31 protein-coding genes and 23 pseudogenes (1 of these 54 cut by a window edge) are annotated in these 57,671 nt (G+C 42.2%); 33 read left to right on the top strand and 21 right to left on the bottom strand.

Features of this window, described 5'->3' with window-relative positions:
* Nucleotides 1–254: 254 nt before the first annotated feature.
* Both G7Y90_RS14690 and G7Y90_RS14695 read left to right on the top strand, forming a co-directional pair.
* On the top strand, nt 255–728 hold the full coding sequence (locus G7Y90_RS14690) for a hypothetical protein (protein WP_250162757.1): 474 nt from the start codon (nt 255–257) through the stop codon (nt 726–728).
* A gap of 256 nt (nt 729–984) precedes the next feature.
* Nucleotides 985–1,673: pseudogene (locus tag G7Y90_RS14695) on the top strand (esterase/lipase family protein).
* A gap of 8 nt (nt 1,674–1,681) precedes the next feature.
* On the opposite strand, the gene G7Y90_RS14700 reads toward G7Y90_RS14695, so the two are convergent.
* The 5 genes and pseudogenes from G7Y90_RS14700 to G7Y90_RS14720 form a co-directional block, all read right to left on the bottom strand.
* Nucleotides 1,682–1,888 (bottom strand): hypothetical protein, encoded by a 207-nt coding sequence (locus G7Y90_RS14700; protein WP_250162758.1) that lies wholly within the window; start codon nt 1,886–1,888, stop codon nt 1,682–1,684.
* The gene (locus tag G7Y90_RS14705; protein ID WP_250162759.1) at nt 1,888–3,036 is read right to left on the bottom strand and encodes a ribonuclease D; all 1,149 of its coding nucleotides are present in this window, start codon (nt 3,034–3,036) and stop codon (nt 1,888–1,890) included. Before G7Y90_RS14705 ends, G7Y90_RS14700 begins: the two co-directional genes overlap by 1 nt.
* 155 nt (nt 3,037–3,191) lie before the next feature.
* Nucleotides 3,192–3,785 carry a recombination mediator RecR gene (gene recR, locus G7Y90_RS14710; protein WP_201554232.1) on the bottom strand — a complete coding sequence of 198 codons (594 nt, stop codon included), beginning with the start codon at nt 3,783–3,785 and terminating at the stop codon, nt 3,192–3,194.
* A 119-nt stretch (nt 3,786–3,904) separates the two neighbouring features.
* Nucleotides 3,905–4,234, bottom strand: coding sequence for a YbaB/EbfC family nucleoid-associated protein (locus G7Y90_RS14715; RefSeq protein WP_045445429.1), 330 nt, complete (start codon nt 4,232–4,234; stop codon nt 3,905–3,907).
* 251 nt (nt 4,235–4,485) lie between these two features.
* A pseudogene (locus tag G7Y90_RS14720) lies at nt 4,486–5,769 on the bottom strand (O-succinylhomoserine sulfhydrylase).
* A gap of 594 nt (nt 5,770–6,363) precedes the next feature.
* Here G7Y90_RS14720 and G7Y90_RS14725 point away from each other — a divergent pair.
* The 3 genes and pseudogenes from G7Y90_RS14725 to dusA all read left to right on the top strand — a co-directional run bounded on the left by G7Y90_RS14725 (nt 6,364) and on the right by dusA (nt 10,694).
* Nucleotides 6,364–8,002, top strand: a pseudogene (locus G7Y90_RS14725) (phospholipase D family protein).
* A 477-nt stretch (nt 8,003–8,479) separates the two neighbouring features.
* Complete coding sequence (locus tag G7Y90_RS14730) at nt 8,480–9,592, top strand: MFS transporter (protein ID WP_250162760.1); 1,113 nt, start codon at nt 8,480–8,482, stop codon at nt 9,590–9,592.
* Nucleotides 9,593–9,723: 131 nt separating this feature from the next.
* A pseudogene (gene dusA, locus G7Y90_RS14735) lies at nt 9,724–10,694 on the top strand (tRNA dihydrouridine(20/20a) synthase DusA).
* A gap of 60 nt (nt 10,695–10,754) precedes the next feature.
* Here the strand turns inward: dusA and G7Y90_RS14740 are convergent.
* From G7Y90_RS14740 to G7Y90_RS14765, 6 genes and pseudogenes are all read right to left on the bottom strand, one after another.
* Nucleotides 10,755–11,541, bottom strand: a pseudogene (locus G7Y90_RS14740) (CPBP family intramembrane glutamic endopeptidase).
* A 265-nt stretch (nt 11,542–11,806) separates the two neighbouring features.
* Entirely contained in the window at nt 11,807–12,604 is a 798-nt protein-coding gene (locus tag G7Y90_RS14745) for an alpha/beta hydrolase (protein ID WP_250162761.1), read from the bottom strand.
* 226 nt (nt 12,605–12,830) lie between these two features.
* Nucleotides 12,831–13,886, bottom strand: a complete 1,056-nt coding sequence (gene sppA, locus G7Y90_RS14750; protein WP_045451362.1) for a signal peptide peptidase SppA — start codon at nt 13,884–13,886, stop codon at nt 12,831–12,833.
* Nucleotides 13,887–14,092: 206 nt separating this feature from the next.
* The gene (locus G7Y90_RS14755) at nt 14,093–14,806 is read right to left on the bottom strand and encodes a hypothetical protein (RefSeq protein ID WP_250162762.1); all 714 of its coding nucleotides are present in this window, start codon (nt 14,804–14,806) and stop codon (nt 14,093–14,095) included.
* A complete protein-coding gene (locus tag G7Y90_RS14760) occupies nt 14,782–16,329 on the bottom strand; it encodes a ComEC/Rec2 family competence protein (RefSeq protein WP_250162763.1) in 1,548 nt (515 codons plus the stop codon). Before G7Y90_RS14760 ends, G7Y90_RS14755 begins: the two co-directional genes overlap by 25 nt.
* A gap of 181 nt (nt 16,330–16,510) precedes the next feature.
* Nucleotides 16,511–17,071: a hypothetical protein gene (locus G7Y90_RS14765; protein WP_250162764.1), complete on the bottom strand. Its 561-nt coding sequence runs from the start codon at nt 17,069–17,071 to the stop codon at nt 16,511–16,513.
* A gap of 323 nt (nt 17,072–17,394) precedes the next feature.
* Between G7Y90_RS14765 and G7Y90_RS14770 the strand changes: the two genes are divergently transcribed.
* On the top strand, nt 17,395–17,970 hold the full coding sequence (locus G7Y90_RS14770) for a DUF2062 domain-containing protein (protein WP_250162765.1): 576 nt from the start codon (nt 17,395–17,397) through the stop codon (nt 17,968–17,970).
* 183 nt (nt 17,971–18,153) lie between these two features.
* On the opposite strand, the gene G7Y90_RS14775 is transcribed toward G7Y90_RS14770, so the two are convergent.
* From G7Y90_RS14775 to G7Y90_RS14785, 3 genes and pseudogenes are all read right to left on the bottom strand, one after another.
* Complete coding sequence (locus G7Y90_RS14775; protein WP_250162766.1) at nt 18,154–18,465, bottom strand: hypothetical protein; 312 nt, start codon at nt 18,463–18,465, stop codon at nt 18,154–18,156.
* Between the two features lie 332 nt (nt 18,466–18,797).
* The gene (lolD, locus tag G7Y90_RS14780) at nt 18,798–19,478 is read right to left on the bottom strand and encodes a lipoprotein-releasing ABC transporter ATP-binding protein LolD (RefSeq protein ID WP_045451357.1); all 681 of its coding nucleotides are present in this window, start codon (nt 19,476–19,478) and stop codon (nt 18,798–18,800) included.
* A 155-nt stretch (nt 19,479–19,633) separates the two neighbouring features.
* Nucleotides 19,634–20,865 (bottom strand): annotated as a pseudogene (locus tag G7Y90_RS14785) (lipoprotein-releasing ABC transporter permease subunit).
* A 457-nt stretch (nt 20,866–21,322) separates the two neighbouring features.
* On the opposite strand from G7Y90_RS14785, the pseudogene G7Y90_RS14790 reads away from it, so the two are divergent.
* Nucleotides 21,323–22,296: pseudogene (locus G7Y90_RS14790) on the top strand (hypothetical protein).
* Between the two features lie 129 nt (nt 22,297–22,425).
* Here the strand turns inward: G7Y90_RS14790 and G7Y90_RS14795 are convergent.
* Nucleotides 22,426–22,815 (bottom strand): hypothetical protein, encoded by a 390-nt coding sequence (locus tag G7Y90_RS14795; protein WP_055123882.1) that lies wholly within the window; start codon nt 22,813–22,815, stop codon nt 22,426–22,428.
* Between the two features lie 859 nt (nt 22,816–23,674).
* Here G7Y90_RS14795 and ccoN point away from each other — a divergent pair.
* The 6 genes and pseudogenes from ccoN (at nt 23,675) to G7Y90_RS14830 (ending at nt 29,911) form a co-directional block, all read left to right on the top strand.
* Nucleotides 23,675–25,151 (top strand): annotated as a pseudogene (gene ccoN, locus G7Y90_RS14800) (cytochrome-c oxidase, cbb3-type subunit I).
* A 9-nt stretch (nt 25,152–25,160) separates the two neighbouring features.
* A pseudogene (ccoO, locus tag G7Y90_RS14805) lies at nt 25,161–25,794 on the top strand (cytochrome-c oxidase, cbb3-type subunit II).
* Nucleotides 25,794–25,976, top strand: coding sequence for a CcoQ/FixQ family Cbb3-type cytochrome c oxidase assembly chaperone (locus G7Y90_RS14810; RefSeq protein ID WP_010199605.1), 183 nt, complete (start codon nt 25,794–25,796; stop codon nt 25,974–25,976). The pseudogene ccoO and the gene G7Y90_RS14810 overlap by 1 nt, the downstream one beginning before the upstream one ends.
* Nucleotides 25,973–27,107, top strand: a pseudogene (gene ccoP, locus G7Y90_RS19285) (cytochrome-c oxidase, cbb3-type subunit III). The gene G7Y90_RS14810 and the pseudogene ccoP overlap by 4 nt, the downstream one beginning before the upstream one ends.
* 478 nt (nt 27,108–27,585) lie before the next feature.
* Nucleotides 27,586–28,993 (top strand): annotated as a pseudogene (ccoG, locus tag G7Y90_RS14825) (cytochrome c oxidase accessory protein CcoG).
* Between the two features lie 336 nt (nt 28,994–29,329).
* Complete coding sequence (locus G7Y90_RS14830) at nt 29,330–29,911, top strand: FixH family protein (protein WP_087813718.1); 582 nt, start codon at nt 29,330–29,332, stop codon at nt 29,909–29,911.
* Nucleotides 29,912–30,049: 138 nt separating this feature from the next.
* Here the strand turns inward: G7Y90_RS14830 and ttcA are convergent.
* A pseudogene (ttcA, locus tag G7Y90_RS14835) lies at nt 30,050–31,196 on the bottom strand (tRNA 2-thiocytidine(32) synthetase TtcA).
* 363 nt (nt 31,197–31,559) lie between these two features.
* On the opposite strand from ttcA, the pseudogene queC reads away from it, so the two are divergent.
* Nucleotides 31,560–32,329 (top strand): annotated as a pseudogene (queC, locus tag G7Y90_RS14840) (7-cyano-7-deazaguanine synthase QueC).
* A 235-nt stretch (nt 32,330–32,564) separates the two neighbouring features.
* Nucleotides 32,565–32,864 carry a hypothetical protein gene (locus G7Y90_RS14845; RefSeq protein ID WP_250162769.1) on the top strand — a complete coding sequence of 100 codons (300 nt, stop codon included), beginning with the start codon at nt 32,565–32,567 and terminating at the stop codon, nt 32,862–32,864.
* A gap of 407 nt (nt 32,865–33,271) precedes the next feature.
* Here G7Y90_RS14845 and G7Y90_RS14850 read toward each other — a convergent pair whose 3' ends face one another.
* Together G7Y90_RS14850 and G7Y90_RS14855 are read right to left on the bottom strand one after the other, a co-directional pair.
* Nucleotides 33,272–33,667: a hypothetical protein gene (locus tag G7Y90_RS14850; RefSeq protein WP_193007552.1), complete on the bottom strand. Its 396-nt coding sequence runs from the start codon at nt 33,665–33,667 to the stop codon at nt 33,272–33,274.
* Nucleotides 33,668–33,843: 176 nt separating this feature from the next.
* A pseudogene (locus tag G7Y90_RS14855) lies at nt 33,844–34,372 on the bottom strand (transposase); the annotation flags it as partial.
* Between the two features lie 244 nt (nt 34,373–34,616).
* Here G7Y90_RS14855 and G7Y90_RS14860 point away from each other — a divergent pair.
* The 9 genes and pseudogenes from G7Y90_RS14860 to G7Y90_RS14900 all read left to right on the top strand — a co-directional run.
* Nucleotides 34,617–35,110 (top strand): annotated as a pseudogene (locus tag G7Y90_RS14860) (peroxiredoxin); the annotation flags it as partial.
* 193 nt (nt 35,111–35,303) lie between these two features.
* Complete coding sequence (locus G7Y90_RS14865; RefSeq protein WP_250162771.1) at nt 35,304–36,869, top strand: dihydrolipoyl dehydrogenase; 1,566 nt, start codon at nt 35,304–35,306, stop codon at nt 36,867–36,869.
* A 45-nt stretch (nt 36,870–36,914) separates the two neighbouring features.
* Nucleotides 36,915–38,101 (top strand): annotated as a pseudogene (locus G7Y90_RS14870) (mechanosensitive ion channel family protein).
* Nucleotides 38,102–38,329: 228 nt separating this feature from the next.
* A pseudogene (gene rlmKL / locus G7Y90_RS14875) lies at nt 38,330–40,628 on the top strand (bifunctional 23S rRNA (guanine(2069)-N(7))-methyltransferase RlmK/23S rRNA (guanine(2445)-N(2))-methyltransferase RlmL).
* Between the two features lie 272 nt (nt 40,629–40,900).
* Nucleotides 40,901–41,476 (top strand): TerD family protein, encoded by a 576-nt coding sequence (locus G7Y90_RS14880; RefSeq protein WP_055123872.1) that lies wholly within the window; start codon nt 40,901–40,903, stop codon nt 41,474–41,476.
* Between the two features lie 271 nt (nt 41,477–41,747).
* Nucleotides 41,748–42,811: pseudogene (locus G7Y90_RS14885) on the top strand (DUF475 domain-containing protein).
* A 469-nt stretch (nt 42,812–43,280) separates the two neighbouring features.
* A complete protein-coding gene (locus tag G7Y90_RS14890; RefSeq protein WP_250162772.1) occupies nt 43,281–43,856 on the top strand; it encodes a TerD family protein in 576 nt (191 codons plus the stop codon).
* Nucleotides 43,857–44,027: 171 nt separating this feature from the next.
* Nucleotides 44,028–44,780, top strand: coding sequence for a TIGR00266 family protein (locus G7Y90_RS14895; protein ID WP_055123871.1), 753 nt, complete (start codon nt 44,028–44,030; stop codon nt 44,778–44,780).
* 67 nt (nt 44,781–44,847) lie between these two features.
* Nucleotides 44,848–45,454, top strand: a pseudogene (locus G7Y90_RS14900) (TerD family protein).
* A gap of 895 nt (nt 45,455–46,349) precedes the next feature.
* Here G7Y90_RS14900 and G7Y90_RS19290 read toward each other — a convergent pair.
* A pseudogene (locus G7Y90_RS19290) lies at nt 46,350–47,634 on the bottom strand (TerD family protein).
* A 420-nt stretch (nt 47,635–48,054) separates the two neighbouring features.
* Between G7Y90_RS19290 and G7Y90_RS14915 the strand changes: the two are divergent.
* The 8 genes and pseudogenes from G7Y90_RS14915 to G7Y90_RS14955 all read left to right on the top strand — a co-directional run bounded on the left by G7Y90_RS14915 (nt 48,055) and on the right by G7Y90_RS14955 (nt 55,831).
* Entirely contained in the window at nt 48,055–49,137 is a 1,083-nt protein-coding gene (locus G7Y90_RS14915) for an ATP-grasp domain-containing protein (protein WP_250162775.1), read from the top strand.
* A gap of 85 nt (nt 49,138–49,222) precedes the next feature.
* Nucleotides 49,223–50,467 (top strand): trypsin-like peptidase domain-containing protein, encoded by a 1,245-nt coding sequence (locus G7Y90_RS14920; protein ID WP_193007561.1) that lies wholly within the window; start codon nt 49,223–49,225, stop codon nt 50,465–50,467.
* Nucleotides 50,468–50,510: 43 nt separating this feature from the next.
* Nucleotides 50,511–51,826 (top strand): annotated as a pseudogene (locus G7Y90_RS18105) (phosphoribosyltransferase domain-containing protein).
* A complete protein-coding gene (locus G7Y90_RS14935) occupies nt 51,813–52,094 on the top strand; it encodes a hypothetical protein (RefSeq protein WP_250162777.1) in 282 nt (93 codons plus the stop codon). Before G7Y90_RS18105 ends, G7Y90_RS14935 begins: the two are co-directional and overlap by 14 nt.
* Nucleotides 52,095–52,477: 383 nt before the next feature.
* Nucleotides 52,478–52,708 carry an HAD family hydrolase gene (locus G7Y90_RS18645; RefSeq protein WP_349773364.1) on the top strand — a complete coding sequence of 77 codons (231 nt, stop codon included), beginning with the start codon at nt 52,478–52,480 and terminating at the stop codon, nt 52,706–52,708.
* Between the two features lie 5 nt (nt 52,709–52,713).
* Complete coding sequence (locus G7Y90_RS14940; RefSeq protein ID WP_349773365.1) at nt 52,714–53,304, top strand: HAD hydrolase family protein; 591 nt, start codon at nt 52,714–52,716, stop codon at nt 53,302–53,304.
* Nucleotides 53,305–53,367: 63 nt separating this feature from the next.
* Nucleotides 53,368–54,560 (top strand): annotated as a pseudogene (locus G7Y90_RS14945) (cysteine protease StiP domain-containing protein).
* Between the two features lie 209 nt (nt 54,561–54,769).
* On the top strand, nt 54,770–55,831 hold the full coding sequence (locus G7Y90_RS14955) for an HpcH/HpaI aldolase/citrate lyase family protein (RefSeq protein ID WP_250162780.1): 1,062 nt from the start codon (nt 54,770–54,772) through the stop codon (nt 55,829–55,831).
* A 509-nt stretch (nt 55,832–56,340) separates the two neighbouring features.
* On the opposite strand, the gene G7Y90_RS14960 is transcribed toward G7Y90_RS14955, so the two are convergent.
* Both G7Y90_RS14960 and G7Y90_RS14965 read right to left on the bottom strand, forming a co-directional pair.
* The gene (locus tag G7Y90_RS14960; RefSeq protein WP_250162781.1) at nt 56,341–56,814 is read right to left on the bottom strand and encodes an alpha/beta fold hydrolase; all 474 of its coding nucleotides are present in this window, start codon (nt 56,812–56,814) and stop codon (nt 56,341–56,343) included.
* Nucleotides 56,815–56,818: 4 nt separating this feature from the next.
* The gene (locus G7Y90_RS14965) at nt 56,819–57,151 is read right to left on the bottom strand and encodes an alpha/beta fold hydrolase (protein WP_250162782.1); all 333 of its coding nucleotides are present in this window, start codon (nt 57,149–57,151) and stop codon (nt 56,819–56,821) included.
* Between the two features lie 470 nt (nt 57,152–57,621).
* Here G7Y90_RS14965 and G7Y90_RS14970 point away from each other — a divergent pair.
* Nucleotides 57,622–57,671: pseudogene (locus G7Y90_RS14970) on the top strand (enoyl-CoA hydratase/isomerase family protein); it runs 744 nt beyond the window's last position.

Below are 57,671 nucleotides of genomic sequence, written 5' to 3' on the forward strand. Positions count from 1 at the left end.
TTTATCTGACTTGTTATGCTCTTAGCATGGTTAACTCTAAATAAAACAAAATATGATCAGAATAGCCTGCTACTAATACATATTTTCCTTGCTTGCTGTGCGACTTCGTCACTGTAGATGCTACGTAAAACTTATCTCAGCAGCACTTAATTCTTTTTAAATTTAATCGACTATAGTTAGTTAAAATCATAATTGTGTCATAAGCAAACGCTTTATAATGATCTTCTCATTTAATCTTATGTGGAATAGCTAAAATGACTCGTGCAAATAAAAATACGACAGTGTCTAATCACGAGCCCATTCAGCTTGAAGGTGTCATACTCATAGCAGGCATCATGTTTTTTGCTGCTCTAGCCACAGTTATCAGTATCTATTTTAATGACTATAAGTTAAACATCAGCTGTGAAAAAAAACGACCTGATGAAATAGCAATCTGCCAAATTGTTAAAGTAAACCTACTTGATCAGAAGACTGTATTATTTGATGACCAACCTATTACTACTGCTAATATATTAGGAGTATTCGTTTTTAACAGAAGTCCTAGCGCAGTTAGTAACAACTTCCAAAAAAAGCTGTGCAAAGCTCAATTATATGGTAGTTATGGAGAAGTAATTTGGAAAACTCAGCATTCTAATGAATGGTGGAAACAAAACTGCTTTGGATATGATGATAGTGGCGCTTTTATAGATTACTTAGAAAATCAAGAAATTGCAGAAAACAGAAGCTGAATCACAACTACCAACTTGTTATCTATAAACATTGGGATAAGTACTTACTAAGCTTTCTAGGTTGGGCAGTGGTTTGCTCAATTATCCTTATTATATATTGCCATATAAGGTTGGGAATAGAACTCCGTAAAATGCGTCAAACTTGAGCTAGATTTAATATACATAGATTATATGAGTTATAAAGACTGGTTCTTCACGTTTTTAGCCTTCTTTTTCATATGTTACCAAAACTATTTTTACTTTGTTGGAAAATGCCATGCCACAAAAAAACTGCGTCATTCTCATCCATGGTCTGCACCAAACCGCTTGGATCATGCGACCACTGGCCAAACGCTTGCAAGCAACAGGATTTGATACTCATCAATTCGGTTATCGTAGTATGCGTGACGGTATCAAAACCAATAGTGCCCGCCTAAATAGCTGGCTAGAAAACCATCATCACCCTGACCAACCGATAGATTTGGTCGGTCATAGTTTGGGCGGTTTGATTATTCGTGATTTTGTCACTACATATCCGCAATGGCAGATAGGACGCTGCGTGACACTTGGGACACCGCATGTAGGCAGTGTATGTGCTGATTACATTTGGCGCTTGACCCCAGCTGTGGTGGGGCGCTCCTACATCGATGCGCTAGATGGAACGGTCGCACCTTTACGGAGCATATTACCCTTGGGGTGATTGCGGGTAATCGTCCTTATGGCCTAGGGCAGTTGTTTTTGCAATATCATAATCGCAAATTGCGTAAGACAAATAATATACCATCAGTAGAACATCTACTACACGATGGCACAGTATATATAGAAGAAACCAAAATAGAGGCTGCCACGGATCATATAGTTTTACCAGTCTCGCATACTGGGATGCTGGTCGATAAAACAGTAGCCGCGCAAACCAAATACTTTTTACAACATGGACAGTTCGAACATAACAAACTTACGTTTTGAGAAAAGCATCATCTTTTATCTATGATAGAATCTTGTGGCTTATCGAACATTGATCCCCATACCTGCTGCAACTCAATTTTATGTTTTTTGATGACGGGAATCAGGGTGTTCATGACCCAGTCATTCCGCCAACCTTTTAAGCCCTCTGGCAACCCGCTTAAATCTTTATCAAAAGCAATTACTTCATACAATTGTCCGAGCCACTTCTTACGCATCAATACATTGTCAGGTACGCCGATAGCTCGTGCGTGATCATCGATCGCTTGCTGCACTGCTTTGACAGTACTTTATTTTTTGAGCGATACGGCGGTAATAGGCAATCAGGATATTCAGCAGGGTGCAGGTTTTTTGCTTGATTTATCACTTTTAGCAGCTCTTCTCCGTATAAGCGCAACATACTGCGGTGCATCGTGGTTTTGTGCGCAAGCTCTCGCATATTACTTGGTTTTTCAGTGATGATCTCACGTACTGCTTGTTTTTTAATCACAAACGTACGCGGCTGATTGGTCGAACGTGCCAGCTCCTCGCGCCACGTCGCAACCGCTTGCAGTATCGCCATCTGCTGTGAAGTATAACGATAATCTGCCATTGTTAGGTACATTGCGCTGTCTTCAACATGCTGAGTATCATACAAATCACTGGCATAAAGCTGGCAATCTGCCCATACATAATCGTACAAACCTTGCTTTTTTAACGCATATTCAAGACTTAAATAAAGTGCTGGCAAAAAGCGTACGTCATCAATCGCATACTGCTCTTGCTCGTCTGATAATGGACGTTGCAGCCAGTCCGACTGGCTTTGTTCTTTATCAATGTGCATGTCTAGCTGGTCGTCAAGCGCTTGCTGATAGCCCATTTGCAATTGACCCGTTAAGTAAGACAACGCAATTTGCGTATCAAATATATTGGTCAATGGCGGACAACCAGAGAGTAGATAAAAAATCCCTAAATCCTCACCACATGCATGCCAAATCGCTACATCAACTTTGGCTAATGCCTGCCACAGTTCGGTCAGTTGCAACTGCGGGGCATCTAATAAATAAATATGATTGCCAGTATTTAGTTGCACCAATGCCAAGCGCGGATAGTAAGTATCACGTTTGATAAATTCGGTATCTAACGCCACCCGACCACAAGTTGCCAATGCATCGATAACTTCAGCCAAACCATTTTGCTCACGCACCCACGTGACAGCAGCTTCGTCGGCACTATCTAGCAGTGCATCATCTGGCTCTGGCGGTAGATCTGCTGACTCTATTTTAGAATTGATTGATGGTTCTAATAAATCATCAGTAGCAGCAATGTTGTCTGCAAGGTTTGATTGGGTGGCAGCAGTCGACGCTGTTGCAGTATTGTTGGACACGGGCAGATACCTGCATAAATAGGAGAAAATAAAACGCTAATCTGCGTTTTAATAAATGAGAAATGAAAATAATAATAGTGCAATTATAACAATTCATGAAACAAATGGACAAGACTTGGGTTTTATAAAAAAGTGCTATGAAAAATGTCAGTGTGCTATAAAAATGAACGATTTTGTATGGCCTGACCAAGTGTCATACTATCCAAGTATTCAAGCTCGCCGCCCATTGGTACACCTTGCGCTAAACGTGTGACCTTATTGACATGACGACTGACTGCCTCGCTGATAAAGTGCGCGGTTGTCTGCCCTTCGACAGTCGTGCCAGTCGCTAAAATCAACTCTTCAACAGGCTCTTGTTTAACCCGCCAAACCAGCTGATCAATATTTAAATCGTCAGCACTAATCCCATCAATCGGTGATAAGTGACCACCTAACACAAAGTAGCGACCACGGTAACCGGCGGTCTGCTCTATCGCCATCACGTCTGCTGCCGTTTCGACTACGCATAATAAGTTATCATCACGGCGCGGATCTTGGCACAGCGGACAGATGTGATCATCACTAAAGCTGTGACAGCGCTGGCATTCGACGATATCGCGCATCGCCTCATCAAGCGCTTGGGCAAGTGCCATACCTTGTGGACGTTTTTTGGTCAGCAGATGTAGCGCCATACGTTGGGCGCTTTTTTGACCCACACCCGGCAAAATACGCAGCTGTTTGACCAGCTGATCAAATTTGGCTGTCAGCAAAGCATCTTCCTTTATTTAACTTAATTTATAAACCGTAGCTATGAAAATGGGGTCGTATCATGTCGATAACAACCCCATTTTGTCTTTAATATGTCGTGTTTGGCTTAAAAAATAACGACTTAGAACATACCTTGCATACCTGGTGGTAGACCCATGCCTGAGGTCGCGCCAGCCATGGTTTCTTCGTATAGCGCATCTGCTTGACGAACGGCGTCATTGATAGCAGCAGCGATAAGATCTTCGATCATATCTGGCTCATCTTCTAGCAAGCTTGGATCGATGGTTAAACGCTTAACCACATGGCGACCCGTCATGGTGACTTTTACCAGACCACTGCCCGCTTCAGCTTGTACTTCTTTATTCGCAAGCTCTTTTTTAGCATTTTCAACGTTTGCTTCGACTTTCTTTTGCATCGTTTGTGCTTGTTGCATTAATGCTTGAATATTCATAGTTGCCTCTTTTGTTTTTTAATCATAAATGATTGATATTTTACTAGGGCGTGTCCTCAATTCAATTGATCATATCTAAACGGGTCAAAAATGGCTAAATTTTGCCAAACATCGTTAAATAGCTGGTTAATATCCCGATATTATCTGCGCTATTTTCCTCGTTTGACGGCAATTTATTTCATTTTTATCACCATTTTTGAAATAAGGACACGCCCTCATATAAAGTGCTAACTGCGATTATACCGTTATCTTTACAAACTGTCTAAACCACGCGCCAAATCTTTGATGATATCTTCTACATCTTCTAAGCCTACTGACAAACGAATAAGACCATCTTTGACGCCCGCTTCTGCGCGCTCTTTTGCACTCAAGCGAAAATGAGTGGTGGTTGCAGGATGGGTAATGGTGGTTTTAGCATCACCTAAATTATTAGTGATAGAAACCATTTGGGTGGAATCAATGACATGCCAAGCAGCAGATTTCGAATCACGACTATTAAATCACTATCAGAAGCCTTTACCTCAAAACCCATGATAGCACCATAGCCACCTGTCATATGATGTTGACGCGTCGCAAGCTCATGAGCAGGATGATCACTCAAACCTGAGAAATGTACGGCACTAACATTGGGATGATTGACCAAAAACTCTGCCACTTGATTAGCATTTTGACAATGCGCTTGCATACGCAGTTTCAGCGTCTCTAACCCTTTGGTAAATACCCATGCGTTAAATGGACTCATACTGATACCGCCTGAACGTACCACAGTAAAAGCCTCTTGCATGAGCTTATCACTGCCAACTAGTGCGCCGCCAAGTACTCGCCCCTGACCGTCTAAATATTTAGTGGCAGAATGAATCACCACATCGGCACCCAAATCAAGTGGACGCTGCAAAGCTGGAGTGGCAAAGCAATTATCAACGACCAATAAGATATCATTGGCTTTACACAGCTGGCTTAAAAAGCCAATATCACAAATCTGTGCCAATGGATTACTTGGGCTTTCGCAATAGATCACTTTAGTATTTGGTTGAACGGCGTTTGCCCACGCCTCATTATCGAAGCAATCAACGTAGCTGACTTCCACACCGAACTTTGCCATATAATTATTAAATAGACCAATCGATGAGCCAAATAATTGATTGGCAGCAAGCAAATGATCGCCCGCTTTCAGATATGCCAAGCACATGGTCAAAATCGCGCCCATGCCAGAGGCTGTCGCCACTGCGCGCTCACCGTTTTCAAGCGCTGCCAAACGACGCTCAAAGGTACGTACACTTGGATTGGTATGGCGTGAGTACACGTTGCCCGTCTTGTCTCCATTAAAATGTGCCGCGGCATCTGCCGCTGAGGTATACACGTACGAGCTGGTAGTAAAGATAGCCTCTGAATGCTCACCCTCATCGGTACGATGTTGCCCTGCCCGTACAGCAATGGTTTGCATACCATAATCGAGAGCTAAGTTGAGCGCGTCACTGCGCCAGTTTGGATCTAATTTATCTACATTTTTCATCATGGGCTTGCGACTGACTCATAAATATTCCGTTGCTTTGATTGGTATTTTGATTGATATAAAATGACTGCTTATTCTTCTGATTATCGACCGAATGCATCAGCGTTATCATATCATGTCAACTTATTCCACACAGCTGGTTTCAAGCGATGGCTAAATATTTTTTTGAATACACACCTATAGGCGGTTCAATATAATTTAGATACAAGGAAGGCAAGCGAAAGTACTACAAATAGTAGGCTAAGCGAGCCTGACACCGTATCTGGTTTATATAGGATTGACTATATCTTTTTCTAGACAACAGATGAAAGAGAGAGCATATCTAAACGATAAGTAATAATGACTGAAGAAGTCGCTGAATCTAACAAAAATAACGTATTTATAATAGGCATAGATGACGACAGCTGATAAGCTTAGCGGCGATTTAATTTTTGTCTTGGGCGATATTGTTATACGCTTCGTAATCAGTGCTATCATCGGTAAAATAAACGATGCACTAGCGCATGTCCTTCATTCAATTGATAGTCTTTTTAATGGACTAAAAATGAGGACATGCCCTCACGCTTACTTTCTAACAAATACTTCTTTATGTAAGGCTCACTAAGGTAATTCATTTATGTCGATGTTCAGTATAGAACCAAGCAACTTATCGTTGAGTCTAACACTCGGACTAACCTTAGGTCTTAGTGGATGTCAGGTTTTGCCAAAACAGCCGCACTTACCTGAGAGCCAAGCATTATCAGCACGAGTACATGACTTATATCAACACGAAGACAATCAAGAAACTGGACAAAGTGACACAGTAGCAACCAATGACGTTGATTTGGTAGCATCGATTAGCGAGCAGAATGATATTCACCCAGATTTATCCGGCTACCACCCCATTGTAACTGGTGCCAATGCTTTTGCTTCTCGCAGTATATTAACGGACATGTCCACACGTAATATCGATGCGCAGTATTATATTTGGCATAATGACCAAGCTGGTCAGCTACTATTGAAAGATCTGTGGGAAGCGGCTGAACGCGGCATCATTGTACGCTTACTATTAGATGATTTTAATAATGACGCCACCTTCGATCAGCATTTATTACGTTTTTCCAGTCATCCGAACATTGCGGTACGAATCATCAATCCGCTGATGCACCGTAAGTTTCAAACATTAAACTACGTCACAGGTCTGCCACGTATCAATCGCCGCATGCACAATAAAGCATGACTTTTGATAAGCAGATTACCATCATTGGGGGACGTAATATTGGCAATGAATATTTAAGCAATGACCAAAATAGTCAATTTGCGGATTTGGATGTTTTACTCATCGGTAAAGTCGTCGCAGATATTGACAACAGTTTTTCAAGCTATTGGTCGTCGCCTTTGTCATTTGACATCGAAACGCTAGTGAAACCTGACAACAATACAGCGCCTGATTTCCTAGCGGCACTGGACAAGCTCGGTCAGGACGAAAAAGGTAGCGACAATCATTTGACGGTGTATAAAGAAGCGCTGGAAGAGTCAACGATAGACAGTGACTTGGTCAATAAACGCGTGCCTTTTCGCTGGACAGACATGCAGTTTTTGAGTGATGATGTGGGCAAGCTGACCAAAACGGTACCAGCGGATACCAATTTGGTGCATCAATTGCGTACCTTATTAGGCAGCCCAACCAAAAAGCTAACCATCATTTCCTCTTACTTTGTACCCACCAAAGATGGTGTCAATACTTTAGTGCAATTGGCTGAAGCTGGTATCGAGATTAAGATTTTGACCAATTCATTTGATGCGACCGACGTGACTGCTGTGCATTCTGGCTATAGTCAATGGCGACCTAACTTGCTGCGCGCCGGTGTCAAAATCTACGAGCTAAAATCCACTGCCTCTGAAGAAAAACGCGAAAACAAGCTTTGGAAAGCTCGTAGTCAATCCTCAACCAGTTTACATGCAAAACGTTTGCCGTTGATGACTATCAAGTATTCATTGGCTCCTATAATGTCGACCCTCGCTCTGCCAATATCAATACAGAAATGGGTGTGATCATCAATGATGATGAGCTGGCAAAACAATTGCATGGTGCGCTGAGCGATGACCTGCTAAACCAAGCTTATGAAGTCAAACTATCAGATAATGGTAAGCTACAGTGGCATACTATAGAAGACGATAAAAAAGTGGTTTACGATTCAGAGCCACGCGTCGATATCAGCGATCATGTCTGGCTGACTATCATGTCATGGTTACCTATTGATTGGTTGCTATAGCTGCCATCATCAAAAACACTCTAAAACTTGGTCATATTTACATAATAACAGCGCTATTGAGTGATTCTTTGACCTAATTTTTTTTAGTTTGAATACTTTTTAGTTGGAGTGCTTTTCATTTAAGCACTATTCATTCAAGTGCTCTTAACTCCGATGCTTATTGCTCAATAACTTTTAGCTCAAACGTCTTTATTTTTTCGGCAAATCATTATTTTTCATATTGATTTGTCGTTTTTTATTAGCCGGTTATCCAGATAATAATCGGCTTAACGAATACTATTATATGTGGATGCGCGACCTATTATGCCTTCTCGTTCTCAATATGCAATGATGTCCTCTAAAGACAGAAACACCGTACTGTTTATCTGCTTTAGCAGCGCAGTCGCGTTTTTGATTTTTTTGTATTTATATTAGCAGATCATGGCGACCGCTTTTTTCCTGCTAATATCGATCCACCTATTACAAAGGTACAAGGGCTTGGTCTATTTGCAATTGGCTATTTGGCACGCCCATGGCGGTATCATCTTTGGTCGTGGTGATATCAAAGGCCGAAAACCGATACTGTTGATCAGTATATTAGTGACGGCGGCCAGCTTGTTGGCGATGGCTTGCTTACCTACCTATGGGCAATGGGGGTTGATTGCACCAACCTTATTTATAGTCTTGAGGCTGATACAAGGCATGGCATTTGGTCTTTATGTGCCACTCGCTTGGGTTTTTGTGGCAGAGCATGTGCCGCGCCAATATTCGTCAGTATCTTGTAGCTATGTTACTGCCAGTTTTTATGTAGGCGTGTTGTTTTCTAATGCCTTTTTTCTTTGGTTAACCAATTCTATGACGACTGAGCAATTGGCTAATTACGGCTGGCGCTTGCCATTTTTCATCGCGGCCATTCTGAGTTTATTACCATTATTGGCGTGGCGATGGATAGATGAGTCACCCTTTTTTCTGGAAATGAAAAACTCAAAACCAAGCGATTATGTTGCCAAACCCTTCAATTTACTCTTTAAGCATTGCAAACATTCGCTATTTATCGGCATGGTTCTCACGCTTATTGTTTCTAGCATCACGACTGTGGTTGTGCTATTGCTACCCGATTTGATTGAATTACGTTTTACCTTAGACAGCGATTTATTTGGATTCTCACACAGTCTGGGTATAGTGTTCATGGTTTTTGGTTGTATTTTTTATGGGATAATATCCAACCACCAAAACTTCGGTAAGATTCTGACGGTTGGCTCTATTCTTTTGATCGCTCAGATGTTTGCCTTTTTTTACCATCTGCAAGCCAGCGGTGACTACATCCTCATTATGTATGCGCTTTTAGGCTTTTGTGCTGGCATCGTTGGGATGATACCTGCCATCCTCGTACAGTTATTTCCGACCAATGTAAGACTAACAGGAATGGCTTTTTGTTATAATATCGCCTACGGTATTGTTGGAGTGCTTGTGCCTTTTGGACTAGGTTATGCCACTCTGTATGTGAGTTTCTCACCAGCGCTCTACATTGTATTTATCGGTTTTATCGGCATAATGGGTATTTATTTTTATAATTTGCCTGAATTCAAAAAAATCGACCACATTATTTAGCTAGTAGGTAGCTGCCTATTATCTGCATAACGATTGAAATTATAAAATTAAGGTGCAATCGTATGTCTCATACATTGCACCTTGTTCATTTATTTAAGACACCAATATTATAAAATATAAGGCTCAAAACCATGGTTGATATGACCAACAAACGACTCTCAGTCGCACCCATGATCGACTGGACAACGACGGACTATCGTTATTTTGCTCGGCTTTTTAATCCGCATGTTTATTTGTACACCGAGATGATCAGTACGGGCGCGCTGATACATGGCAATCGTGCACGGCATCTGCGCTTTGATACGCTTGAGCATCCGCTGGTACTACAGTTGGGCGGAGCAGATATTAGCGAGATGACGCAATGTGCTGAATTTGCTCAGCAATATGGCTATGATGAGGTCAATATCAATGTTGGTTGTCCCTCTGATCGCGTACAGAATAATAAATAGGTGCGTGTTTGATGGCTGAGCCTAATACGGTCGCTGATTTGGTCAAACACATGCAAGCAGCGGTCGATATCCCAGTAACCGTCAAGCATCGTATTGGTATCGATGATTTTGACAGTTATGAGTTTATGGTAGATTTTGTAGAAAAAGTGGCAGCAGCGGGTTGTACACGCTTTATTGTCCATGCACGTACTGCATGGCTACAGGGGCTTAGCCCCAAGCAAAATCGCGAGATACCACCGCTACGTTATGAGGATGTCTATCGTCTCAAACAAGACTTTCCACAATTCGATATCGAGATTAATGGCGGCATCGATACTGTTAAAGACATCGAAGCACATTTGCAGCATGTGGATGGCGTGATGATTGGTCGCGCGTTTTATCACAACCCTTACCTATTAGCAGAAACCAATAGCTTATGGAACGAACCAGCACCTAAGCGTTCAGATATTTTAGCGCAGCTGTATCCGTATATGGAGGCGCAGATTGCTAAAGGTGAAGCACTGCCAACGATGACAAGACATTATTTAGGGTTGTTTCAAGGACTGACGGGTGCGCGCAAATGGCGACAGGCATTAAGTGGTAAACCTCAGCTAACAATCGACGATATCAAACGAGCAGCGGATGAGGTGTTACTACTAAATCCTGATGCTTAAGAAAATCCATCATTATGACAGCTATAAAAGTGTAATGATGCCGAAATAGCCATTATTTATTTAGGCGGTTTGCGCAATATATTGCCACATCGCCGCCCCATTATTCACAATATGCAATAATATCGGCAGCAACAGCGAGCCTGACTTGATACGCGCGTAGCAAAATATCAATGCCAGTACCACGATGGTACTGATTTCATAAATACCATACTGCACATGGATCACTGCAAATATCAAGCTGGTCACGACACTTGCTACGATCGCCCCTCGATGCTTTGAATAAGTTGACGAAGTAAATTGCTCTGCGATCGCTGACCATAATAGACCACGAAATATCAGCTCTTCATAGATTGGCGCGACAATGACCATTGCAAATATCAACAGCCATACTGAGCTGACAGACTGATAAAAGGGTCAACGAAGAGCAATGGCGATTTATCAAGTAAATAAGTCAATGCCTGACTGCCAATCATAAATATCAATAGCAGCCCAAGCAATCCCATACCCACCGCAAATGAGAACGGCTTTAGCGCTAAATACTGCCGACTATCGCCGCTTCTTACATGGATCACCAAAAGGCTAATAGCGATCAATAACACGCAGCCTATAATAATATAGAGGCTGACCACGGTGCCATCGTTACTACCAAAAAAGAAGATATCAGCCATGGTTGAATTTTTAGAAGCTGGTAAGACTAGCTTGCCAGCGATATACACGCCTAGCAGCTGACTGATAAAAATGCCATCAGCATACCAACAGTCAGTAGAAAGACACCCAACCTTGAAAATAGCGGCGTGCGCTTAGGCGGCGTATTAAGATTGTGCGAACCAGTAGCATTTTTTAGCATAAAGTCATTACTCAAACGGATATTTTGTTAGCTCGCATCTAGGGCGTGTCCTCAATTCAATCGATTATCCTCTAAATGAGTTAAAAATGGCTAAATTTTGCCAAACATCGTTAAATAGCTTATCAATATCTCGATATCTCGATATCTCGATATTATTTGCGCTACTTTCCTTGTTTGACGGCAATTTATCTCATTTTTATGACCATTTTTAAAATGAGGACACGCCCTAGCATAAGCAATAATGAGCAGAAATAGTCATCAGCGATTATGTTGGTAGTTGCTGCTCAATCAATGATAATACTTGCTGAGAGACCGACTCTGGATACTCAAGTGGAAACATATGACCACCGGCATGGGTCTCATAAGGAATATTCAAACGCGACTTTATTTGTTGCGGAAATCGGCGTTTTAAAAAGATACTGTCTTGACCGATAATCAAAGTAACAGGCGGCTTTGGTCCATGATTTGGTGCCAGCCAATACCAAGATGGATTGGTGCGAAAGACAGCGACCTCACTGGCTTTCGGAATCGCCAATGTCACTTTGCCATCCGCACGTTCGTGTAGCCCATGCTCGATATAGCCTTGAAAACTGCGTTCATCAAAGTTTTTGAAAAAGCCTTTATGCCGCATCTTATCGTACGCATCTGCGCGGCTCTCCCAGACATCACGGCGATGCTTAGACACGCCAGCTGGTGACAATTTATCCATCAGGCGGTTATTCATCATCGGCAATCTATCCGCCGTCTTTGCCAAATGCCATAGCAAGCTCACTTTGCCATAAATCCAAGGTGGATCCATGAGTACCGCTTGGGCAAAGTACTGCGGCGCACGATACAATGCCTGCAATGTACACATCGCACCCAGCGAATGACCCACTGCCACTACTTGCGTCACGCCATGCTTCTCACAGGTATTTTTGACACTATCAATAATCTGCTGTGTAAGGCTACGCCAATGGTCATCGACTGGATAATCAGGCGTTGCACCCAGCATGGCAATATATTCAATGGTAAAAAATTCTGCTAACTTCTCAAAAAATGGTTGATAAACCGCACTTGGCATCCCATTTGCATGAGCAAAATGCAGGACAGGTTTGTTGGTTATTGTAGAGACAGGTAACAGTAAAAGTTGGCAAATTAATTTCATCACTCATGACAAGTTCTCTTCGATTTAAGTCGCTATTTAGGGTATTTTTTATAACCATTGAATCTCATATACAATTGAGGCTGAGCATAATCATACGCTCAGCCTCAACAATCATACACAGTAAATCTCAAACATAAAACGCTTAACGCATCTGCGCATTACCTTCTTCTTGCGGTAAAACATCAAGGCTGACACTAGATCCAATGCCCGCACCCAATTTAACAGCAAAGCGGTCCATGAATAATTGGAACGGATCTGTTGGGCTATAATTGATGACATTATCCAGCTCTAACTGCTTTTCTAAGCTAGCGATGCTGCCTTTCTTATCGGCTAAGCCAAGCTCAATCGACTGCTCGCCTGTCCAGAATAATCCTGAGAACAGCTTATTTTGTTCAGGATTTTTGAGACGATCACCGCGCCCTTCTTTCACTGCATTAATGAAATGCTTGTGGGTGTTGTCCAATACTTTTTCGACATGTTTTTCTTCATAGTCCGTTAACGGACGTGACAAACTTAAGATGTCTTTGTATTCACCAGCAGTAATCGTACGATCTTCTACGCCGACTTTATCCATCAAACCTTTGATGTTATAGCTTGGCATAATCACGCCGATAGAGCCAACCAAACTTGATGGGTTCACATAAATCTCATCCGCCGCAGAAGCAATATAATATGCGCCAGAAGCACCCATATCACCAATCACTGCATAGAGTTTTTTGTCTGGATATTCTTTACGCAAATCCATCATAGTCTGCCAAATCTCATCAGACTGTACTGGTGAGCCACCAGGTGAATTGATATCCAATGCTACCGCCTTTGAATTGCTATTTTCAAAAGCACGAGTCAATGCTTCATTGACATCATAAGCGTTGGCCACATCGCCACTACTAATGACACCTTGTAGCTCAACCACAGCTAAATGCGGCTTGCTCGTGTCAACACCATCTAAACCCGTTGGCGCGCTGCTGCTGCAACTACGACCAAGCGTCAGAAATATCAGTAAAATATAACCAAAGGTCAATAGTTTAAAAAAGATACTCCAGCGACGGGCGCGGCGTTGCTCGACCACACTAGCCAATAAAGTGTTTTCAAGCAATCGCCATTCTTGTCCACTCGGCTGGCTTGGCGGCGACATCGGTACTGGCTGATTTGCCGAATTGTCAGGACGTTTGTTAGGGTCTGGTGGCCAGTTGGGCATATAACTTCCTAAGTCAGAAACAGTCTAAAGCAATAAAAAGAGAAGATAGAAATACAGTCAGTAATAAGGAGCTGCTTCTCACTCCAAATACGGTCACAGTCATCTATATTCATAGGCTGCTAAGTATGGTGGTATTTCAATCATGGTTCAATAGTATAACTGGGAAATATCACTATATTGTAACATTGATTAGATAAGCGATATTTTTATGGCGTCATATTGGTAGTATCTACTGCCGCATTGAGAAACAACGTTGCTTCTGGCATTTTGTCATCATAAGTGATCATTTCATTGATGGTTTGATGATTTATCACATCGTTAGTTATCTGTGATGTGCTATGTCCTAGCCATGTCACATTACGAAAAGGGCGTGGTTGCTCAGGTATTTCAACTGGACATAACAATGTCCACATTTGCCAGATACGCTGATGGGTATCTGCATTTAATATCAGACGTGCCTGAGGCATATTGGCTTGATGAGTCGGTAGCTGGCTACTTGATGTGAGTGTCTGCGCAGTGGCAGGTGTTGATTTGAGTGGATCAGCCGCATTGTACTTTAACACCCTTATGGGCAAGCTGGCATCTATAGCCACCGTACAATCCCAAACACTCGGACTGTCTATTTTGCTCCACCCTGTCAATGCTTGTATGGACAAGTCACCATTGCCCAACTGCCACGTTTTGCCTTGTTCACAGCGTTGCACACTAATATTCGCCATGTCCTTGGGTTGGCTGCTGACTTTATAGGCTTGCTGAAATGCAGACCAACGATCAGAGCGCCCTGCTTGCCAATACTGACTAATAGGTAAATGCTGATTAAGCTGAAAAACCGTCAAAGGCAACAGCGCAGAATCATTAGAAGCTAAATACTTCTTGTCAGTAGTAAGCGTATCCGTCAATCCAACACTACTACTCTGCACAACCATACCCCTAGTGTATCAACTGACAAGCTACCCAGCTGCTGCGCTAATGTCATCGACAGCTTATTCGCCATTAGATTACTGGGCATCGTTCGTGCGGCATTGGGTCTGTGGTCAGATAAAAATAGCCAGCTGATGTTTGTCTTATGCGTATTTGTTGTGGATGGCTGCTCATTATTGACAACAGGATACTGCAACAAAGCAGCGCTTATATAGGGATCACCCGTTGGTAAGATATACAAGGTCGGTATCGTCGTTAGTGATTGCTGATTGGCATATACCGTCATCATTAATAAGGTGAGCGGCGGCAGTGCCAGCCAACGACTGATAAATCCTCGTGGTAGTAGCCATGGCAACATACTTAATAGTACCATCAGCAATATGGCGACATTCATAGGGGTATAAAGCCACGCTTCTGACAATGCTGGTAATGAGGTTAACCACGTTATCAGTTCATGCAATTTCGCGACAATGGCGCTAACGAGCCGCCAAATACTATCAGCAATAGCAGGTGATAAAAGATAGCACAGCCCTGCCAATAGATTAAGTGGCACAATCACCCAACCAAATAAACCGATAGCAAACAGATTGATGATAAGACCCCACAGCGACGCCTTGCCAAATAATAACAATGTAATAGGTAATAAAGTAATAAATAGCCAAAATTGTAATTTGAATACACGTTTGCCTATTATCCAAATATGCTTGAATGCAGTATTTACTACACTGGCATTATGAGCAGATGCCGTTTCTGATACGACAGCTGATTGCGTATATGACGTATCATCATATTTAAGGAGTAATGCCACTGCGATAAAAGATAGCCAGTACCCTGCCTGCCATAATACGTAGGGATCAAGCCATGCCATCAACACTGCCAAAGCAAACAACACCCGCATCGTACTAACCGGCAATAATGTTAAACGTACCAAACCTATCGCGAATAACATCCATGCGGTACGAGCAGCGGGTACATCAAAACCAGTAAATAGCGCATAAATAAAAGCAGCAGCGATCATCACCCACCAGCGCACTTGCCAACGCGGTACATAACGATAAATCCTTGGCCATAACCGATCAAAAAGCAACACCGCCGCACCTGCCAGCATAATCGCTAAAAACAATACATGAGTGCCAGAGATAGCCAGCAAATGTGAAATACCAGCCAGTTGATATAGATCTTTGGTCTCACGATTGATTAAACTGCGATCACCTGTGAGCAAACTTAAAGTGACCGCTTTTGCCTGTTGCGCTGCTGTGGTCTGTGTCGACCAATCTTGATAAAAATGCTGGCGTAATTGCCAACGTCCTTGGTTGATATAAGTCTGAAAACGCTGCAGATATGAAGAAGAGGCAAACGCTGGCTTTGATACCTCAGTATTGGTGACATTTGATGTGCCAACGGTCAATATATTAGCGACTCCATCAATATGACGACCTCGCAGCCAGCGATAACTGTCAAAACCAGATGGATTGCTCAACGCTTGCTCAGAGGTCGCCAGTGGTGCAAGGGCTAAACTCATAAACAGCTGATCGCCAGGTTGTAAATAATTTAAGCGGTCAAACGGATTGCTGTCCAAATTTTTCTTGGATGATTGTTTTGATGGATTTTTTGGATAACCATTGAGCAATACACGGTACGTGACATTCTTACCGTTATTGTTATTTGAGTTATTTTCGTATAAGTTGCTATTGCTTAGGCTATTATTTTTCTATTAGAAAGTTACTGGTCATAGCATCTAAATCTTCAACCGCCAACGCCGACACCAAGGGTGATATATCACTAATGACAGCAACTTGTCGATAGCCACTGTCCGTGGCGACGTCATAAACGCTGTCACTTATTCCTTCGATGGTGACTAATGCTTGTACACGCATTGGCTCAGTGATTTCTGTTAATTCTGCTTGTTGATGGCTAATCAGGGCTTGCAGCGCACTGCCAATGATTAATCCGATTGCCAATACAGCAACTAAAACATGAGTCAAAATACGAAAGAAGAGTTTAGATTTATGTGAAATATTATATGAAGGATTACGTAAAGAGAGACCAGCAGTATGTTGCGATAAATGGCTGGGTTTTGCAAAAGGTACATTAAACTGGGCAATAACAATCAGGATAATAGCAAAAATAATGAGCGACAAAAATAAGATGGGAGTGTTTAATATATCCATTAACGATGAACTAGTGGGTATCGCCATACTATCTGCGACCGCCAAAACGCCCATCATGGCGATAATAATCAAGCTACCAATCAACCAGTACACCAGCGCTCCTTGCTTGATGAGGTGAATATTAGTTTTTGCCTAAATAAAGCCATTTGTTATGATAAATAGCCACTTAATATGACGAAAATGCACCGAAACACCAAAACACAGATTGATACTTAAACCAGCAACAACAACTGATACGTCATGCAATAGCATTTATATAACTATTACCCTATACTGACTGACATATTGCGATGATGATAATCTGATATTATTATCCTATATATTCTCATCTGTACACTTTATGAATAATATTACTTTATAGCAGACCATCAATGCGATTGAGCGGACTGTAGCTAACGATTACAAAAGGCGATCCTGTGCCCCAAAAACGTCTGAAAGACCTGCTTCCTACGCCAGAGAAAATCTTAGAAAGTCGCACCTTAAAACTGTTCGCACCGCATTTGGCTGATCCACGATTATGGCACTTTAATCGACATAGCTTAAATAAAGCGGTCTATATCGGGGTGCTTAGTGCATTTTTCCCATTGCCAGGGCAAATGCTACTGGCTCTAGTTGGCTCATTAATTTTTCGTGCCAATGTTCCCATGGCACTCGGCTTGACTTGGATTACCAATCCACTCACGAGCTTGCCCATCTTTTATGCAGGCTATTATATCGGTGCCAAAATCCTTGACGTACCGATGATTAGTCTGCGGCTTATCGGCAGGATGATTGCTGATTTTAGCTTATGGGCACTGTCAGATGGTGCAAATCCATTTATTACCTATCGCGGTACGGTATCGATTGCTGCTTTTTGCATAGGCTTGACGATATTAGCGATTGTGACCAGCATCGTTTGTGGACTGGCATTTAAGGCGGTTTGGCGCTATAAAACCGTCGTGAGCTGGCAAAAACGTCAGAAAGAACCTTCTGATAAATCGCCTAAAATATAATATATACTGCTGTTATCAAGTCATAGTAACCTTAACGTAGCGAACCACCCTTTACTGTCAACCATTCGCTAACGCCAGCAATCTAGGTTGCCATCTACCCTCGATTATTCTATGCTATGTCTCGATATCACCTTAAGCTGGCTATGACTTAAAAACAAAAGTCATTTTCTTTGTTGATACCCATCATTCTGCTTCTTTATTCTTTTCTATGGCCGCAAGGATGTTGTCCGTAAGGCTAGTGTCCATCACGAAAACTTCAACCACTTTTTCATCTCTAAGCAATGTATAGCGTTTTCCCGTTGCACTGTCTTGAGCTTTTAGATCATAATCAACACCAGCCAAAGTAATGGCATCAAAAACGGGTGTTAATAGATCTATTTGTGCCTGTTTATCAATTGTCTCGAATAACGTCACATCCATATAGGGTTTTAACGGTTCATTGCCTTCTTCGGCACTGCCAAAAGCAGCGATTGGGTCGTCATCTCTATCCATCATAATAGTGCTTCTTTAATAATTGGTGGCATTTTGCAGCCCCATTTTGCGTTTATTTTTATTAAAACTTAGGGTCTGTTGAACATAAATCTTGTCGTTCTAGGGTATATCCTCATTTAATAATGATGATAAAAGCAAGACAAATTGCCGTTAAACAAGAGAAATAACACAGATCATAGTGATATTAATCAGCAGTTCAGTTCAACGACGTTTGACAAATTTTAGCCCATGTAGATATCAATTGACTTAAATCAGGACACACCCTACTACTTAGCAACCATAACCATTTACGCTATTAAAAATAAAACGTTAAAAAATGCAGCGTTAAAAAACAGTTAATACTGCTCCCAATGACCATTACGTAGCAATAACTGACGATCCGCCAGCGCCGCTAGATTGCGATCATGTGTCACCATTAATAGTGCGGTTTGCATGGTATTTTGCAGCTCTGATAATAATCCAAACACGCTTTGCGCATTGTCATAGTCCAAATTACCAGTTGGCTCGTCTGCCAAAATAAGCGACGGCTTCGTAACCAAAGCACGGGCAATAGCCACACGCTGGCGCTCGCCCCCCGATAGCTCACCAGGTCTATGCGCCAAACGATGCTCAAGTCCGACACTTTCTAGTATCGCAATTGCTTGCTCTCTTGCTGAAGTCGTTGAGACCTCTGGTCGCATCAATAACGGCATCGCAACGTTTTCAATGGCAGTAAATTCGGCTAATAAGTGATGAAACTGATAAATAAATCCCAGATGCTTGTTACGCATGGCACCGCGCTCAGTTTCATTCATGCTATTTAACAATTGACCATGTAGCCAGACCTCACCGCTGGTTGGCGTATCAAGACCACCAAGTAAGTGTAGCAAAGTGCTCTTGCCTGAACCACTGGTGCCAACGATGGCGATGCGCTCGCCAGCATGGACGGTCAAATCCAAGCCAGTCAGTACTTGCGTACTAACCGCCCCTTCATCATATATCTTGTTGATATTTTTCGCCTCTAAAATGGCAGACATGGCTTTTCCTTTATTCTATTTATACTGGTATTGATGCTTTATTCAGCGCTACATACAATTTATCAGCCTAAACTTGCACTAAAATTAATTTTACCTAACAAGCATTGGTAATAACTTAAACTGTATATAAAAACTTAAGCGGCATATAAAATCATTTATTCATAACGTAACGTCTGTGCTGGCTGAATCTTAGCCGCTCGGCGTGCTGGATAAATAGTTGCCAAAAAGCTCAGTACGAAAGACGCACCTGTAATCAATACTACATCTAGTACACGCAACTCTGATGGCAAATAATTAACAAAATACGCATCAAACAAGTTCAAATTAAAGACTTGATTAATAAAGCCTAAAATATCACTCACTGTAAGCGCAAATATCACGCCCAGTATCGTACCAGCAATCGTACCAATCACACCGATGACCACACCCTGCACCATAAACACTTGGGTAATCAAACGAGGAGACGCACCAAAAGTTTTTAGAATCGCAATGTCCGCTTTTTTGTCGGTAACGAGCATCACTAGGCTGGAAACAATATTGAAGCCACTAGGATAATTAAAAATAGCAGCAAGCCGACCATGGCTTTTTCCATTTGAATCGCACCAAATAGGTTGCCATGCGTTTGTGTCCAATCATTAGGATACAACTGCTGAGGGGCAATAGCGGCGGCTTTTTCTGCTGCCATCGGCGCGGTAAAGATGTCATTGAGCTTCATACGCACACCCTGCGCGCCATCTGGCAGACGCAACAGTTTTGCCGCATCACCCATCGGGATAAATGCCATGAGGCTATCCACTTCTGGACTGATGGTAAAAATACCTGTCAAGGTAAAGCGCTTGAATCGTGGTATCACGCCAGCTGGTGAAGGCGATGCCTCTGGCAGCACTAGCGTCACTTTATCACCCAGTTGCAGCCCTAGAGACTGTACCATCTCTTCACCCAGTACAATATTGAACTCACCACTTTGTAAAGTATCAATACTGCCTTGAACCATATGTTCATTGATAATAGAGACATCTTTTTCGTATTCAGGATCGACACCAGTGACCATAATCCCTGCAACCTGACCGTTTGACGTCAACATCCCTTGCAGTTGAATAAAGGGCGCTACAGCTGCCACTTCAGGATCTTCTTTAATTTTATCAGCCAATTGCTTCCAATCACTGATAATCTCGGTGGAAACGACCGTTGCTTGCGGGACCATACCCAAAATACGGGTTTTTAACTCCCGATCAAAACCATTCATGACTGATAGCACCGTGATCAATACGGCAACCCCAAGAGTCAAACCAATCATCGAGATAAGCGAGATAAAGGAGATAAAACCATTACTACGCTCTGCTCGGGTGTATCGTAAGCCGATAAACAACGCTAAAGGACGAAACATATTCAAACTCTTTATCTTATCTACGTGCGACTTTATATATACTATAAACGAGCAACAGCAAATGCATCTCACACCTGCACTTGCCATAGTCACATATAAATCGAACACAAAAACAGGGTTTCAGACGAGCCAAAGACAGCCGTCAAAAGGGAGCTAGTTTGACACAATTTGGCTGATATGTGCCAGTCATTAGCAAAAACTGGGCGTATTTTTTAATAAAAAACTGGCTTTTGTTACTATTTTTTATGAGGGGCTTGCTATTACTTGCGTCAATACCTATATATTGTATGCTAAGGACAATTGTCATTAACCATTCATTTCATTGTTGTTTGTTGACCCTTTACTGATGACAACGTTGCCAACTATCATAAATCTATCGTGTTAAATAGAGCCTTATGATAGCCAGCAATAGCCGTTTCAGGTCCAAACCTCACGCTGACTAATTTTGAGTATCTTCATGACCATTAATTATCAATAAAAAACGTCCAATCTCCCACCAAAATCACCATGACTGATGAGCAATCTGCAGGTCACGCCGATCATTGGAGTATTCTGACCGATGACATGAGTCATGACGTGCCAGAATGGCTACAAAAAATGATCGAAAAGGCGGCCATGCCTAAAGGCCTCAATAGCAATGTCAGCGCTCAAGACAGCTGCCTATTGCTGTCTGAAAATCAGCCTTGTCATATCAATCAAGTATTAGCCATGAAAAATGGCAAGCCTGAATGCTTTATCAATGCTTATCCTTGTGTCGATAGCCCGTATGGACTCAATTGTAAGATTGAGCGCATCATTGCCAATGACAATTCACACGATGCTGTATTACGCTTGCGTACCGCTGATGGCAGTATTATTTACGCCTTTGACCAGCTCTACACCACCAATCACCATTTATATCAGCGAGACACGTCTTACTTTGTGAACTTTAGCGCTTGGGCACATGAGATTAAGCTAAGTGAGCAAAACGAAGTCATCATGGTTGAAGATCAAGAAGCGATCCGCTACCACCGTGCATTTAACGACATCGTTGCCGCCAATGATGGAAAAATACCCGATGATCTGCAAGAGCAAATCAAAGAATGGAAACCAGAGACCAAAGCGCAAATGGCGCCAGTTGAGATCAACTTAGGTCACATGTGTGCCTATCTATTTGGTGATACTTTGGGACAAGAAGATGAAGCATGGTGCCAAGGTCAGGTGCTCGGCAAGCAAGCAAACAACATTTAATGATAATCCATTATTCTGTTTGATGTCGTGATACTACGCGAACAAGATGCCGATCCTTTCGTGATTCGTATCGGTGCGCTCAACACGCCAGAGACGGCTTCTATTAAAGTGCATGACTACGTACAAGCGAACGTCTGGCTACAAGCTGCCATCTATAAAGAAAACCAGCAAAGTGCGGCGCAGCAATCAAAAGCCAGTTAACTACTTTACGAGTCATCAGCTACTTTTAATAATGACCATTAAATGTATCATCAAATAAAAAGCCCTAATAAGCATTAGGGGCTTTTTGTCTTCTTACAATCGTCGGGATAAAACCCTGAAAATATGAAATTAAGCCATGGTCGTCATTGATTTGATACGAGTATATAGCTCTTTTTGTTCAGCACTTGGGCGTGCCGTTTGTACTGCCATCAGTTGTGACATATCGCCTTCAACGCGAATTTTACCACCCATAAAGGCACCCATAATTTCATTGGTATCGAAATCAGTGATAATTGATTGCAAGATACTGCGGTCAAGCAACAAGGTAGTTGTCGCGGCATCGTTCAAGCCGCGATGCAATAAACCGTTTGCAAAGTTCGCTTCGATGTCTTGCTCAGTGTCAGATACTTTTAGATTGACGATCATATTCGCCAGTGCTGGCGGCAAATTTAGCTCGCCTGCCTCATTACCCATTTGCTCAACTTGCTCAAACCACTCATCTGTCAAAAAAACTGCCATATTATTGTCCTTAATTGATGTTATTTCAGGCTACCGTTGTTTGGCTCACTCGCCTGACTGGATATCAAGTGATAAAATAGTTGCTCATAATAGCAGTATGAAAACTGCTATCATCACTTATATTTAGCCTCATTATAAGGGTCGACTTGCTGATAAGTAAAACTTATTTAGAGTGCTCATGCGGCCATTGTTACAAAAATGCTGCTGGTCATGATATCTAAGCGTAGTAATTACTGTCCCTCTATCACCAAAATGTATTCCTAGAATCGTGATAAAATTGGGTAAAATAGACAAATTGCATAGCTATAATAAGTTGCTTGCTAAGATTTTTACCAAAGAGTTTGTATTTTGCCGCATAGTTCTGATGATATTTGATTAGGATTGCGTTACAATACCCTTAAACAGAGTCGGGAGTTTTAACTAAACATTACGCAAACATGTTTTTTTGTCAGCCGCCGCTAGCATACGTCTATGGTCAGTACATTTTTATGGCCCTATGGATATTGGTATCTATCTTCATTAGTACAGAATTTTTGGTAATAATTAAGATAAATACTTCACCTCTTTAGATGTTTGATGCTCAAAAACGGCGCATCTTCTTATTCACCTTAATGATTTATTAACAATCCTACTATCGACCAGCTGTGAGTGTCGTGCGTTTAAAACGCCTTTATGCCTCAATACCAGCTGATACAAAGTGAAAGCTTAGATTGATAGTTAATAATATTATGGTGATAAGCGAGACAAAAAACAGCATGTGCCGCGATTCTATTTTTATCTGACTATTACTTTTATGATGCAGATAGCGCGGAGAGTTAGTTAATTCTGTTGATAATTCGGGCTGTAAAGGAATCATCCAATGAGTTTACAAAACACAGCAGTCGCCCCAGTTGACCGTGAGTACGAAATTACTATCGTAAGATTCTTTACGATAATGGCCGTGGTATGGGGCATCGTCGGCATGAGTATTGGTGTGTTCATTGCTTCACAGTTAGCATGGCCATCACTTAACTTTGACATTCCATGGCTGACATTTAGTCGTTTAAGACCGCTACATACCAATGCGGTCATTTTTGCGTTCGGGGCTCTGCCCTGTTCGCAACGTCTTACTATATGTTCAGCGCACCTGTAAGACAAGGTTATTTGCTCCTTATTTAGCTTGGTTTACCTTTTGGGGTTGGCAAGCCGTTATCGTATCAGCGGTTATTACCCTACCTTTAGGTTTAACATCGACCAAGGAATACGCTGAGCTTGAGTGGCCCATCGATATTTTGATTGCCTTGGTATGGATCTCTTATGCCATTGTTTTCTTCGGTACGCTCATCAAACGTAAAACCTCACATATTTATGTGGCTAACTGGTTCTTTGCAGCCTTATTATTACGATTGCATTACTGCATATCGTAAACAGCATGGCGATTCCTGTTAGCGCATTTAAGTCTTACTCGTTATTTGGCGGTGCGACCGATGCGATGGTGCAGTGGTGGTACGGACATAACGCGGTAGGTTTTTATCTAACGGCAGCTTTCTTAGGAATGATGTATTACTTCGTTCCAGTACAGATTGGTCGTCCTATTTATTCTTATCGTTTGTCTATCGTTCACTTTTGGGCACTTATTGCGTCATATATGTGGGCTGGTGGTCACCATTTGCATTATTCAGCGCTTCCAGATTGGACGCAGTCTCTAGCAATGGTATTCTCAATCATCCTGTTTGCGCCATCTTGGGGTGGTATGATTAACGGTGTGCTAACACTATCGGGCAGCTGGGATAAATTACGTACCGATCCGATCATTCGCTTTATGATTGTGGCATTGTCGTTCTATGCGATGTCGACGTTCGAAGGCCCGATGATGTCGATTAAGACAGTGAATGCGTTATCGCATAATACGGATTGGACAGTCGGTCACGTACACTCAGGTGCACTTGGTTGGGTAGGTATGATTACCATTGGTTCGCTATATGTACTGTTACCACGTATTTATAACAAACCTAAGATGTATTCTATCAGCTTAATCACCACGCATTTTTGGTTGGCGACAGCGGGTACTATTTTCTATATCGTATCTATGTGGATTTCAGGTATTGGCCAAGGCATGATGTGGCTGGCTACTAATCCAGACGGTACATTGGTATATAGCTTCGTTGATACAGTTGAGTTCTCACATTTCCCATATATTGGTCGTGCTTGGTGGCTTCTTGTATGTATCGGGTATGTTTGTGATGGCATATAACGTTTATAAGACACTTAAAATGCCAGAAGGTAAGCCTGTCGATATCGCAGATCCTACTGATCATGAACCTAGTGTTGATAAACCTTCAGCAGCTAACGTATAAGGAGCGATCATGTCTGGTACACCGCATGAAATTATTGAAAAAAATACAGGCTTGTTGGTTATCGGTATCGTTATTGCTATTAGCTTTGCAACGCTAGTTGAAATCGTACCATTGATATATGACAACAAGGGTCCTGAAGAAGGTGGGGTGAATGCTCCCCTGCCTCTATGGAGCCATGGACTGCACTAGAATTGAGGGTCGTGACATTATATTCGTGAAGGTTGTCACGTATGTCATACTCAGATGATTCGTCCACTACGTGCTGAAGTTGAACGTTATGGACCTTACTCACGTGCTGCTGAATCTACGTGGGATCACCCATTCTTATGGGGTTCAAAACGTACTGGACCTGATCTGGCAGTGTTGGCGGTCGTATTCTGAAGACTGGCAAAAGCAGCATTTAATTGCGCCACGTTCACTAGTACCTGAATCAGTAATGCCTGGTTTCCCGTGGCTTGCTACCAACGAAGTGAATGGTGAAAACGTTCAAACTAAAATGCGTCTATTCCGTGATCGCTTTGGTGTACCTTACACTGAAGAAGATATCGAAGGAGCACCAGATGCTGTACTTGGTGCCACTGAACTTGATGCTTTGGTTGCTTATCTACAGCAACTGGGCACCGCGATGGAAGGACAGCGCTAATGGGTATTGGTGAATTACAAACAATTGCGACCGTTTCTGCCTTTGTTGCCTTCGTAGGTGTTGCATGGTGGGCGTATTCGCCAAAAAACAAAAAACGCTTCGAAGAAGATGCACAACTTGCGCTTGATGACGAGGATATAAAATCTCTGTCTGAAGAGCAGCGCAATAAGGATAAACGATGACATTTTTTTGGAGTTCTTGGATTACCATACTAAGTATCATGTGTTGGGCTGCTATCCTCGGTGTCTTACTAATGGTATTGAAGTACAAGCCAGAACTAGAAGATGACGGTACGACAGGCCACGCTTATGATGGTATCAAAGAGTACGACAAGCCATTGCCTAAATGGTGGCTCGTGATATTTTTTGGCTCTATTGCTTGGGGTGTTGCCTATTGGGTATTTTTCCCAGGTATTTTCCCATCAAAATGGGAAGGTATTGCCACTGTAGAAGTCGATGGCGAAATTGTACCGTGGACCTCTAAGAACGAGCTATATAGCGAACTTGAGAGTAATAACAAAGTATTTACGGATAACTTTGAGAAAAATATTTTAGCAAAAGCGGATGCTAGTGGTGCGACAGAGACCTTAGCGGCACTTGCTGAGTTACAGGCAACGATGCGCCGCAGTGAAACACCACCAGCAGATCTGCAAGATCAAATTGACAAGAAAACTGCAGAACTATCCCCTTATGTAGAAAAGCTTTCAGAAAACCGGAATGCTTTAAAAGTTGGTAGTCGTTTGTTCTTACAGAACTGTGCGGTCTGTCATGGCTCTAACGCCAAAGGTGCGATAGGCTATCCAAATCTAACTGACAATGACTGGTTATATGGCGGAGAAGCGTCAAACATTTGACCACGCTACATAAGGTCGAGTTGGTGGTATGGCTGCATGGCGTGATCAAATCGGTGAAGATGGGGTACGTGCGGTATCTGAATACGTGCTATCAATATCTGGCAACCAACCTGGTTACGAGCTTGATAAAGCTCAAGTCGCTCAAGGTGAGGCCATCTTTAATGAGCCGACTAACTGTGTACTTTGTCATGGTGCAGATGCCAAAGGTATGACTTCTACTGGCGCGCCAAACTTGACAGATAACATTTGGTTATATGGTGGTGATCGTGAGACCATCCGCGAAACCTTACGTTATGGTCGTGCTGGTGTGATGCCTGAGTGGGAAACCAAACTGGGTAATGAGCGTATTATGCTACTTGCAGCTTATGTTTACTCATTATCAGATAAAACCCCTCAACCTGCTGCTAAAGCACCAACCGCTACTCAAATAGCAACCACTATAGAAACGACGGCTAACTAATAGTTAAAGATGGTTGTCATAGCATCAGTGGATAAGATTTGATAAAAGGAGAACTGTTATTGCAGTTCTCCTTTTTTTATAAATTCTTTGATGAGAATTTATCGACTGCTACCGCATTGTCAAAATTTGAGTAGCAAATGAAATGGAGTTTAATACTGCATAGAGCATGACCAATATATCGATCATTATGCTGATATATTGATTGGTTTTTAAGATTATTACCCCATTTATAATAGGGAGAATGCTAAAATGATAATACATAAAACCACTTATTAGTGGCGAATTTAGAAGATAGTCATCCATTCTCATTAAGCTATTTGCAATCGATCATTTGGTAGATGGGTTAAAATATTTTTCTGTTCAATATTTTATCCGCTACTTACTGACATTGATAACATCACACACTCATACATCTGATGATTAAAGATGTTTGTTCATCATGCCAGCAAACTGATTCTTTTTTAAAAGAGGCACGTTTATGTCAGCACCACAACCCAATAAAATCCCTGTACAGCAAATTGACCTTGATGCGACCAAGCATCGAGTTCACCCTAGGTTTGTCACCGGTTTTTATCAAAACATTCGTGTCGTCACGATGTATGCACTTTTAGCCGCTTTTCTGCTTTGCCGTGGTTACGTTATAATGGTAGGCAAGCAATATGGCTTGATGTTCCCTCGCAGCATTACTATATTTTTGGCATGACTTTTTTGACCCAAGATTTTTACTTCATTGCCGCCTTTGCGATTATTGCCGCATTCACTTTATTCATGGTGACTGTGTATGCGGGGCGTGTTTGGTGTGGCTATGCCTGCCCTCAGACGATTTGGACACATCTTTATCAATATGTTGAAAAATGGGTGATTGGCGATCGCAACAAACGTATCAAATTTGATAAAGAACCGATGAGTGCAAAAAAAGCCTTTAAACGTTCTTTGATATATTTTATTTGGTTGGTATTTTCAGTGATTACCGCGGCAACCTTTGTCAGTTATGTCGCTGGAACAGATTATTTATATCAAAGCTGGCAAACCATTGGTTTTATTCCTATTCCTGATTGGCCAACATGGGTATGGGTATCAATGTTTATCTTTACCTTTGCCACTTATGCCAATGCGGGCTACATGCGCGAGCAGATGTGCGTACAGATCTGTCCTTATGGTCGTTTTCAGAGCGTTATGTTTGATAAAGATACGTTGGTTGTGTCTTATGATTATGAACGTGGCGAACCTCGCGGGGCACGTAAAAAGGCACCCATCCTGAACATTTAGGGGATTGTATCGAATGTACCATGTGCGTACAGGTTTGTCCGACTGGGATTGATATTCGAGATGGCTTGCAAGTTGGTTGCATCCAATGTGCTGCTTGTATTGACGCTTGTAATGAAATTATGGATAAAGTCGGCTATCCACGTGGGCTTATCCGCTATACAACAGAACGACAGTTGTCAGAAAAAGAAAATACCCGCGTCATCAGTCCACGTCTATTTGCTTATTTAGCCGTTATTACTATTTTATGTGGTGGCGTTATTTATGCGTTGACGGACCGTGTACCCTTAGAGATTGATATTCGCCGTGACCGTAATCAGTTGTCTTCAGTGAATAATCAAGGCATGATTGAAAACAGCTATATCGTCAAGCTGACTAATAAGACACAAGAGCCGCATACCTATACAATAACCCTTGCTCCACAAGAAGGTTTGAGCTTGGAGCTGCGATTCAATGATGTACCATTAGAAGCAGGTGAAAGCTTTGATATGCCTGTGAGTATTTATGGCGATCCTAAGGTTATCGATTTTGAACAAACATCAGTGACCCTAAATGTGACCAGTGAAGATGGTCAGTATAAAGTCAGTAAACAAAACGTATTTACTACTCAAGGGCAGTAGGTTTTTATAAGCGATTGATAGCTTAGCTAGTGCGGGTCTTCATTTTAAAAGTGGTAATAAAAATGCAATAAATGACAGCCAAACTGGGAAAATAGTATAGATAATATCGTGCTATTAACCAGCTGTTTGACATAGTTTGGCAAAATTTAACCATTTTCCATTTAGGTGCTTTCATTCAGACTGAGGATGCGCCCTAGTATATATTCTATATTTCACCTGTGAGTCAGTGGCTAGCAGGTGGACGATTTATCATTAAACTGGCAGCTGTTTCGCTGTCAGTTTATCCATTGATACATATAGATATCTGATAAACAGATATCTGATTAATGGTATTTTATGTCTACTCCCGCATCAAATTTTAAGCATCAAGATACTCAGCCATGGTATAAGAATTACATGGTGGTTATTTTTGTTATTGGCATGCCAGCATTTGTCGTAGTGGCCTGTATCTTTTTTGTTTATTACTCTTATCAAATTCGGGATAGCGTGGTACGTGACGACTGGTATATGGATGGTAAGACGCTTTATCATGATGTGTCACGTGACAAATTGACTTATGACTTAGATTTGCACGGCGAAATGCAGTTTGCAGATAATGGTGATGTTGTATTCTATCTAAATTATCCTGAACAGAGTCTGCAATCAGGTAAACTGCTGAATGGCAATCCTCTGGCTTATCCTGAAAAACTAGATCTGTCTATCTCACATGCAACCGATATCAAAAAAGATCACGATGTCGTACTTCAACATGTCGAAGGCAATAAATACAGTGCGCAGGTAGATATAGATCCTTTAAAAGCAAAATATTATCTACAAGTAAGTAGCGATGGTAAAGATGACTGGCGTATGCAAGATGTGGCGAAATTACCACGTTCAAAAGTTAGCTTTGACCCATTACCTGTTTTTGCAGAAAGTTGATTTTACCAATCTTGCTATTATAAGCATGATTAATAATTGATTTATTAACACATAAAAAACCAGCCATTAGTAGATAATGAGCTGGTTTTTTATAGCCAATTTAAAGGTTTTAGCGATAGCTGGTTCAGTATAGAACCATCAAATAACCGGATTAATCGTTGGGATTTTTTGCGTGATACGATTATCTGCTGTCGCTTTATCTGATTCTGGCAGTTGCTGTTTATCACTCATAAACTTCGGATTGAACGCTTGAGTTTTTGGCGATACAGGTAAGCCAATTTCAGCCAAGCTCTCGGTCTGCCCTGCTTGGATGTTATCCCCTTCAAACAAACGCTCATTGTCACGATCAAGACTTAACTGCTCAAAATCAAACAATTCACGGTCTGCTAGTTGCGACGGTGCGACGTTTTGCATGGCTTTAAAAATAGAGGCCAACGCTGCGGATGAGCATTATCCCATTCCCGCAACATATCGTTGATAATGGCTCTTTGTAAGTTGGTTTGGCTGCCACATAAGTTGCATGGAATAATTGGAAATTCTTTTAAGCGAGCATATTCGATAATGTCTTTTTCTTCGACATAAGCCAATGGGCGAATAAGTAGGTTTTGCTTGTCATCACTGAGCAATTTCGGTGGCATCGATTTAAGAGTGCCGCCATGAAATAAATTCAAAAAGAAAGTCGCCAACATATCATCGCGATGATGACCCAGCGCAATTTTGGTTGCGCCAATCTGCTTAGCAAAACCGTATAACGAGCCGCGGCGCAGACGTGAACACGCCGAGCAATAAGTTTTGCCTTCTGGCACCACGCTCTTAACGATACTATAAGTATCTTTTTCTAAGATATAGTGAGCAATACCCTGCTCGTTCAGATACGCTGGCAAAATATCCTCAGGGTAACCGGGCTGCTTTTGATCGAGATTGACCGCGACGATTAATCGGCGCGATACGCTTGAGTAATAGTAAAATATCCAGCAAGGTATAGCTGTTTACCACCTGAAACACAGACCATGACCACATCGCCGTCTTCGATCATATTAAAATCACGAATCGCCCAAGAGACTTGTCTACGCAGCTTCTTTTGTAGCTTACGGAACTCTGCTGATTCAGTAGACGTTGACGGTGCAGCGGCGATACTGTCTTCATTTGTATGATCGTCAGCAACATCCTCATATTCCATACTATCACCATCAGTGTCCCAAGCATGATTATCCAAACCTGTATCAGCTGACATATCATCGATTTCAGGCGTAATTTTTGGCGTAAACAAGGTTGCTGCGGTCATAAGTTACTCATATCTTTACAAGGGAATTTTGCTAAAAAATGGAAGAATAAAGCCTTTAGCAAGGAGGTAATAGTACAGTGGCTCTAAAAGCAGCGATTATAACAAAATTTGCTAACAGATTGAAAAGATGAGAGTAAACTATCAGATTAAATATTCAGTTTTTATGGCTTAGCTCAGGGCATGCTGAACATTCGACCATAGCACTGCTGATAGCTCCATACTTTTATAAACAAATTTCTCTTTTGAGCTGATTAAGGTTTCATATCGTATTTATAATGGCTCCGTGGTTCTGTAATGAGCGTATTTTTGCTAAAATAGGCGTTTTTCGCAAACCCATTTCGCAAACCAATAATAGATACCACTATGACTAATGTTACTTCGCAAAGCGCCTCTAATAATCAAGCCTTCGATACCTTAAATGCTCTGCATAAAAGCCAAAATGCCGTTGTGCTACTGTCAGGCGGGCTTGATTCGGTGACTTGTTGTATTGGGCCAAGGCACGTTATGCGTCAGTGACTGCGGTCAGTTTTAATTATGGTCAACGCCACAATAGTGAGCTGGTCGCGGCAAAAGCCATCGCTGAGACTGCAGGGGTCAATCACAGAATCATTGATATTGATATCGCTCAGCTTGGTGGCTCTTCGCTGACAGATCACAGTATGATTGTTCCTGATGGCGATACGGATAAATTCCCTAATAAAAGCGTGATGAGATTGATAACGACGCTATTCCCAACAATGTGCCTGCGCGTAATACGATATTTTTGTCTTATGCACTAGCCGTTGCTGAAGTGACCGATGCCAATCATATCGTTATGGCGTCAGCTCAGTCGATTACTCAGGCTACCCCGACTGTCGTCCAGAGTATATGCCGCCTTCGAGCATATGGCCAATCTTGCCACCAAAGCAGGCGTTACCGGTCATCACTTATCCATTCAAACACCATTACAGCAACTGTCAAAAGCAAAAACCATTGAGCTTGGATTGTCATTGGGCGTCGATTATGGGCAAACCATATCTTGCTACCAAGCCGATGCACAAGGTCTTGCTTGCGGTGTATGTGACAGCTGTGCCTTACGCCGTCAAGGATTTGCTCAGGCGGGCATCACTGACCCAACCCATTATCAATCTTAGTGAATGATAGAATTGCACTTGCATGAAAGCGTGATAGCAATCAACATTAGCGAAACATTCGCTTGCATTAACACAGCACACCGCCGTTGTATTTTAACTCACATACTTGTTATGGTATGAGCGATTGCATTTATCACAAGATATAAGTAACCACATTAGTCAACGAACTATGAGTACTTTTGCTTGACTTTGAGTACAAAATTTAGAAAATTGATGTTACCCGTAAGAGGATATTTTGAAGTTGTTGCCATTATTACCCCTAGCTTTAGCTGCCATTTTTGTGATGCCACAAGCAAACGCTGCCGATATTAAGCAAAATAACATCAATACCTGCGTTAATGGTGCGGTCAAATATAAAGTCGCTGACAAAGGCGATGCGACCAAACTATGCAATTGCACTATTGGTGTGCGTAGCAACATGACCATCGGTCAGATGTGGGAAATTGAGAGCTATGCTCAAGACAAAAAGATCCTTCTGGACTGCCTTACGTCAAAAAAATGCAAAAAGATTTGCAGCAATGCACTGTTGGCTTAGATTTAAAACAGCCACAAAAACCAGCGTAATACACATCTCGTTTGATATACAAAAGACTGGCTATTGCCAGTCTTTTGTATATACCTAAACCATTGTTTTTATTACATATATATTAAACACTATATCTATTGGTAGCCATTTTTATAGTTACCTGTAGCTTTCTCTCCTTTTATAGCACTCCGAAAAACTCCCCTTATTTCATTCTCTTAACACTAGTAACCCCATCAAACTTCGTTAAGCAGCTCATATAATAATCTTCTATATCGTGATATTCAGTGAATAACCGATTATAGGTTTCATAGTGCATGCCTTTAGGTTTTCGATAAGGGTTTTCATGACACTTCAAACGCTTTCTTATTGCTTGCATACTTGCATCAGGTCGCTAGCACCGCTGCATAAGCTGTCGCTCAATGTGTGCTTAATTCCTTCAGCTCAATCCTCTTGAATGATACCGCCCTATCTGCTTTTGCTTCTGCACTGGACTGTGCCCAAGCTGCGTGTGCTTTTGCGTACGCTTCTGCCCTAGCTGCTTCTACTTTTACCCTAGCTGCTTTTTCTTCTGTCCTAGCTATTTCTGCTTTTGCAATGGCTGCGTTTGCTTTTGCAATGGCTGCGTCTGCTTTCGCGTATGCTTCTGCCCTAGCTACTTTTCCTGCTGCTTGTGCTTTTGCGTATGCTTCTGCACTAGATGGTTCGGCTGCAACCATGGCATATTCATTATTAGCACTTGCTATTCCCAAAGAACAAACTGTTAAAACTACAATGCCTGATATGAATGTGAATAAGTGGTTTAATGCTTTCATTGTATTGTTTACTCTCAGCTTCATTCAAATAAATCTACAATACACGATATCTAAATCATTAGGCAAGTTTGCTTCTTCCTGCCTCCTCATTGCTTGCATCGTTATTATGATAAAACTATCTTTCATTCGAGACATATACTCCTTTGCTCGTACTGTTCCATAAACTCCCCTTAACGTTCTTTACTTTCACTGTGAGCGGCTCTAACTAGTAGCTCGCAATGGTTATTATGTATCTGTTGGTCGCTGATATCACGATTGATCCAGTCGTAGTAGCTTGACGGCTTAATACTTAGTACACGGCACATAGAGACGATACTAAAACCTGTCTATTAGTTATAAAGGCATACCTTACTAGCCGTGCTTGGCGAAGTACGCCGTCGCCTCATTCGAGCATAGCTCTCATCTTGCATCGGGGCGAAACAGTGCTTCGCTTTATCCTTCCTCATTTAGTTCTCTCGTTCCTCTTCAGCCACTTTAAGCTGTCGTTTGAGGCGCTTGTTCTCTTCCATCACGGCCATAAGCTGTGGCGTACTGCTCAGTCCCTTCAAGCTTGCCTTGAGTGGCTTTGTTATGCCAGTTAGATAAGGTCTGCATGGCGATACCAAGCTGCTTTGCAGTCGCTGAAATATCCCCATCGTTGTCCGCTATCTTCTTGACGGCTTCAGCTTTGAATTCTGTGCTGTAAGTTCTGATTTTCTTAGTCATGGAAACTCCTCATCGAGTCGTTAGTTTACCAAGTTTAGGTGTACGGTTTCTTCAGCATAGCTCAGAATAAATAGAAGTGAAATATACTGGCTATTGCCAGTCTTTTTTGTTGTCAATACAGGCGCAAAGTTAAAACTGATTATGAATCGCTGCTAATCTGCTTATAATAAGAACACAGTATAGATACCAATCGACATAAGCACGAATTAAGTACTGACATAAACGAATATAAGGATTTTATAATGCAAAACCAACCACAGAAACCTAACCTTACCTGACTTTCCAGTGACGATAGTACGAAAGCTTGCAGGCAACTTTATCCATGATGAAATCAATCTCAAAGAGATGATTGCCAATACTGATAAAGGACTTATTTTGTACTTTTATCCAAAAGATAGTACGCCAGGCTGTACTACTCAAGCAACCGAATTTACTGCTCATCTCCATGAGTTTGATGATTTAGGCTATGACATTATTGGCGTCTCACGTGATAGTGTTGAATCTCACGAGAAATTCATCACCAAATATGATTTAAACATTGCCCTTATCAGCGATACTGATGAAAAACTATGCCAATACTTTGACGTTATTAAAGAAAAAAATATGTACGGCAAAATAACATTAGGGCTGGTCCGCTCAGCGTTCGTTTTTAACAAAGATGGCACGCTCACTCATGCTCAGCGAAATTTACGTGCCAAAGGCTACACTGAACGTTTGCTTGAAACCTTAGCACCTTAACCAATAAAACTAAGAGTCATAAAAAAGCATTTTAAAATAGACGCTAATAATCATTACGATAAACGCTGGATATCAGAGGCTGAAAGTCGTTTTTTAATAATTTTTTAGAGCAATCTCTTATCAGAGGAATCTCTTAAAAAAATCATCTAAAAAACAGCCCTGAATAATAAACATCTTATAACTTGAGAATCATATGAATAAACAATCCGATACTGCAGCGGATAACACAGCATCCAAAGCTACTCGCCAAGTATCTGTTGCCGTTATCGGTGCAGGTACTGCTGGGCAAAATGCTTTTCGTCAAGCCAGTAAAACCCATGATGATGTTGTTATTATTAACGACGGATTTTGGACGACCACTTGTATTGCGGTCGGCTGTATGCCAAGTAAATTATTGATTGCCGCCGCTGATCGCGCGTATGAAGCCAATCACTCTGCTGAATTTGGCGTCCATGCCACTGTCCAGATAGATGGCAAGCAAGTCATGCAACGCGTTCGGGACGAGCGTGCTCATTTTGCTAGCTACGTCAAAGCTCAAGTAGATAGCTGGCCTGATCACACAAAAATCTCAGGACGCGCTCATATCAATAACCGAGGATTCATTGAAGTCAATGATGTGCTGATTGCCGCTGACAAAATCATCATCGCCACGGGCAGCTCTCCATTTATCCCAGATGGCTGGGCAGATAAGCTTGGTGACGCCATGCTCACCTCTGATACGATCTTTGAACTCACAAATTTACCAAAAACAATGGCCGTCGTCGGTACAGGTGCTATCGGATTAGAGCTTGCGCAAGCCTTTAACCGCTTAGGCGTAGAAGTAACTTTGTTTAATCGTGTCAAACGTGTTGCAGGTCTCAAAGACGATGATATCAATAACAAAGCTATCGATTGCTTAAGCTGCGAATTGACTATGCATTTGGGCAGCAAAATCAGTGATGTCGGCGTGCAAACAGCCACGAATAATGACCATTCAGCCGCATTCATTGATTATGAAGACAGTGCTGGAGAGTCGCAACAATGGCAAGGTGAGTATGTACTGGTTGCGACCGGTCGCCGCAATAATATCAAACCGCTGGGAGTCGAACATTTAGGCGTTGAGCTTGACGACAAAGACCGTCCAAAGCACTTGAATAAAAAAACAGGTCAGATTGGTGATTTAGATGTCTATATCGTTGGTGATGCCAACGCCAACCTTCCACTATTGCATGTGGCCAGTGATGAAGGCTATAGCGCTGGAAGTATGGTCTGCGAGAATGAAGACGCCGCTCATATTCGCCCGCCCGCCACGCCCTTCTCGATTGTTTTTTGTTCACCACAAATCGTTAACGTCGGCATGTCTCTACCAGACATTCAACAGGATACAAACTTAGAATATGTCATCGGTAGCGTCAGCTTCGACAATCAAGGCCGTAGTCGCGTGATGGGCGTCAACTGTGGCCTGCTACATATCTATGGCTGTAAAAAAACTGATAGAATCTTAGGCGCTAGTATGGTGGGTCCTGATGCCGAGTATATCGGACACATTTTAGCGGCAGCGATTACCAATGATTTGAGTGTTAAGGCCATGCTCGATACGCCTTTTTATCATCCTACGATATTAGAGGGCTTACGTACCGCGTTACGCGATGTTCAACACAAAATGGCAATACCTTATCAGTACCAAGACACACGGAAGATAGCTTTTAAGCATCAGCTCAGCTACACTTTCAAAACAAGGATGTGTCGTATTAATCATCACTCATGTTGTGTTTGGTAGCACTGACGACTTGAGGTACTTTAAAAACTCTGCATGGACCAAAAAATGGCAATCGCTAGTATTACTGATTTTTTTAAAGAGATTGTTCGTGACCTGCATACTAGCCTCTACCTTGCGCTTGGCGGCTCTGTCGATGAAGAGTCACTTGATTGGTCGTCTCAAGCGGTAGAGCTCGCTAGTACTGCCATCAAAATCCTAATACTGCTGGCAGTGTTGGGATTTTTTTATTGGCTTGCCATTTATATCCTTAAGCAAAGTAGGACAAAAATCCGCCTGAATGAGCGCCGTACTAAGATTGTCCGTTCAGTCTTGCGTTATATCTGGATAGTTGCCAGCTTGATTGCCATTATGAGTCAGATTTATTTTGAACCAGAGACTATCAAAGCTACTGCAAAAGCCAGTACATGGGCGGGTATTTATTATGTACTTTGGGCGTCATCTGGACAGATTATCCATAAGGTGTTACAGCATTATGGTCTCAATGCTTCTATAGAGCAGCTGCTTCAAAACATCTTGTCAGTGCTGCTATTGGTACTCGGACTTGCCAGCGTCATGGCGCAATTTGGTTTCGATATCGTCTCATTGGTCGCAGGTTTAGGGATTGTGGGTTTGGCAGTCGGTTTTGCTGCCCAGTCAACGCTTGCTAATTTCATTGCAGGTATTACCATTTTACTCGAACAATCTTTTCAGGTTGGCGACTGGATTCATATCAATGACAACGAGGGTCGCGTCGTACTCATTGCGTTACGCACCACCCATATTTTGACGCGAGACAACATCACCGTCATTATTCCCAACTCTAACGTGGCCTCCTCTGAGGTGACCAATTTAACCTCCAAGAACTTCATACGTTTCGATATTCGTGTGCGTATCGCCTTTGAAGATGATGTCGATACTGCCCGCAAGGAAATTTTGCAGGTGCTTACTGACACCGATGTGGTACTCAGCCGTCCTGAAACCTCGGCCACCGTGGATGAAATTGGTGAATACGGAGTGTTCTTTATAGTGCGTTTTTGGGTCAAGCCTGCCGCTGTCGCGCGCATGCCCAAATTAAAGAAGGTCTAAAAGAAAATATCAAGCGTGCCTTTGATGCCGCTAATATTTCTACTCCTTATCCTCATATGCGTCTACTTATGCCAAAAGATGTGGATTATCCTATTGCCACTAAACCCTTTGCGACTACGACGCAGGTCGTATCAGAAACACCACCACTGAGCAAAGCGGATAAATAAGCTCATTAGATTATTTATCCCTTGGACAATTTACCCCACAATTTTTAGGCTCAAGGTTTTCATCTTTAGTATGATAAGTATGGTTTTGTGAAAGATAGCGTTGCTGAATCTCTCTTTGATAAACACCACCACTTTAAACCATCCTGCCTTGAATTATGGTAAAATTGGCGGTTAAACATCTTATTTTATGATGTGCATTACTTATTAATTTAGCCCACAGGTATCCGTATGACCGAAACAACCGCGCCCGCATCTCTAACAGCAGCTTCACCAGAATTGTCGCTTGACCTTATTATCACCTGTGCCGATGGGCTTGAGGCACCACTCCAAACTGAGCTGACAAGTTTTGGTATTGCAAGCGAAATCAAAAGTACAGGCCGTCTGGCAGTTACTGGTACTTTGCGTGACTTATATAGCATTTGTTTGTGGTCACGTGTCGCCTCGCGGGTATTAATGCTCATTAAACGCAAAAACATCAATGCCGAATACGATGTGGCTGAGCAACTTTATGGCTTGGCAAAATCGGTCAATTGGATTGAGCAGTTTAGTTTAGAGCAAACCTTTGCCATTCGTCTGTCGGTCGACAAGCGTGTCGCCGTCAGTCAACAGTTTGCGATGCTACGTATCAAAGATGCGATTGCAGATACGTTCAATGAAGTTTACGACAGCCGTCCTAACGTCGATAGTAAAAATCCAGACTTTTCTATATTTGCAACCGTGAATGATAAGCAAGCTGAGCTGTATTTGGATTTATCAGGTACCAGTTTGCATCGCCGTGGTTATCGTGTGGCAATGACTGAAGCGCCACTCAAAGAAAACTTGGCAGCGGCTCTACTATATAGTGCAGGCTGGCACAAGAAAAATGAAGCTGGTAATGCACCTTTTTATAATGCGCTAATTGACCCAATGTGTGGGTCTGGCACCTTTATTATTGAAGCACTACTCATGCATTGCGATTATGCTGTGGGTATCGATAAAGCCGCCAATCAATTTGGTTTTTACCAATGGCAGCATCATGACGATGCCTTATGGCAACAGATCGATGATGCCCAGACACGTTTCCGCGAAGCCTTAGCAATTGCTAATGAGCAACCAGATACATTACCGCTGATTTTGGGTTTTGATGCTGATAGCGGCGCGATTTTAGCGACAGAGAAAAACCTGATTGCCGCAGGTTTGCAAGATTTACTACCACTACTTGATCTTGAGACGCGTGCGCTTGACCAGCTGAGCACTGTCCTGAAGCCATTGGTCGATGACGGTCGATTGAGCAATCCTCTAATCATCACCAATCCACCTTATGGTGAGCGTTTGGGTGACGAAGAGATGATTAAGCCGTTATATCAAGCGATTGGGCTTATTTTGCAAGACAGCTTTGCTGGTAGCGGCATTGATCCGATGCTTGGCATATTGGCATCTAATGTTGAGCAAGTTGATATCTTACCTATCAAAGAACCAAAAACCTTACGCTGTCATAATGGTGCTATCACCGTTTATTTCCGCTATGGCACGTTGATTGCAGGACAAACGGGCAATCTCGTTAGTCGCTTCGAAAAACGTGAAATTGAAGTGGAAGAGGGACAAGACTTTATCAACCGCTTGCAAAAAACCTGTCTAAGCTGAAGAAGTTGGCTAAAAAAGATAAGGTTAGTAATTTGCGCGTTTACAATGCTGACTTGCCCGACTTCAAAGTCGCCGTCGACTTATATGGCGACTATGTACACGTGCAAGAATATGCGCCACCAAAAACCATTCCACCTGAGACGGCTAAAAAACGCTTCAACTTGGCATTAATGGGTATTCGTGAAGTTTTGGTATTAACCGTGAACAAATATTTATCAAGACTCGTGCACGCCAATCTGGTAATGACCAATATAGCAAACAGAACACCACAGAAAAGCGTGGTAAATTTCATGTTGCACGTGAAGATGGTGCTTATTTTTACGTCAACTTTACGGACTATTTAGATACGGGTTTGTTCATTGATCACCGTAATATGCGTGCCCGTATCAAAGACAACAGTCGTAATAAATCCGTACTGAACTTATTTGCTTATACCTGTACGGCAAGTGTGCATGCGGCGCTTGCTGGCGCGAAAAAAGTCACCAGCGTTGACTTGTCACAGAACTATCTAGACTGGGGCAAGCAAAACTTTGTATTAAATGGTCTGGACGTTAGCCGCAATAAGTATCAATTCGTCGCAGCCGATATCTTTGAATGGATTAAAGACAATACTGAACAATTTGATGTCATCTTTATCGATCCACCGACTTTTTCGAATTCGAAAAAGTTCCAAGGTACCTTTGATGTGCAGCGCGACCACTCTGCCCTCATTAATCGTGCGATGAATCGCTTGACCTCTGACGGGATTTTGTATTTTTCAAATAACTTTACCCGCTTTGAGCTCGATGAGCAGTTAACCGAGCGTTATGATATTGTCGATATCACGCAAAAAACCATTGGTTTTGATTTTGATATTAAAAAGCCCATTCATCAAAGTTTTGAGATTCGTCATCGTCAGGGATGATAATTTAGGTTTATGGATGGATATGAAGGTTGACCACCGCATTTAGACGCCATCTTTTATAGTCAGTCTGGTCGTACACATAACAATGACCCAATCAGCTTTGATTGGGTCATTTTTTGTTGCTATGATAGAGCGTCACTAAATACTAGCTAAGTAATAGCTAAGCAACCGTGAAGCGTATATTTACGAGCGCTTTAATCCCACTATTGCGATTGTTTTTATTTATATAACTCTATCAAACCCTTAATCACTCTAATAACAAGGATAACCCCATGGCATTATCACTTAATAAAGGCGGTAACTTATCGCTCACCAAGACTGACCCAAATTTAACGAAGTTACTTATCGGTCTAGGTTGGGATGAACGCGCAACTTCTGGTGCTGAGTTTGATCTTGATGCCAGTGTGTTTTTACTGAATACGGCAGGTAAAGTACGCGGCGACCATGACTTCATTTTCTATAACCAGCTTAAGTCTGATAATGGCGCGGTTGAGCATACTGGTGATAACCGCACTGGCGAAGGTGATGGCGATGATGAAGTCGTCAAAGTAAACCTCACCCAAGTCCCAGCTGATGTGGATAAAATTGTCGTCACTGTTACTATTCATGATGCGGCGGCTCGTAGTCAAAACTTTGGTCAAGTTGCCAATGCCTTTATTCGTGTCGTGAATGAAGAGACAGGTACTGAAGTGGTACGTTTTGATTTGGCAGAAGATTACTCTGTTGAAACAGCAATGGTATTCGGCGAAGTCTATCGTCACAACGGTGAATGGAAATTCCGCGCCGTTGGTCAAGGCTATTCAGGCGGCTTGCAAGCCATGTGTCAACAGTATGGCGTTGTTATCTAATGTGATAACTTATTCATGCTTAGACTACTATATGACCATTAAACTCAAAATATAAAGCAAGTATTAGCCCCTATTTGTACTCACCATTAGCAATGATAATGGCTGTAAAATATGGTTGCAAAATAGTCACAATTATTCATAGCTAAATGACTAGTAATGCTTATGTTTCGTTTAGAATTATGCAAAAAAGTGGTTAGCGATAACCGCTTTTTTTGTGGTTTGCGCCTATAGTAGGCCGACCTTAGCTTTATGCAACCAGACAGGATGTGTCATGAGACATTTTTATTTAGACTTTATTTTCACAGCCATCGCCCTAGCGGTCGCGGCATGGTGGGGATATTCACATGGCGGTATGGGCGGTATGATAACCACCCTATCTATTACCGCTATTTTGGCCGTCATGGAGATTTCATTATCGTTTGATAATGCGGTGGTCAACGCCTCAGTCCTTAAGGGCTGGGACGAGTTTTGGAAAAAGATATTTTTAACGCTAGGTATTTTAATCGCCGTCTTTGGTATGCGTTTGGTATTCCCTATTGTCATCGTCGCGGTTACCGCTGATCTTGGTATGATGCAAGTTATAGATTTGGCATTGAACGATCCTAAAGAATACTCAGCCAGACTATTGGCGCATCATGCCGAAATCTCAGCATTTGGTGGTATTTTCTTGTTGCTCGTCTTCTTAAACTTCATCTTTGATGAAAAAGAAGTACACTGGTTCGATTGGCTTGAGAGCCGTCTGGCAAAATTAGGCAAAGTCGATGCCATGAGCGTGTTTGTCGCGCTTATCGTCTTGATGATTGCCGTATCATTTGCCAAGCCTGAGCAATCAGCTGCGGTTCTAATCGCTGGCGTATGGGGTATCTTAGTTTACCTTGGCGTACAAGTGGTCTCTGGTATGTTAGAGGGTGACCTTGAAGAAAATTAGATGCTCAAGGTAATAGTACTGGTGCTGCAACTAGCGCGATTATGAAAGGTGGTATTATCGGTTTCTTATATCTAGAAGTCCTTGATGCCTCATTCAGTTTCGATGGCGTGATTGGCGCATTTGCGATTACTAATGACGTAATCGTAATCATGCTAGGTCTGGCTATTGGTGCGATGTTCGTACGTTCGATGACTATCTTCTTGGTCGACAAAGGCACCCTTGATGAATATGTCTATCTTGAGCATGGCGCGCATTATGCTATCGGTGCTTTAGCTATCATCATGTTGCTATCAGTGAAATTCCATGTGCCAGAGCTTATCACTGGTCTGATTGGTATTACCTTTATTGGTTGGGCGTTTGTCGCTTCACTCAATTATCGTAAGCGAGAAACTAAATCAATTACTTGATGCTCGTTCGATGTTAAAAACCCAAGCAAAAATTTTTAATATCAAACAGTATAAAGTGGATAGATAAAGTTAGTTTAAAAATAGACGGGTTGTACCAAAGCAGTTGGTATGACCCGTTTTTGCTTTAAAGCACTTATTTGACACCCGTTGAATAAGTGCTTTTTTATGTTGCACTGCCTGGCGATCTAATTTACTTTTTGATAACAACACCTTAACGACTGTTGCTCGGACGGTTAAAAAGTATCAGACTTGCAGCATTGATATGTCCCTTAGTAATCATATCGTAATCACACAAAATACGCCTTGCTTAGTAAGCAATCGCTTAGTATAGTAAATCGTAATGATATGCAGGGCGTGGCATACGAGTAAATTTATTCATTGTTTGCATTTATATATCGACCACTGCACTATTTTAGTTTATTTTTTTTATCATTCAATCCACTCAATTATTAATCAAAAGGATATTTATATGGCTATTAGCTTAACAAAAGGCGGCAACGTAAACTTATCAAAAGAAGCGCCGGGTTTAACCAATATTACAGTCGGTCTTGGCTGGGATCCACGTGCTACTGACGGTCAAGAGTTTGACTTAGATGCGATTGGCTTTTTGGTCAATGAAGCAGGCAAAGTACGTAATGACCAAGATTTCATCTTTTTTAACAACTTAAAGTCAGACAATGGCGCGGTTGAGCACACAGGTGATAACCGTACTGGTGAAGGCGACGGCGATGATGAAAAAATCAAAATCAATCTTGCTAGCATTCCAGCTGACGTAAGCAAAGTCGCTATCTGTGCGATTATTTATGAAGGTCAAAGCCGCAATCAAAACTTTGGTCAAGTGGGTGACGCTTACATCCGTGTCATTAACGACAATGGCGATGCTGAAATCGCACGTTATGACTTATCAGAAGACGGTAGCACCGAAACCGCGATGATTTTTGGTGAATTATATCGCCATAGTGGCGACTGGAAATTCCGTGCCATTGGTCAAGGCTTCAGCGGTGGTCTTGGACCATTAGCGGCTTCTTATGGCGTTAATGTTTAAGAGCTGACTAACATTTAGCGCTCATAATATAAGCCCGAAAAGCCATCAAGTGTGCCTTACTATCGCATTTGATGGCTTTAAAAGTAATAGGCTAGCGAAAATCTATGGTTGAGCCGACTTACAGACATAACTTACGAACATATAGAATACTGATATAAGGATTCGCACCCTATGACCGCCACGTTTAGCTTGATCGGTACCATTGAACCATTTCTTCATTGCAACCTCAAAAAAGGCGACTCCATCTATTGTGAAGCCAATGCAATGGTGATGATGGAATCAAACCTTGAGCTAAAAGGCAAGCTGCAAGGCGGTCTGATGCAATCACTTATGCGCCGTTTTGCCAACGACGAGTCACTATTTCAACAGCAAATCGAAGCAGTCAATGGTGAAGGCGATTGTTTACTTGCGCCAACGCTCGACGGTGATATGCAAATCATTGATTGCGGTGCACAGCAATATACGCTCAGTGACGGCGCATTTGTCGCGGCGCAAACGGGTGTCGATGTGAAGGCTAAGATTCAACGTAATCTAGGTGGCGCCGTCTTCGGTGATACTGGTGGCTTTATGGTGATGCAGACGCAAGGTCAAGGTCAGGTAGTGGTATCAGGTTTCGGCTCACTATTTGAGATTGATGTTGAACCTGGTAAAGACGTCATCATTGATAACGGTCATGTGGTCTGTTGGGACTCGCGTTTGGAATACAAACTCTCAGTCGCCACCAGTAAGAAAAAAGGCTTCATGGGCAATATTATCAATTCGGTCACCAGTGGCGAAGGTATGGTTTTAAACTTCTCAGGCTCAGGCAAAGTCATTATCTGCTCTCGTAATCGTGATAGTTACCAAGGCTGGCTACAAAGCGTCTTAGGGACTAGCTCCGGCGGTCGAGGCGGCAATAGCGGCTTACTTGGCAATATTTTATAGCGCTTTTAAAACAACTATGATTTTTACCCAACTATAATTTTCAAATAACTATTATAAGGATAATCAAATGGCAGTTAGCTTACAAAAAGGTCAGAAAATCTCCCTAAGCAAAGAAGCGGGCGGCGAGCTTACCCAAGTAAAACTGGGTCTAGGCTGGGACGTGGCGCAAGGACCACAAGAGAAAAAAGGTGGGTTCTTGGGTAAATTATTTGGTGGCGGTAGCGGCGGCGACTCGATTGACTTAGATGCCTCGTGCATCATGTTTGATACCAATAAACAAGCCATCGATGCGATTTGGTTCAGTCAGCTGAAATCAAAATGGCAGTATCGTCCATACTGGTGATAACCGCACTGGCGACGGCGATGGTGACGACGAAGTTATCAATGTCGATCTTTCAAAAATCCCTGCCAATGTCGTCTCTCTAGTATTTACGGTCAATAGTTTCACTGGTCAAACGTTTGAAACGGTAGAAAATGCATTTTGTCGTATCGTCAATGCCAATAACAATCAGGAAGTCGCGCGCTACAATTTATCAGCGCAAGGTGGTCATACCGCGATGATTATGGCAAAAGTATATCGTCATAATAATGAGTGGAAAATGCATGCGATTGGTGAAACGGCTTCTGGTCGCACCTTTCATGATTTGATGCCTGCTATTACGCCGCATGCGTAATCTTTGATCTATTTTTAAATTTCATTATTTTCAATACAAACAGCTTAACGACTTTCGTTGAGCTGTTTTTTTGATTATTATAATATGAATAAAATAAGCTCAGAGTGTGAAAGAGATATGCAAGCAAGACACATTGATAACGGTTACAGGCTAACTTATTATGCCGAGCAAAGTATAGTATGCTGTATCGAATGTGGCACTGTAGGTAAAGTTGAAAATGAACATCAATACAGAATAGAAAGTGAACGCAAAGTTTGGTGTGCTAAATTTGTCTGTAAACACTGCCAATTATCATTAGTAAAAAATGAAGATCAAGCCGACTGGGTAGGTCAATGTAATTTAATAGGAGATTGCCCGTGTAGCTTTTGTGGTACACAATTGACTGCTAATGAAGAAATAATCCTCCTATAAACAAGCTTTACCCTCTACTATTGCTATTGACTGCTCAAATTGTGGTAAAACCAATACAGTACCCGTAGAAAGAGCGAATAAATACCAACGTTATGATGCAAGGTTAGCTATTGACGCTGATTTTGGCTTCCTCTTTTCTTACAAGTACCCTGCCGATTTGGCAAAATTTGGGCATTTAATCAGAACCATTTAACTGAATTACATAGTTATATCAATGCAACATTAAGAGAAAGAACAGCCGATGCTGGTAATGCCAGCATGCCTTCAAGACTACCCAATTGGATGAAGTCAGCAAAAAATCGTGAAATGATTAATAAAAAGCTAACACAGTTACAAAGTCAATTAGATAGGTATGAAAATAAACACACTTCTAAAAAATAAAAAGAGCAAGTAATACAACTAATAATTAATGACTCTTAGAAAGCCAGCCCATCTATCATTAGATGGGCTGGCTTTTTTGCATTACAGGATATTATCGAAGCTATTACTTACTACCACGTTTCCAGCTAAAGCCCCAGTTAAGGCTTTATCCATCTCTTGATGTCCTTTAAAATACTGGTTAATACGTTCAACGTTGATACTACCTTGCTGATTGACCAGACGCGCAATCGCACACATTGGCAAATTACCTGTCCCTTCTGTAAGACGTGTCTCAATCGGTGGCTGATCGGGCACATGAATGGTCACCACTCCATCGGTTTGCGCCCAATTTGGTGCACCTTCATAGATGAAAGCAAAGATAAACACCTCTTCTATCTGCGACCACTGCTGACCGTTAATATCTAGCCACTCACCGCCGCTGACTTGTCCCGTTCTATCATCAGCACGCAAACACACGTAAGGCGCTGATGTTAAGCTACCAAAGCGATTACCCAAGGCTTGAATCAAGGTTTTTTCACCATTTTTTAGATGAATCATCGCCCCAACATCAAGGTCAATACCGCCCGCTTTATGTTGTTTGAAAAGATCGCCTAACAAGCCTTTTTTGGGTGCTTGCTGATTGGCAGTCGGATTTTGGTTCCAGTTTAAGTTAACAGAGATTTTACCAAAGTCATCACGTTTCTTTAGGTTGATGCTAGACTGATTTTTGGTTAAAGTGATTTTGCTTAGGTTAATTGACGGATTTGGAGAAGCTGTAGGAATTGGCGGCGGCGTGCTTGTTTTGCACTACCTGCTTTCTGCGTATTAATTGGGCGCTGCGTATTGATGGGCTGAGCTTGACCTTGTGACTGGTCTTGTACAGGGCTTTGAGCGGGCGCTTCATCAGCAATCTCTACACCAAAATGCTCAGACAAAGGCTTCAGCCCTCCTTCGAAACCTTGGGCAATAAAACGGAACTTCCAGCTACCTTGGCGGCGATAACATTCCGCTAAAATAATGGCTTTTTCATTACGTCCGGCTGCACTTAGTTGGCAAGTCATCAGCACTTGGCTGCCTTGCAATACCTGAATATCGACATCGCCAACTTGAGCAAGCGGCTGCGCACTAGAAAACGCTAACGCTATCTTCTCAATATTTGCAGGCTGCGCAGGTAAATTGATATCAAAAAACCCATCGCTATCATGACCACGGAAACTCACACTGCCATCATCGCTACGTGTCTGCCCATAAAATATCATGTCGCCATCGCCGCGTACTTTACCGTCAGTTGTCAGGCGATATGCCGCGCAATCGACTGCACTTTGGCTTAAAATACGAATGCTAATATGATCTGTTGGCAGTGGCGCATTGGCACCAGCAATCAGTTGTTGAGGTTGGATTTGGCTCATCATACATCCTTTGAATTATTTATTATGTGCGTGTGTTTGTTATGCTAATTTCATATAGTAGCATGGATGGCCGCTGACTTTTAAAGCGTACGACCGTTCAATAACGTGCCAATGACCCTAAAAAATATTTTTACAAATCCTCCATGCTATTTTGTCAGCAGCATTTATAACGCTTAGCATTTGTATATAATAGCCCCTACTATTAGCAATATTACGGCTTGTTTTTTGATTGCTGTTTGAGGCTTGCTTATATTCCTGATGGTGTTGCGATGACGATAGTGAATTATTCAATTATATCTAAAACCTACGATAATGCTGAGAGAATTATGAAAACCCCTGCTAACGATAGATATACATCAACAACACACTGCCGCATCACCTGCCGTTTGGTTAGCTGAAGGTCAGTCAAGCCAGCGTGATATGTTAGCCAGCCTGCAAACCCTAAAAAATCACGCTGATACTCCGTTCAACATTATCGCTTCACACCGCCACAATAGACCTGAGATTTTTGAATTTGCCGATAGCGTTTACCGTGAGCCTTCTGCGAGCGCCATAGAGAACGATGAGCAAGTCGTACTCGAATCTATTGAGCCATTGATGCCGCGTTGGCAGTTTGTGTTAGAGCAAGCTCAGAAAAGCAACGTAAAAGTACTGCTCACTGGGCGCAATGGTATTGATTACCAAGCCCACCGTGAGGCGTTTGACGCGGCTGGTATTCGTTTATTGACGGGTGCAACGAGTGTGGCAGCGTTAGAAGTAATAGATGATAAGTTTGCCTTTATGCAGCAGTGTCATGAGCATAATATTCCCGTTGCCGAGGCGTGGCGCTTTGATAATGTCGCAGAGCTTGAAGCATTACTTGCTACGTACGGTCACCAACCATTATGCGTCAAACCGGTCACGGGAATCTTTGCACAAGGGTTTTGGCGATTAGGCAAAGTTAAAGAAATGGGCAAAGAAGTAGATGAGCAATATGATAGCTTTGAGCATTTATACTTTACCGAAGAGAAAAAAATCAATACCACGCAATTTATTAATGCCTATGCAAACAGTGTCATGGTGCAGGAACGCCCAATTCCCATGCTGCTAATGCCTTATTTGTCAGGGCAAGAGTACTCTATCGATGTCGTCTGTGAATATGGCGAAGTATTGGCTGCTGTCACCCGCTATAAAACAGGAAAAATCCAGCATATCGGCTACGAGCAAGCGGTCATGGATGTCGTCATTCCACTCATAAAAGCCTTTGGCTGCGATGGCATCGTCAGTGTCCAAACCAAAGCTGATGATGACGGTCAGCACCGTGTGCTTGAGATTAATAGCCGCCCTTCTGGTGGCATCGACTACACCACCCATAGCGGTGTGGATTTAACCCAAGTTGGATTTGCTTATTGGCTAGGCTTAACCGATAAACCGATATTGGCTGATATCGCGCAACAAATAACCCCCTGCCAAGTACGCTCTATTATGGTCGGTGTAAAGGTTGAAGAAGACATCACTAAATAAGTCAAAAATAATATAAAAAGCTGACGGCAATGAATCGACAATAATAAATCCATGGCAACCGAATATATTCAATAAGAGGCAAACGATGACAGCACAAACCACGTTAGTGTTAGGGGCAAATACGGTCATCGCGACAGCGAATTGTTCGGTCGCCTTTGCAACGACAGATCAGTCAAAGTTTGGCGAGCAGCTTGGGCTACTATGGCTGCCTTTGGATGAGCATCGAAAAGCCGCTTGTAGTCCTGCTTATCTTCATGAACCGAAGGAATGGGCGCAGCTCAATAGCAAAGATGATCCAAATGCATGGCAATTGGATTTGCCTGCATTATTTGATAAACAAGGTGCAAGTTTTTTACAACTGATTGCTTATGTTTATCATGAGCCAAGCCTAAACTTACCTGCCGTTGAATTGAGCCAGGTAAACTTAACCCTCAACGAGGGCGATATTCGTTATGAATTTACCGCAAGCGAGCGCCATGTCAAGGCGGCGATCATATTAGAGATATACCGACGCAATGGAAAATTTAAATGCCGTGCCCTTGGTGAAAGCTCCACCCAAGGACTGGCAAGTCTTGAGCATCATGTACAAGTGAGCCTTGATATGCGTCCGCCAGATACGCATGCCCTTATCCAAGATGCCCAGCGCGCACAGCAGCAAGGTTATCCTAACAGTGACGCACGTCCGCCCAGACAAGTTCAGTCTGGTGAAACTTGGACAGGGACAGCGTTTGCTATCGATCCCTATCATTTACTGACTTGTTATCATGTCATTGAATCGGCGGCGATGATTGGTGTGCGTCAGCAAGGGCAGCCCGATCGTGAAGCGCAAGTGGTACTCAGCGATATCGGTAGTGATTCAGCCATTATTAGAGTAATCGAGCCGCTGCCAAGTTATTTACCCTTAGCACAGCGTTGTACTGATAATTTGGGTGAAACCATCACCACCTTAGGATTTCCGTTATCAGGATTGAGTAGCCAATTACAAGTAACGCAAGGCTGCATCTCAGGACTGACAGGGTTTGGCGATGATATTCGCTATCTGCAATTTACTGCGCCTATTCAGCCAGGCTCTAGCGGCAGCCCTTTATTACTGCCGACTGGTGAAGTTATCGGCATGGTAACGTCCAGCCTCGTCCATGAACATGCACAAAATATGAACTATGCGGTGAAATTTCAGTTATTATCCGCCCTACTCGCGAGCGCTGGAATTAGTTTAGATAATTTATCTGACTCATCTGGCATGTTACGCACGACAGCTGCGCCGCTGACTACGCCGCAATTAAGTAAAAAAAGCCGTGGTGCTTTGTGGTTAGTAGGTTGTCAGGGTTAGGAAATACACGTAACTATATAAAAGAAAGTCCAAAGGAATATGAATGTTAAATAAGCAACACAGCACGACCATTACCCTACCACGCGGCAATCTTGATTTAACCTATCAAACCAATTCAGCCACTACGAAAAATGGGGCAGAACCAAGTAACGATTATCAATTAGAAGACTTACTTGGCTTTGCACAACGCATTAACCCAAAACGTGCCTTTCTGTTTGTCTCAAAAGTATTAGGTCGTCATATTCCAGTAGCTCCTAGCATCATGCGTCATGCTTTTACTGACTTGGCGAATTTGGTTCCTAGCGATTTGCCTGAGCCGATTTTAGTCATTGGTATGGCAGAGACGGCGGTTGGCTTATCGGCTGGTGTGCACCAAGCGCTGCAAACGCGTTATCCCAATTCCTTACTATTGAACTCTACGCGTCATGCGCAACATGATGACAGTCATGACAGTAGCAGCGACTCTTTATTAACCACTTTCAGCGAAGACCACAGTCATGCCAGCCAGCATCATTTATCAAAGTGCAGATAATGTCACTCAAGCGCAGCTGCTAGCCAGCAAAACCTTGATTATGGTGGATGATGAAGCATCGACGGGCAATACTTGCGTTAATGTCGTCACTGCCCTTCGTAACGCAGGACTTGACCAACTAGAACAAGTACATCTTACCACTTTGGTTGATTGGTCTTTAAACCAGAATCAGAATGCAGCCGATGCCAATGAAGCTGTGTCTGACCAAATCGCAAAACGCCTGCCCAATATCCACTTTCAACGTCATCATCTACTGTCTGGTGCGTGGACTTGGACGGATGCGCCCAATCCCGAACCGATAACGATGCCATCGGTTGATACAACTGAAGCAGGCAGTCAGTCTAGGTAATACTGGTAATTGGGGACGTTTCCCAACCCTAGATAGCACCGATGGGTTTGATCATTATCTTTTGAGGTTTCAAACTGCCTTTAACGTTTTTAACAAGCAAACTCAACCTGAGAAAGAGCCGTTTGATAAAGAACAGTTGCCACAGCGTATCTTAGTATTGGGCAGTAATGAGTTTGTTTGGTTACCGTTTTTATTGGCGGAATGGCTTGCGCAAAATACGCATGTAGAGAATAGTAAGAATACGGTTAATTTTAGTGCGTTAACCCGTTCACCGATTGCGCTTGGTGGCGCAATTACCTCGATGCTAAGTTTTAATGATAGTTATGGGCTTGGTATGACCAACTTTGCATATAACGTTACACCTAGCGATTGGGATTTGATTGTCTTGTGTGTGGAAACGTCCGCTGATAGCGTTGATGCTATGTGGAAAGGTTTGGAGAATGTATTGGTGGTGGGTACTAATAGTGGGCGTAACTGAGTTTTTAAATAACGTCAAGATAGCCTCAGGGCTTAGTGACCATACTATAACTATTATCACCATCCTTTTTGCCGTAATCTTTGTGTTTATAAGAGTATTTGATTATATCGTTAATCGTTTCGATACCAAAGATAAGCAATTTGAAATGCTTTATAAAATAATTGATGACGAAAATTTTCTTAAGCGCCTAGGTAATCAACCGTTTTTAATCAAGCAACTTTTTTATAAGCGCTTTTATCTACTCAAAACTATAAGGTTGAAGAAATAGAGTTTTCTGATGTCCAGAAAGATATGAAAATCAACTTATATGAGCTTAGTACTTTAAAATTGGGTTCTATAATAAGATTCGAAGATGGGAATTACATTCAAAGTATTGATATCTTGACTGGATACTGGAGCAATAACTATAGTCGATTCAATATATTTATTATTATAGGGTTTTTATCTTGGATATTAGTTGCAGCAGCCTTTTTTCTCGTACTTCTCAAAAGTAATGCGTTATTTTATATTTCTATAACGCCACTTTTTGGCTTGGAAATATTTATTAATGAAAATAGATGCTGTAAAAGCTTATCTAAGAACAAAAAATTTGATTGATGATCTTGTATATCAAAGCGTATTATTCAAAAATAACCAAAGTAATAGGGACACATGACTACTAAATTCTTTCAAGCCAATCCTGATATCGTTAAGCCTTACGCGCTGATGGATTTGGACGATACGCTCTTTCAAACTCAGCGTAAAATTGACGCATGGGACTTACCCACCACTGAAGCTGAAAACTTAGTTTGCGCAACCGTTAACAAACAAGGTGAGCCATTAAGTTTTATGAGTCAGCGCCAAGCCACGTTTTTTAACTGGCTACTGCTAGCACTGATCTAATCGTAGTGACGGCACGCGACCGCAGTGAAATCCAGCGCGTAAAACTGCCTTTTGATAGCTGGCAAGTTTTGACTCATGGCGCGCTTATTCTTGACAAAGACGGTGCATTACAAGCCCAGTGGCAACAGCATATGTATAATAAGCTTGCGCCATTGCAAGAAAAATTGCAGCAGCTGAGCCAGCTATTCGCGAATCACAGCAAAAATGACAGTAGCCAGCTGGTCTTTACACCGCATATCGATAGCTTTAACAATGGCGCTGATAATAGAGAATTAACCATTTATCTGGCTATCAAACATGCGCAAAAAGACCATCAAGCATTAGTAGATCTCGCTGCAAAACTGCCAACGTTAATACGAGACTTTGAGCAGGATTTTTATGTGCACGTGAATGCGAATAATCTAGCGATATTGCCGCACGCAGTTCATAAGCGCCATGCGGTACAGTTCTTGTTAGCTAATCATTTAGACAGTCAACGACCAAGCTTTGGCTTTGGTGACAGTTTGGCAGATTTACCATTTTTACAGCTGCTTGACTGGTATGGTATGCCCAATCATGGTCAGTTACATGAACGACTTAGCTCTCAATCATTCTAAACACTTAATCTCTCCTAAATAAAAACAATAATCGCCGCCGTTTATAGAAGTAGAAGCCACTTTATGACCCATCATATAACGAACCCTAATGTTCAAAAATTAGAAGCATATGGCTCTGGCAGCTATCTTGCCAGTGATGTGACCGTACTTCTCGACATAGTCGCTAAAGACGCGGTCGCCGATGTGCCAGTCAGTCAAAAAGAAGCACTTATTCAAAGTGGGCAACGTCATTATTCTGATATGTTGACTTTGGAGCAAGCGCCTACTGCTATGCATGAGCAGCTATACACGCAAGCATTAGAGCAAGGAACTGAGAGGACCGCCACTGATATTGCTAATTTGGCTTATACGCTACATCACATTTTTCAAAAATCTCGAAATGAACATAACGTGAATGCTGAACGTTCATTAGTCTTAGTCAGTTTGGTGCGCGCAGGTTTGCCAGTTGGCGTTTTGTTGCAGCGTGCGTTAGCAGACGTTAATAGCAGCTATGCTTTGCCGAGCGTGCATTATGGTATCAGCATCATTCGCGACCGCGGACTTGATCCAGTTGCGTTACAAATGATATTGAATGCTCATCCAGACAGTCCTATCGTATTTGTTGACGGTTGGACAGGCAAAGGCGCGATTTATCAAGAGCTTGCTCATAGTTTAGAAAAATTTAGCGATCCTAGCCATGCAAACTTTGCCAATATCTTTCATCAAGGCGCAGGTGTTATTCCCTTATTAACGCTGGCTGATCCAGCTGGCGTTGCTTGGCTCGCAGCTAGCATCGATGACTGGCTAATTCCTTCAGGGCTATTAAATAGCACGGTGTCGGGGCTTATATCACGTAGCTTATATACCGAGCCAGCATTAGGGCTACACCGCAGCGTGTTTTATGATAACTTAATTGAGGTCGACCATAGCTTAGCTTTCACTCATATCGATGCAGCGCGCCGTGCATTAGCCCCACCTTTGCAATGCTTGCCGACGTTTCAGCAGCCGCGTATCAGACAGCGGCTTTAATCGACAAGCTGGCAGCAGACTACGCTATCACCAATCGTAACCGCATTAAGCCAACGATTGCAGAGGCAACACGGGCGATATTGCGCCGTGACCCTGAACGCATACTATTAGCCAGCGCTGATCATCCTGATACCATACTGCTAAGACATTTATGTGCCCAGCGAAATATCATTGTTAGTGTATTAGGTGATAAAATACATCCCTATCAAGCCATCACGCTTATCAAGCAACGTAGCGAAGACCATTAATCATTGCTACACTCGCGGTTTTTATAAACCAGACCCATCTCAAAATCAAAGCAGCGAAAGAAAAAGGTAAAACTACTCCTTCTTGTCGGCTAAACGAATTTGACATTACCAAACGTATTTTTGGGTTTGCGGTCATTGCTGCTAAGCCATACCACTTGATGATACTTCTTTTTATAACCATTCACTTATCACTATTGATGATGCCAATTATGTCAGATATGCAAAACAACGAGTCTACTCTTTATCAAAACACCCAGTCTTACGCTCACCTTATTACTGAGCGTCATGCGATGCTCAAACCACATGCGCATCACCCGTATCAGTTGGGGGCTAGCCTATACATGCCAGCAACTCGCCAAGATATTTGGCAGGTCATTAAGCGTGATAAATTACCAACGATTAATAGCATTATCATCTGTTTAGAAGATGCGGTCAGCCATAATGATGTTGAGCTGGCACTTGAGCGCTTGCAAACGTTGCTGCATACATGGGCGACGCATGTCGATAGCATCAATGACCCATCAAAACATGCCGATATTCAGATTGAGCAACCAACACGCCCGCTGGTATTTATACGCCCGCGTCATCCAGCGATGTTAGAGCAGCTATCAGGTTTTGCCCATATCGATTTGATTGATGGCTTTGTCATGCCAAAAGTCGATATGTATAGCCTATCCAATTGGCGTATGGCCTGTCAAAATCTGAGTACTGAGCAACTATTGATGCCGACGCTTGAAACCGCAGCGTTATTTAATCCGCATCATAATCAGGAATTGGCCATTGGTTTTAAAGAAGCTTTTAGCCAGCCTGTATTTGCCTTACGTATCGGCGGCAATGATTTGTTTGCAGCATTGCGTTTGCGACGTCCCAAAAACAGCATCGTTTATGATACCCCTATCGGCATTGCCTATCAGCTGCTCGGCTGCTTTGTGCCGCATGGCTTTTATTTAACAGCGCCTGTCTTTGAATATTTGGATCAGCCAACGCTATTTATGCAAGAGCTAACCCGCGATGTTAGCTTAGGATTGGTCGGCAAAACAGTCATTCATCCAAGCCAAATTGCGCTGGTGCAACAAGCCTATTGCGTACCATTGAGCATTTTAGATGAGGCGCAAGCAATCTTGCATAGCGAGGCGAAAGCGGTGTTTAAATATAATAATACCATGCTAGAGCCTGCTACCCATCGCGCTTGGGCAACAGAAATCGTCAATCGTGCCGAGGCATGTGGCACCCTTGATGACGGTAATAATGACTATACGGCACGGTTATAAATAAAAATCTTAAGGTTAATAGGGCATGTCCTCAATCTGAACGAAAGCGCCTAAATGGGCTAAAAATTAGTACGTGCCCTAATTTCAAATCAATGTTTCAAATCAATGTTTCAAATCAATGTTTCAAATCAATGTTTCAAATCAATGTTTCAAATCAATGTTTCAAATCAATGTTTCAAATCAATGTTTCAAATCAATGTTTCAAATCAATGTTTCAAATCAATGTTTCAAATCAATGTTTCAAATCAATGTTTCAAATCAATGTTTCAAATCAATGTTTCAAATCAATGTTTCAAATCAATGTTTCAAATCAATGTTTCAAATCAATGTTTCAAATCAATGTTTCAAATCAATGTTTCAAATCAAATTTTAAATGTAACCTCTTACATGCATTCAATAAAAAAGCCGTTATCACATTCAAGATAGCGGCTTTTTTAGCACAAAGGTTCCATCACTCTATTACTATTAAAACGATACCTTATTTAAGGCTATTTCAAGACCAACTCAAATTAGACACAGTCCGCTAGAAAGGTGTTAATCACTCGATTGACCTGCTCAGGCTCTTCTACGGTTGCGGTATGACCAGCGCCCTTGATCACTGCCAATTTAGACCCTGCTATCGCAAAATGCATACGTTCAGCCTTTGAATAAGGGGTTGCTGTGTCCTCATCACCGACCACGATTAATGTCGGCACCGTAATACTCCCTAGCTGATCGTAGGTGCCTGCCCGCTCAATGACGCCCATTGTGGCCTTAATGACTCCGCCTTTGCGATTGCCTTGTAGCATCGTTAACCACTGCTTACGGTCAGAGTTACGCAACTTATCTGTCAAAAAAGTATTGCCAAACATAATAGGCATGACCTTGTTACTCACGCGCTTGAGACCCAACCAACGAATGGCTTTGACTAGCTTACGATACTGCGGCACGTTTTTGGGATCTTCAGGATCAGCAGAAGTCTCTAACAGGGTAAGCGACAGCAATAAATCAGGGCGTTGAGTGCGACACGCTGGGCGACAAACCCACCATCGATAACCCTAAAAAATGACATTTATGAATATCTAGTGCCTCTAATAATGCCAATGTATCCTCGGTTAAGGTTTCCATATCGTAGCCAGATTTGGTTATTGCAGACTGACCTTGCCCCCGAAAATCAAAAGCAATGCAGCGATAACCGGCTTTAAAATACTCGACTTGCCTGTCGAACAGATGAGTATTCCACAGCAGTCCGTGGGCAAATACCATGACGGGTTTTTGCCTATCATTTGGTGCGCTGTCTTCGTAATAAAGTTCAACATTATTGACATTAATAATTGGCATAACCACTTCCTTGTTGGTTTAATAAATAAAAAATCAGTCTTTTAAAACCTGCCTTCTAGGGCGTCTCTTCATTTTAAAAATGGTAAAAAAATGAGATGGATTGCCACCAAACAAGGAAAATAGCACAAATAATATCGAGATATTCATCAGCTATTTGACGCAGTTTGGCAAAATTTAGCCATTTTTAGCCCATGTAGAGAATGCTTGATTGAATTGAGGACATACCCTAGCATAATTCAACCTTTCTACAGATAGTAGCCTTATTTTTGAATGGTAGGTTTAATAGCTTTAGCAATATGATAGCAGCAAAAAACACCATACCTGAATCATGTCTTAAGCGCGCAAAGATCCTGCTTTTATAATAAGCTCAAACTGCTATAGTATTTGGCATTGCATTATTTGTCACATTTACTGCCAATAGCTAGTGTTACCAAAACGTTTTACAGAAAACTCAATTAAGGATATCAACCATGTCACACCCTCTCGTCGAATATCAAGTAGAAAACCATATCGCAACCAT

The sequence above is a fragment of the Psychrobacter sp. WY6 genome, from assembly GCF_018448495.1.
Lineage (GTDB): Bacteria > Pseudomonadota > Gammaproteobacteria > Pseudomonadales > Moraxellaceae > Psychrobacter.

Bases quoted from the DNA above. Each gene is read 5' to 3' on its own strand.
- G7Y90_RS14690 (WP_250162757.1), top strand. From the start codon at position 255: ATGACTCGTGCAAATAAAAATACGACAGTGTCTAATCACGAGCCCATT.
- G7Y90_RS14700 (WP_250162758.1), bottom strand. From the start codon at position 1,888: ATGCGTAAGAAGTGGCTCGGACAATTGTATGAAGTAATTGCTTTTGAT.
- G7Y90_RS14715 (WP_045445429.1), bottom strand. From the start codon at position 4,234: ATGAATATTCAAGCATTAATGCAACAAGCACAAACGATGCAAAAGAAA.
- G7Y90_RS14745 (WP_250162761.1), bottom strand. From the start codon at position 12,604: ATGCCAAGTGCGGTTTATCAACCATTTTTTGAGAAGTTAGCAGAATTT.
- sppA (WP_045451362.1), bottom strand. From the start codon at position 13,886: ATGCCCAACTGGCCACCAGACCCTAACAAACGTCCTGACAATTCGGCA.
- G7Y90_RS14760 (WP_250162763.1), bottom strand. From the start codon at position 16,329: ATGAGTTTAGCCCTTGCACCACTGGCGACCTCTGAGCAAGCGTTGAGC.
- G7Y90_RS14775 (WP_250162766.1), bottom strand. From the start codon at position 18,465: ATGATGGATAGAGATGACGACCCAATCGCTGCTTTTGGCAGTGCCGAA.
- lolD (WP_045451357.1), bottom strand. From the start codon at position 19,478: ATGTCTGCCATTTTAGAGGCGAAAAATATCAACAAGATATATGATGAA.
- G7Y90_RS14795 (WP_055123882.1), bottom strand. From the start codon at position 22,815: ATGGCAGTTTTTTTGACAGATGAGTGGTTTGAGCAAGTTGAGCAAATG.
- G7Y90_RS14810 (WP_010199605.1), top strand. From the start codon at position 25,794: ATGGGTATTGGTGAATTACAAACAATTGCGACCGTTTCTGCCTTTGTT.
- G7Y90_RS14830 (WP_087813718.1), top strand. From the start codon at position 29,330: ATGTCTACTCCCGCATCAAATTTTAAGCATCAAGATACTCAGCCATGG.
- G7Y90_RS14850 (WP_193007552.1), bottom strand. From the start codon at position 33,667: ATGAAAGCATTAAACCACTTATTCACATTCATATCAGGCATTGTAGTT.
- G7Y90_RS14865 (WP_250162771.1), top strand. From the start codon at position 35,304: ATGAATAAACAATCCGATACTGCAGCGGATAACACAGCATCCAAAGCT.
- G7Y90_RS14880 (WP_055123872.1), top strand. From the start codon at position 40,901: ATGGCATTATCACTTAATAAAGGCGGTAACTTATCGCTCACCAAGACT.
- G7Y90_RS14890 (WP_250162772.1), top strand. From the start codon at position 43,281: ATGGCTATTAGCTTAACAAAAGGCGGCAACGTAAACTTATCAAAAGAA.
- G7Y90_RS14895 (WP_055123871.1), top strand. From the start codon at position 44,028: ATGACCGCCACGTTTAGCTTGATCGGTACCATTGAACCATTTCTTCAT.
- G7Y90_RS14915 (WP_250162775.1), top strand. From the start codon at position 48,055: ATGTTAGCCAGCCTGCAAACCCTAAAAAATCACGCTGATACTCCGTTC.
- G7Y90_RS14920 (WP_193007561.1), top strand. From the start codon at position 49,223: ATGACAGCACAAACCACGTTAGTGTTAGGGGCAAATACGGTCATCGCG.
- G7Y90_RS18645 (WP_349773364.1), top strand. From the start codon at position 52,478: ATGACTACTAAATTCTTTCAAGCCAATCCTGATATCGTTAAGCCTTAC.
- G7Y90_RS14955 (WP_250162780.1), top strand. From the start codon at position 54,770: ATGTCAGATATGCAAAACAACGAGTCTACTCTTTATCAAAACACCCAG.
- G7Y90_RS14965 (WP_250162782.1), bottom strand. From the start codon at position 57,151: ATGCCAATTATTAATGTCAATAATGTTGAACTTTATTACGAAGACAGC.